The sequence below is a fragment of the Pontibacter sp. FD36 genome (assembly GCF_015686655.1).
Lineage (GTDB): Bacteria > Bacteroidota > Bacteroidia > Cytophagales > Hymenobacteraceae > Pontibacter.
Window position 1 is genome coordinate 57672 of sequence record NZ_JADPMP010000013.1, and the last position, 57671, is coordinate 115342.

A 57671-nucleotide genomic window follows, 5' to 3' on the forward strand; every position below is an offset into this window, starting at 1 on the left:
CAATGGCATGCAATACAATCACGGCCAGGCCTGCCGCCGGACCACTTACCCCCAGCTGCGAACCGCTGATAAGTGTTACGACTATACCTCCTACAAAGCCGGCAATGATACCGGAAAACAGTGGAGCGCCGGACGCCATGGCAATTCCAAGGCAAAGCGGTACTGCGACCAAAAAGACCACAATACCTGCCGGCAGATCATTCTTTAACTCTTTAAAGGTAACCATAGCGCTTCTTCTTCAATGGATAGGTTTAAAACTTGTTACAATAGTATTACTTTAACGCCACAAAGTAAAGCACTGTTTAGTTCAGTTCCCAACTTTTTTTGAGTGACTTTTATCAGATTGGCAGTGATCTTCATCATTTTTTTTGATACAAGACGGGTGTAACTCGCAGCTTGAACAGCCAGGGTAGACAGATGTTCGCTTAGGGCGTGTCTTTTTAATGTCGTAAATTTGCCTTTGAAAAGTATCAGGAAGGCTCTATGGGTTTTGCCTTCTGTTTTAAAATCAATTTCGCTTACAAGTATGCAACAGTGGACTAAACTGAATAAAGAGACAATCCGGACCATCGTGTTCAACGCCTTAGAAGAGAACGTAAATTTCTATGACGAGAACATACTGGGTATACCGGGTTCCCACCTCGATAATAAGGTGTTTTACCAGGATGCGCCTTTTTTGAAAGATGCCCCCTTCCTGACGGCCCTTATTCATAATCCAAACCACATCGGCTGTCATACCCTGGGAGCTTCCGAGTCCTTTTTCAGAGGTACGCACCAGATCGAGCGTGAGTTGATTGGTCTCTGCGCCGAGCAAATCCTGAAAGCCGAGCCGGGTAGCTGCGACGGCTATGTGGCAGCCGGCGGCACCGAGGCCAACCTGCAGGCCATCTGGATCTACCGCAACTACTTCCGCAACATAGACGGTGTGCGCAACGACAGCATCTGCATCCTCTGCTCCCGCGACAGCCACTACTCCATGAGTAAGGCCGCCAATGTATTTGACCTCGACATCGCCACAGTACAGGTCGATGACAACACCCGCGCTATTGATGAGAGGCACCTGCAGGAGGTGATCGCCGCTCAGAAAGCCAAGGGGAAAAGCCACTTTATTGTGGTGGCCAACATGATGACAACTATGTTTGGATCAGTGGATAACGCCGATATATATGCAGCTGCACTTGAAGCCAACAACTGCCAGTTTATGATTCATGTGGATGCAGCTTTTGGTGGCTTCATCTACCCTTTCACTAACCCAAACAATACGCTCAACTTCCAGAATAAATACATCACCTCTGTCACGCTGGATGCCCACAAGATGGTGCAGGCACCTTACGGTACCGGTATCTTCCTGATCCGGAAAGGCTTGATGCAGCACGCCAATACCAAGGAGGCGAGTTATGTGGAGGGCGAGGACTTTACGCTGATAGGCAGTCGCTCCGGCGCCAACGCCATTGCTGTCTGGATGATCCTGATGACCTACGGGCGCTACGGCTGGGAGGAGAAAACCACTACCCTGCTCAATCGTGCCGCCTGGCTTGCTGCTGAGCTCGACAAGGCAGGTATAACCTACTACCGCAACCCTTACTCCAACATCATCACGATCCGCAGTGAGCACCTGAACAAAGGCATTGCCGGCAAGTATGGCCTCGTTCCGGACAACCACCAGGATGCCAACTGGTATAAAGTAGTGGTGATGGACCACGTGACCATCGACCGCCTGATCCCGCTGCTGGAAGACCTGAAGACTTATCAGCATGAAGCTTGCCTGGCGGAGTAGCTCTATACCTGACAATTATCTTATAAAGCAACAAAGGCTCCTTTAACGGGAGCCTTTGTTGCTTTATAACACTTTGCTATACCTACAGCGCCTCCATAAGCTGCCTCCGGGTAGCTGCGCCTGTGCCTTTATAGTTTTGCAGGAACAAGGCCAGTTTGTCCATGGTCTGGCTCAGTTCCTGCAGCTCCGGTAGGTATACGATGCGGAAATGGTCTGGCTGCTGCCAGTTAAAGCCAGTTCCCTGCACCAGCAGTACATGCTGCTCCTGCAGAAAGTCCAGCACAAAAGCCTGGTCATCGGCTATGGCGTACTTCTTCACATCGATCTTCGGAAAGAGATAGAAAGCCCCTTTTGGCTTTACGCAGGTGATGCCAGGTATAGCGGTCAGTTTTTCGTAACAGATGTCCCGCTGCTGGCGCAGCCTGCCAGTTGGCAATACCAGGTCCTGCATGTGCTGATAGCCTTCCAGAGCTGCCTGTATAGCAAACTGCGCCGGCACGTTGCTGCATACCCGCAGGCTGGCCATGGTGTTTAGCCCGTCGATGTAGCTTCTGGCTTTGGCTTTGTTGCCGCTCACCAGCATCCAGCCAGCCCGAAAACCAGCTGCCAGGTAGTTTTTGGAAAGTCCGCTGAAAGTCACTGTCAGCACCTCGTCCGAAAAAGTGGCCGTGGAACGGTACTCCACCTCATCGTACAGGATCTTATCATAGATCTCGTCTGAGAACAGCACCAGGTTGTGCGCTGCTGCCAGCTCTACCAGCTCCTGCAGCAGCTCCGGGGCGTATACCGCACCGGTCGGGTTGTTGGGGTTGATGATCACTATGCCTTTGGTGCGGCTGTTGATCTTACTCCTGATATCGTTCAGATCAGGGTTCCAGTCCGAGGCTTCGTCGCAGAGGTAGTGCACGGCCTTGCCGCCCGAAAAACGCACCGCCGCCGTCCAGAGCGGGTAATCCGGTGAAGGCACCAGCACTTCGTCTCCCTCATTAAGCAAACCCTGCACCGCATGCAGGATCAGTTCGCTCACCCCATTGCCAATGGAAATATCGTCGGTGTGGATGCCGGCTATACCTTTGGCTGCATAGTAGTTTCTGATAGCTTCGCGGGCCTGCAGGATACCCTTATGGTCGGAGTAGCCCTGCGCATGGCGCAGATTGTCCAGTATGCTTCGGGTTACCTCCTCGGGTGCGTCAAAGCCGAAGGGAGCCGGATTGCCGATATTCAGCTTCGTGATACGATGCCCCTCCAACTCCAGTTCCTTCGCCTTCTCGTATACAGGGCCACACAGTTCATAGTGAACCGCATCGAGCCGCGTGCTGCGTTGTATCATATGGTATTGCGTTTCCTCAAAAATAGGAGTTTGCCTTACATCATGTGCTAGTACAGGTATAAAATGTTTCGCCCTGTTCTATAAAGCATATCTGCACCCGGCACTGCTATTGCACACCAACTAACGCTCAGAAAAACCTGTTGAAAACAGGCACGCCTGATTTAAACTTATTATTGATGCACCGACTTACTATAACCTGAATAACAAATCATTAAAAAACCTCCTGCAGATTAGGCAGGAGGTTTTACAAATTAACATTAGCAAGCGCTACAGTGCATCTGTCATATCATCCAGTTCACGTGCATGTTCTAGGTGCATACGCAGCGTAGGCAGTATCTTCTGAGCGAAGGCCCGCAATTCGGCATCCTCCAGATCCTCGACAGCCTGCTCGAAGAGTTCTACCGCGTCTTCATGCGCCTCCTCCTGCACATCCGAAAAGTCTTTGTCGAAGTCTACTCCTGTCTTACCGTTAAGCCGGGTTATAATAGCCTGCTTTTCCTGCGGCAGCGCGGTGGGCACCTGCAGGTTTTTCTGCTGCGCCAGCGCCATTAGCTCCTGGCTGGAAGCAGTATGGTCAGCCACTATTTCTGTGGCAAAGTCCCGCACCTCCTGCATAGTTGACTTCTGAAGCGCCATATTGCCGGTTTCTATTTCAAACATATCGCTGACGGCAGCACGTTGCACAAACTCCTGTGCTGTCAGACGGTCCAGGTTCGGATCACTATTATCATCGTCATCATCACAACTCACTAAAAACGCAAGTGGAACAAATAGCAGCAACAACCTCCATCTCAGATCTTTCATTTGTTTCATAGTTAAATACTTAAGTTAACGGATTTATAAACACGCTGGAAAAGTATAATTCATTCCCACATATTTTTAACGCAGCTATTGCTTCTCCAGCTATTGAATTTGTACTGAATCGAATCCGTATAAATACATAATACACACATTGCCATACTTTTGTATTCCAATTATAATATTGAACCACTGCTATATAAATCTGCACGATAGGTATAACTAAGCTGGTTTCTCAGTTTTCAAGCCCCCTCAGCATTTTAAATTTCTCAGCTAGCCATAACACCAGGTATAGCCTGCCAGCGCCTTTGTTAAATACAAGCTTAGCCAGACTCCCAGGCGTATATAGCTTGGTATTCATTGAATTGCTTTCTTTCTGCTTTTGCTTTCAGACAATTTGCAAGGTTCTTCTTGAAGCAGAACCAAAAACTAAATTTTTTAGTATATATTGCCAAATATATTAGCAAAGTCTATATTTGAGGCATGTGTCGCGAAAGAGACCAAAAGAGAAAGTACTATGGAAAAAACACATACCCTAAACACCCTGCCGGAGAGCCTCGAGTTGCTCCCGCTCCGGGCCACAGAACTACTTGAGTTACCTATCAGCCAGAGCTACGTAGCGGCAGGCTTCCCCTCCCCGGCCGAAGATTACCTGGAAGACAAGATCAACCTGCAGCAGGTACTCATCCGCAACCCCACCGCCACCTACCTGGTGCGGGTGCGGGGCGAGTCCATGCGTGATGCCCGCCTGCACGACGGCGACATACTGGTAGTAGACCGCTCCCTGAAGCCCAGTCACGGGCACATCATCATCGGCGTAGTGGATGGTGAGTTCACCGTGAAGCGGCTCTTGCAGAAAGGACTTCGGCTATACCTGCAACCGGCCAACGAGCTGTACCCGCCTGTGGAGATCACCGAAGAGATGGATTTTAAACCCTGGGGCGTCGTGGTGTGGTCGCTTCACAAGGTAAACGGCGGCCATGACTAGCCTTTTTGCTCTCGTGGACTGCAATAACTTTTATGCCTCCTGCGAGCGGGTATTCGATCCGAAACTGGAGGGCAAGCCCATTGTGGTACTCTCCAACAACGATGGTTGCATCATCGCACGGTCCAACGAAGCCAAGGCGCTGGGTATACAAATGGGAGAACCAGCCTTTAAAGCAAAGGATACGATAGAACAGCATAACGTACACGTTTTCAGCAGCAACTACACCTTGTATGGCGATATGTCAGCTCGGGTAATGCAGACACTCGGGCAGTTCACTCCCAACCTGGAGGTATACTCTATCGACGAAGCTTTCCTGGACTTGGGCAACTTCTATGGCCGCGACCTGGACCAGTATGCCGGAGAGATGCGCCATACCGTAAAGACCTGGACAGGTATACCGGTGTCGGTGGGTGTAGCCCCGACCAAGACACTGGCCAAGCTGGCCAACCGGCTTTCCAAAAAGTCGAAGAAGGCGGATGGCGTGCTGGTGCTGACCGATGAACGGCATATACAGGAAGCTTTGCGACGCACTGAGGTGGGCGATGTGTGGGGTGTGGGCAGACGCTACGCCCGCAAGCTGGCAGCTTTTGGCATCCATACGGCCCTGGACCTGCGCAACACCTCCGATGCCTTTGCGAAGAAACACCTGACCGTGGTAGGCCTGCGCACCGTGCGGGAGCTACGCGGCGAACCCTGTCAGGATCTGGAGATGGTAGCGCCTAACAAGCAGCACATCTGCACCTCCCGCTCTTTTGGTGGTCCTGTGACCGAGCTTTCGCAACTGAAAGAAGCCACCGCTAACTATGCTTCGCGCTGTGCTGCCAAGCTGCGCCGCCAGCAGAGTTGTGCAGGCGCTATTACAGTATTCCTGGAGACAAACCGCTTCCGGGAGGGTGACGCCCAGTACTTTAACAGCAAGACCATTGCGCTGCCTACGGCCACCAACAGCACCCTCGAACTGCTACACTACGCCAGCATAGCCCTGCAGGCGCTCTACCGCGAAGGCTACCGCTACAAAAAGAGCGGAGTGATCGTGTCGGAGCTGCGGCCCCAGAACCAGGTGCAGACTTCCCTGCTCGACACTGTGGACCGCGACAAGCACCAGCGCCTGATGCAGACCCTCGACAAATTGAACGGCGCCTTAGGCCGTGACACGGTCACCTGCGCCGCGCAGGGCACCACCCGACCCTGGCAGCTCAAATGCGAGAAGAAATCGCCGTGCTATACCACCCAGCTAAAAGGCCTGCTATGTATCGGTACAAGCTAAGATTTAGGTAAAGGCGCTTACAAGTTCAATCACCCTGCTTCTCCTCAAAAAAAGGTTGGCTTACTCAGAGGAAGAAGTCGAATCCCCTGTCACCCTGTAAAGAAACTTGCTTGAAGGGAGGACTGCTTCATCTGTCACCAGGATCCTAGCAGGATGACAAAATTGAAATCATAGAATCATTAACAAGAGAATCACCGCTACTATGAAAGCAGAAGAATTTTTGAAAGGACGCGGCGCACAGTACAATCCCACAAACCCATACCTGAAACAGGAATATGTAGCCGAGCACATCGAGGGACTGGATGAGGCGATGCTTTCTAACTCTAAAACGGAGTTCTTTGCGGAGCACCCCAAGAAAATTGTGAATAAAGTGGAGAGTCCGGACCTGGGGCTCTCCTATTCCATGAACCCCTACCAGGGCTGCGAGCATGGCTGTGTGTACTGCTATGCCCGCAACTCACACCAGTACTGGGGCTATGGCGCCGGACTGGATTTCGAGCGCAAGATTATCGTGAAAGAGAATGCCCCGGAAGTGCTGGCTCGTCAGCTGGAAAACCAGAAATGGCAGGTAATGCCCATTATGCTGGCTGGCAACACCGACTGCTACCAGCCCATTGAGGCGAAGAAGCAGTTGACCCGCCGTATGCTGGAGGTGCTGCTGCAGTATCGCCATCCGGTCAGCATCATCACCAAAAATGCCCTGATTCTCCGTGACCTCGACTTGCTGCAGGCACTTAATAAGCTAGATCTGGTGCATGTGAACATCAGCATTACGACGCTGGACGAGAAGCTGCGCCAGAAACTGGAGCCCCGTACTGCCACCGGAGCCAGACGTCTGCAGGTGGTGAAACAGTTGGCAGACGTAGGTATACCTGTCAATGTGATGGTGGCTCCTATTATACCTGGGCTCAATGACTCCGAGATTCCGGCTATCATTAAAAGTGCAGCCGAGGCGGGTGCCAGCAGTGCGGCCTATACCATCGTGCGGCTCAACGGCAGCATCGGCCCCATCTTCGAAGATTGGATCCGGGAGGCCTTCCCCGACCGCGCCGATAAGGTGTTGAACCAGATAGCCGACTGCCACGGTGGTCAGCTAAACGACAGTCGCTTTGGTACACGCATGCGGGGCGAAGGCAAATTCGCCGAAGCTATTAACAAGCTTTTCCATATGAGTCGCAACCGCTACATGGCTGGCCGAAGCATGAAACCTTACAACTATAAGCACTTCTGTACCAGAGCAGGTATACAGATGAACCTCTTTTAAAAGTTGAAGCGGGTACAGGTATAAAACCTGCACCCGCTCCTTCTTCTATGGGGACCTTGATGGCTTAAAGCGTTCCTTTTATCTTATTGATGATTCCTCCTTTCCCGTCTATCTGCTCTACCTGAGCATGACCTCTTGGATCTGGTGGGCCGAGCTGGGGTTCACCGCCCTGTGGCTCTGCCGGGGTCATTTTAAACTCACCTTTTCCATCCATGGAAGTACCCTGCGACCAACGGCCTTCTGCTCGTGGCGCCCCGTTAATGGCCGTGCTCACAAAAGCGTAATTGAATTGCTGGTTTTCCTCGGCCTGCGGGAAACTGTTCGGAATTGGGTGAACACCTTCTAAGCCGCCCAGTTCTTCTAACACGGCCAGCCACTGGTTCTGGTGCATGGTATCGCGGGCGATCAGGAAGGCAAGCATGTCCTTCATACCTGGGTCGTCGGTTGCTTCCCATAGGCGAGTAGCCAGCACGCGGCCCGTGGACTCGGCCATTACATTGGCATACATATCAGCGGCCAGGTTACCGCTCCCCACTACCCAGGAACCGTTAAAGGGAACCCCGTTACTGTCGACTGCCATTGCAGCGAGACCTGAGGAAAGCACGTGTCGCGGATTCATCCCGCCCATCACAGCGCCAATTACCTTATCTTTAGCCATATCCTCTTTCAAAGAGAGAGGAGCGCCCTCCAAGTTCAGCGCCACGGCCGTAGCCAGCATTTCGATATGGGCCATTTCTTCTGTACCGGTTTCCAGCAGCATGTCACGGTACTTGGCAGGTCCCCTGGCACCCCAGGCCTGGAACAGGTACTGCAGACAAACCCTGATCTCCCCCTCAATGCCACCAATGGCCTGCTGTAGCATATTGGCAAAGGCCGGGTTTGGCTTTTCTACTCTTACTTTGTACTGTAGTTTGTTATCATGATAAAACATAGATGTATAGGACTTATGAGTAAAACATTTCAGAACTTACGGCATGCAGTATCAGATGTTATTAATCAAGTACAAATACGTAGCTATAAAATACAAAAGCATAGTTAAATGAAAGTATAGGTATAGAAGCATGCCGTTGAAAATTTATCAGCGTTGCTACCTCCATACTACAACATTTTTCAGCTAACAAGGTATAGGAAGCAACCCCGCCGCCTGCTATTATAAGACAGCAAACGATTACATGGAACCCGGAAAAGACATCATTGTAAACAGTTGGGCAGAAGTACAATCGGCCTTGTTCGACCACAGTTGGAACGAGAACATCAAGCGATTCCGCTCCTCCCATGTATACCGTGGCAGTTGGAGCAAAGAGTACGACCTGAGCACCAGCCTGACCCGCCTCGGCAGTCGCTACTACGAACTGGAGCCACACATTCTGCGAAACTTCCGAAAGTACGCCCACAGCAATTCAGCTCCCGGTGATTCCGTTTGGAACTGGCTGGCGGTGGCACAGCACCACGGTCTCCCTACCCGCCTGCTCGACTGGACCTACTCGCCCTATGTGGCCCTGCATTTTGCCACCCAAAACCTCTCCAGCTACCATGAAGACGGCGCCATCTGGTGCGTGGACTATGTGAAAGCCAACGACTTTTTGCCGCTCAAACTGCAAACGGCTATCAAAGAAGAAGGCTCCAACGTATTTACGCCCGAGATACTGCAACCCGTTTGCTCTTCCTTAAAGGAACTGGCTTTGCTGCAGAATAAAGAATATGTGGTGTTCCTGGAGCCGCCTTCACTAGACGCCCGCATCGTGCACCAATACGCTTTGTTCTCCCTGATGTCAACAGCGCAGGCAAACATGAGCCAATGGCTGGAGCAGCATCCGGAACTGTACTTTAGAGTGATCATTCCAGCCGGACTGAAGTGGGAAATACGCGACAAACTGGATCAGGCCAATATCACCGAGCGGGTGCTCTTTCCAGGTTTGCAGGGGCTGAGCCAATGGTTGAAGCGCCACTATACGCATGAGTAAGTTTTTTACTAAAAAAGGGAGTCTAGTCGCTGTTTCCTCACAAAATATCTATACTTTAATAGACTATTTACATCGAATACCCATACCCAGCCATGAATTCCTTTTTACCCACTACCCGTGAAGCGATCAAAAGCTTCATGTTGAACAACTTACCACCTTATCACTTAAAAAAACACCTAAAACCTGCTGCGGCAGTACTGGCAGCTACACTCCTGCTAGGCTCCGCATCCTGCACCCAGGACAAAGAGGTCCATTCTGCTACGTTGCCGGCCTCAACTGAAAAGTACGAACTGCCGGCTCAACCAACTGACAGCACTGCCACCGCTTCTAGCGACACCGTAGCGGCACAAACTCCAACTGTTACACCTGCGCCAGCTTCTGCTTCTGAAGCGCCTACCGTATACCCAGGACCTGAGCCGCTGCCAGGTGCTATCCTGCCGCACAAGCGCATTTTGGCCTACTATGGCAACCCACTGTCAAAGCGCATGGGCATACTGGGCGAGTATCCGGTGGATGAAATGCTCCGCCGTCTGGATGAGGAGGTCGCCAACTGGACAAAGGCAGACTCCCTGACACCGGTGCAGCCTGCCCTACATGCCATTGTGGTGACGGCACAGGGGCACCCCGGCCGTGGCGACAAGTACCGCCTGCGCATGACTGATAAGATGATCGAGGATGTGCTGGAGATGGCCAGACAACGCGATGCTATTGTGTTTCTGGACGTACAGGTTGGCCGCAGCACCCTCCCTGAGGAACTCCCCCGCCTAACTCAGTTCCTGAAGCTGCCGAACGTACATTTAGGTATAGACGCTGAGTTTGCGATGAAGGACGGCGAAGTACCGGGAAAGAAAATCGGAAGCTTTGACGCCGAGGACATCAACTATGCCACCGAAATGCTCGCTGACATCGCGAAAGAATACAACCTGCCGCCTAAGTTGCTCATCGTGCACCGCTTCACACAGCGCATGATCCAGAACTCGCAGGATATCAAACTAAGACCGGAGGTGCAAGTGGTCATGCACATGGACGGCTGGGGACCACCGGCGCTGAAAAGAGACACGTACCGCCGTTTTATCGCCAAAGAGCCAGTACAGTTTACAGGCTTCAAGGTGTTCTACAAGAACGACACCCGCAATAACTCCCGCCTGATGACGCCTGAAGAGATTCTCAAGCTTAATCCAAAGCCATTGTATATTCAGTACCAATAGAAATAAAAAGAGCGTAGCCGACGGCTACGCTCTTTTTATTTTGTCTTTCATCCAGGTGTCCACTAACTCCACTAACTTCTGGTTGAACCTGGGCCGGAAAGTACTCTCTTCGGCACTTCCACGCCTCTTTACGTGCTCCTGCATGGTCCCTACCTCCATAAAACCATGGTCGGTACGGGGCAGCAATTCAAAAGTAGCTTTGCCAGGATGGTAGCTGTTGACCAGGTTCACAACTAACTGAGCACCTGATGGGTCCAGAGCGGCCACATCGGCCTCTCCATAGATTGCCAAGGTATAGGCATTGGCATCGCGCCATGCCTGGCTCATGGGGAGGTCCTGCAGATCCTGCAGGAAGGTGTAATGCCGGCCATACAGGTGCCCTTGCCCATCATAGTCCATGATGTTTTCCAACGCAGTGCGGTAAGCAGGATTCTTTGCCAGTTCCTCCGGAGTTTTTTTCAGGATCATAAACTCATAGAGCAACGGCACCACAGTTCGCATGTCCTGGTCAACCTGCACGTAATCAGCCCCCAGGAGGGTGCGTTGGTCACGGTATACCTCCAGCAGGTATTCAAACCAGGGCTTTCCGGTGATGCCGTACACCATCAGGCCTTTGACTTTCTCCTGGGCGGCCATCAGCGGCGCCGTGTTGCCGCCAAGGGAATGACCGAACAGGAACACATTCTCCGGATCAACGGCAGGGTCCTGCTTCAGCAGCTTCAGACCGGCAGTGAAAGCCTCAAGTTCTTCCTGATAGCCGATCTCGGTACAGGGCTTGCTTCCCTGGCTGTCACCGGAACCGGGCTTGTCCATTCTGAAAACGGCGTAGCCCCGGGCTACCAGGCCATCGATCAGCTGTCGCTGCGGGTCTTCGGCCGGCAGGTTATCCAGGCTGCTGCAACCATAGCCCTGCACAAAAAATATGGTCGGGAAGCGGCCTTTACCTTTTAGCTTTTTCAGGATGGAGCGGGCATAGCGATTGTCAGGAAGGGGCACCTCCCCATACCTTACCTCCGCATTCGGGTCGGTTTCGAAAGGCATAGGTTGTACTTTTCCTTTTACAGTGGTCTGCTTACCCTTGCGATTGAGATCGAGTGTCACAAACTCTCCTGTGCGAAACTGACGGGCCATCGCGGGCACGTCCATGTAGTTGTTGATAGGTGTACCGTTGACACGCACAATCACGTCGCCGACCTGTAGCTTGAGGGCAGCGGCTGTGCTATTGGGGATCACGCGCCTCACAAAGGCTCCCTGGGTACCGGAAAGGCGATTAGCAGCGGCCAGCGAGTCGGTGACCGGCGATACCTGTACACCCAGGAAAGGACGGCGTTGCAGCTGCTGTCCCCACGCCGCAGTACAGGCAAAGAGGCAGAAGGCAAAGAGCAAGTAAATTGTTTTTTTCATAGTGCAGAATACCATGCTGATGCGATGATGTACTCAATTTACGTGGTAAAATGAAGCTTTGCGAGAGGAGACCTCTCAAAACAGGCACTTTTAACTAAATTTTAACCTTTTTGCCTGAAAAGGCTTTCTGATTATGGAAAATATTGCCGAAATTATCAGCATACCGCCACGCAGGTAAATAATTTAAAATTTTCAGGAATAGAAGTGAGTAAAAAGGCCCGGATTTTGCGTTACAGGTATAAGATAATTCAAGCCAATGCACTTATAAAGCCAGAAGGGCTATAGGCGCCAGAAACCACAAAAGCAGGGAATCATGACGCAATTGTTTAAGCTCTCCAATCTGACTACGTTTTTAGTTCGGTTCATTCAGATCATCATCGTATTCCCGATGGCGGTTCTGATCAGCTTTTACTTACCCCCTATCAGCTTCATCGACTATGAGCTGAATTTCCTGCTGTGCGTTATTCTGGCGGCCATTGTCTCGGTGATTGTGACCACCATCAGCAAAAAGCTGATCCTCCTCCTCTTTGTAGGCATCATGGGAGCCATGTTCTTCAACAGCACCTTCGACGATTATACAGTAGAGAACCTTTACGCCGATTACAATGCCATGCTGGTGAACATGACCAGCAACTCCAGCAAAGTATCTTATTTCAAACCGGTGCGGGGTACTTACTTTCAAGAGCGCCGCGTGAAAAGTGCCATGCAGCCGACCCACCCTGTGGTGCGCTCCTTTGCTGTCGAGAACTCCACCCGCTTTTTTCATGACGAGTACTACCGCAAGTATGGCAAGATGGTGCGCTACTTCTCGCTCTTTAAGCATGTACGCAACAGCTGGCGCTATGTAAATGACCCGCTGGGCCTCGACTATTACTCGCCTCCTACCGAGAGCATCAAGCTGCTGGCCGGCGACTGCGACGATTATGCCATCCTGATGGCTTCTTCTATTATGGCCATTGGCGGTGAGGCCCGCATCGTGATCTCACCTAACCATATGTATACAGAAGTAAAAATGGGAACCGTGGAAGACCTGGACAAGGTAAGCTATGCGGTGCGTTCACTTTTCCCGGATGAAGTGACCGGCGGTAAAATTCACTTCCACGAAACCAACGGAGAGCTTTGGATCAACTTCGATTATACGGCAGGTTATCCGGGCGGTCCTTTCCTGGAGCCGGAACTGTACAGCGTGATCAACTTCACGAATTCTTAATACCGGTTTATACCTGACGGGTAGCTAAATTTTTAGATTTATCGTACAAATGCTGCAGCCGCTTGATTAGCGGCTGTTTATTTTCTATACTTACCGTTTACAGCATAAAACGAACGAAAAAAATATGCCCAAAATCCTGATTATAGATGACGAACGGGCCATTCGCAGCACCCTGAAAGAGATCCTGGAGTTTGAAAACTATACCGTAGACGAAGCCGAGGACGGCCAGAAAGGCCTGCACCAGATTGGCAAGTCGAAGTATGATGTCGTGCTCTGCGACATCAAAATGCCAGGTATGGATGGTATAGAAGTGCTGGAAAAAGCCATGGAAATGGCACCTGACACTCCTTTTATCATGATATCAGCGCATGGCACCATCGACACGGCCGTGGAGGCTACCAAAAAGGGTGCCTACGATTTCCTGCAGAAACCACCGGATCTGAACCGTCTGCTGGTGTCCGTGCGCAATGCGCTGGACAAGTCGAACCTGGTGACCGAAACCAAGATCCTCAAAAAGAAAATATCGAAGACCTACGAAATGGTGGGTACTTCAGAAGCGCTGGGCCGCGTCAAGCAGGCGATCGAAAAGGTAGCCCCTACTGATGCCCGTGTGCTGATCACTGGCCCGAACGGATCGGGTAAGGAGTTGGTGGCACGTGCCATACATGAGCATAGCAACCGCGCCAATGGTCCGCTGATAGAGGTAAACTGCGCCGCTATACCGAGTGAACTAATCGAAAGTGAGCTGTTTGGCCACGAAAAGGGCTCTTTTACCTCCGCTGTGAAGCAGCGCATTGGCAAGTTTGAGCAGGCCAATGGCGGTACGCTCTTCCTGGACGAGGTGGGCGATATGAGTCTGTCAGCACAGGCCAAAGTGCTGCGTGCTTTGCAGGAGCATAAAATCACCCGTGTAGGTGGCGACAAAGACATCCAGGTGGATGTGCGTGTGCTGGCTGCTACAAACAAGAACCTGCTGGAAGAGATTGAAGCCAAGACCTTCCGCGAAGACTTGTACCATCGTTTGGGGGTGATCCTGATCCATGTGCCGCCGCTGAACGAGCGCCGCGAGGATATACCTGATCTGGTGCAGAAGTTTCTGCAGGACATCGCCAATGACTACGGCAACAAGCCAAAGGCCATCACAAACGATGCGCTGGAATACTTAAAGACGCTGGACTGGCGCGGCAACGTGCGTGAATTACGCAACGTGGTAGAACGCCTAGTGATCATGAGCGGTCAGGAAGTGTCGCTGGAAGACGCCAAGGCTTATGCCCGTCCTGCCGGCTCTTAACCATATCTTATACTCATCTATGCAAAGCGCCCCGACCAATTGGCCGGGGCGCTTTTATTTTATACCTGTCGTACTGTTTGAGGTTAGCTATTGCCGCAGTGTATGAGCTACTTAGAAACCAGTCTTTACACTTTTAAGCAATCCAATTACGCTGCCGCTTTGCCCTTCTTCAGCATACAGCATTGCTTGTACTTCTTCCCGCTGCCACACGGGCATGGTTCGTTCCGCCCCAGGCGCTTACCATAAGGGTTGAGCAATTCCCGAAAGTTGATACGAAACCGCCTCTTAGGATTCTGCTGAAAGACTTTGGTCAGCATTTCGTACAAGCGCGGGTGCTTTTCAGCCAACTGGTCCGGCTTCTCAAAGAAATACTCCGTGACCACCGCAAAGAATTCTGCTTCGCTGGTCGCCCCATAATTGTTGATGTCCGACTTCCCCTTTTCGATCTGGCTGATCTTGCGGTACATCAGCTCTTCCCAGGGCTGCAGCAACTCATCCGGTAAGTAAGCTTTAGGTACACCGTCTATCTCGCCGTCGGCCTGATCGAGCATGTGCGCAAACTCGTGTATACCTACATTCTTACGGTCGGCCATGTCATTGAAGCCCTGTTCCAGCGCCGGTTTGGACAAGGTGACGTAATGATCATTCTGAAATGGGTTCACGCGTCCCAGTACCTCCGAAACAGCTTCGTTATCCTGATTCTTGTATCGGTGTATACTGCCAGGGAACACCAGCACCTCTCCCAGGTTATGGTACTCCCAGTCCTTGAAACCGAAAATCGGAATGATAGCGCTGGAACCAACCAGCACCTTCGTTGTGTCGTCTACCTCTGTGTCTATACCTGTGATGCGCTTCTCAGACACAAAAAGAAGAAGTTTTCGTTCAAAGCGCTGTTTCTCCTCTTCGGTTTTTAAAGTATGGTAAAAGCCTACACGGTCTTGCAGGATCTTGCGCCACTCCACCGGAAAGCCTTTCTTCAGAATCTGCTTGCGGTGACGCTCCTTGCGGGTGGCCCACCTGTAAAACAGCAGCAGCATACCTGCTACCAGTGCAATAAAAAATACATAACCCATGGGCAGCTTAAACGGAAGATAGATGTTTTGGATGTTAGGCAACCGGATGTTAGGCGATCAATAGATTACAGCCCCGTATGTCAGAGTTATCAAATCGACCCAATACTTCAAAGGTCCCGTCCGGCTTCAAGCGCCCGATATCCTTCGTCTCAATAAAAGCACAAGAGTCTACATTGGCCAGGTCGATGACGTTGATGCCGCCTGAGCGCATATCCGGACGGATGTCGAAAGGATCGTTGAGATCGCGTAGGAGTACCCGCAAGGTATAGCCCGGATGGAAAAGACCATCACCCAGCGAATAAGCCTGCGACAGCAGCTCCGTCATGCCGTATTCTGAATGAATGGCGTCCACCCCGAAACCCTTCTTCAGGTAGGCGTGCAGTTCTTCCCGTATCATTTCCCGACGGCGCCCCTTCATACCACCGGTTTCCATGATGGTCACATGGCTGAAATCCTCCTGCCCTTTCAGTTCATCAGCCCAGTCAAGCAGGGCGTAGGATACCCCAATCAGCAGTACTTTTTTTCTTTTCTGCTGTGCCCTTTTTACAGTTTGTAACAGGTCATTATGGTTACGCAGGTAGAAGCCTTCCTCCTCCTGCCCCGACTGCTTGACAAAATAATCGACCATGGCCACGAGTGATGAACCACCCTGCTCCAGGTATGAAGGCAGCAGCGCCAGCACTACATAGTCAGTCAAAGGATCGTAGAATGACTCGAAAATTCGTTTTGTGGTGCGCAGGTACCATTCTAAGCTGGCTACCTGGTGCTGACTGCGCGTCATTTGGGTGGTGCCGCTACTATAGAAGGTCACCTCAGGTTCGAAAGTACCGGTTTTGACCTCGTGCGTCTTGAAAAACTCAATCGGCAGAAAAGGAATATCCTCGAGCTGAGTGACCTGCTTTGGATCGCGGCCTAAATGCTGCAGATATTCATGGTATACCTGATTATGCTCAGCCTGGTACCTGAAAAGGGCCAGGGCAGTTTCTTTAAAATCGAAAGACTGTTCTGCTAGTAATAACTGCAAATGTTGGGCTTTGAAGTCCATCCAAATTATTTATAACAATTCCTGTATCTGTTCGTTTGATTTAGTAAATTTAGCTTCATTTTCTGAGATCCCACATGAGATACTTGCTAAAGTATGGTGCGCCTAGCCTGCTATTGCTGCTGGCCCTTAGCTCCTGCCGTAAAGAGCCTGTCTATGACGTAGTACCCGAAATTGAATTCAGGCGTGTGGAGCAGTACCATTTTGTGGATACGCCATTCCCTCAAAGGCCGGATATCACCTCTTTACGAGATTCACTTGTGCTGGTCATCGGCTTTAAAGACGGAGACGGCAACCTGGGCCTTTCCAGTAACCGGGATTCCGAAGACTTTCAGCCTCCTTTTAATGAAGGCTCCCAGTACGAGCAGAATTTTCATACCGTGATGTACATCAAAGTACAGGATCCGAACAATCCAAGTAATTCCCGCTTTGAGCCCTACCCTTTCCCAGTGCCAGGCTTTCAGTTCTCGGGTCGCTTCCAGCGTCTGTCAGCTGATGATCGCCCGGAACCGCTGGAAGGCGAGATCAAATACAGCATCAACGAGATCAACGCATCCGAATTCCCCTTGCTGCGCCCCGGTGCTGTCATTAAATTTGACATCTACATCTACGACCGCACCACTCCTGTACCAAACCGCAGCAATGTCGTGACAACAGACGAAATAACCTTATTTCAGCCAGCAGTAGGTGGCTGACCGCTTCATTAAAGTATAAAAAGAGAGAGGCCCTGTATCATTTGGTACAGGGCCTCTCTCTTTTTATAGCACTACCTAATTAGTAGATCGTAGGATAAGCCTTTGGATCAGCTTCGTGCATGATCTCGTATACCGCCTCAAACACATCCTCCGGATTCGGCTTAGAGAAGTAGTCGCCGTCAGATGAGTACGGCGGACGGTGCGCATGCGCTGACAGGCACTGTGGCTTGGAATCCAGGTAACGCCAAGCGCCCTGCTCGTCCACCACCTGCTGCATCATATAGGCTGTTGCCCCTCCTGGCACGTCCTCGTCAGCAAACAGAACGCGGTTTGTCTTGCGGATGGAGTCTGTGATCATGTGCTCCAGGTCAAACGGCAGCAAAGATTGCACGTCTACCACCTCAGCCGATATACCAAACTCTTCCAACTGACGAGCGGCATCCATCACAATGCGGCACATAGAGCCGTAAGTCACGATGGTGATATCAGTGCCCTCCTTCAATACTTCCGGCTTACCAAGCGGCACAGTAAACTCACCAACGTTGCTAGGAATTCGCTCTTTCAAACGATAGCCGTTGAGACATTCTATTACCAGCGCCGGCTCATCAGACTTAAGCAGTGTGTTGTAGAAACCCGCCGCCTGCGTCATATCACGCGGTACTAACACATGCATACCTCTGATGCTATGCAGGATCATACCGATCGGAGAACCGGAATGCCAGATGCCTTCCAGGCGGTGGCCACGGGTACGCACGATCAACGGTGCTTTCTGGCCTCCTTTGGTGCGGTACTGCAAACAGGCCACGTCGTCAGACAGGATCTGAATAGCATATAATAAGTAGTCGAGGTATTGGATCTCGGTGATTGGGCGCAGGCCACGCAGGGCGGCTCCTATACCTTGTCCGATGATCGTACACTCGCGTATACCTGTGTCGGTTACGCGCAGCTCTCCGTGCTTCTCCTGCAGTCCGGCGAAAGCTTGGTTTACGTCACCGATGCGACCAACGTCCTCGCCGATAGCGAACACACGTGGATCACGGGCCAGCATGGCATCAAAGCAGGCCTGCAGCACCTCACGGCCGTCTACCACAGGGGCATCCTCGGCAAACTCAGGCTTGATTTCCTCTACTAACAGAGCAGCCTCTTCAGACTGGCTATATAAATAGGAGTTGAAACGATCCGCATTTTCCCCCATGGTCTGCTCCAGCCAACCCACCAGTTCACGCTTGGCCTGGTTGTTTTCGTCACGCACGTAGCGCAATACTTTGCGTACTGCTCTCACCGCATCGCTGCGGATAGGAGTTGACGTTTTGCGAAGCTCTTCAGTAATAGTGGCGATCTCTGTGATATGCTCACTGGCAGCTGCCAGGTTATCCATTAGCTTCAGAGCCTCCTCGTGATCGGCCTTGATGCTATCTGCAAAAGCGGTCCAGGCGGCAGTACGAGCCTGGCGCACGGCTTCTTTGGCTTCATTTTCAATCTGATCAAGCTGGTCAGTAGTTGCTATCTCATTAGACAGCATCCATTCGCGCATCTTCACGAGGCAGTCATACTCTGCTTCCCAAGCCAGACGGTCTTTAGACTTATAGCGCTCGTGCGAACCAGAAGTAGAGTGCCCCTGCGGCTGTGTTACCTCTTCCACATGCACCAATACAGGCACATGTTCTTCGCGGCATACCTTTACGGCTGCTTCGTAGGCTTCGCAGAGGGCGGCATAGTCCCAGCCTTTCACTTTAAATATCTCGTAGCCCTGCTCCTCGCGACTGTTGCGCTGGAAACCGGCCAGAATTTCAGAAATACTGCCTTTGGTCGTCTGGTACTCAGCCGGCACAGAAATACCGTAGCCATCGTCCCATACTGATACCAGCATCGGCACCTGTAATACGCCAGCTGCGTTGATGGCCTCGAAGAACATGCCTTCTGAGGTGGAAGCGTTACCGATCGTACCGAAAGCCACCTCGTTGCCGTTCACTGAAAACTGCTGCATCCCCTGCAAATCAGGGTTTTGGCGATACAGCTTAGAAGCATAAGCCAGACCTACCAGGCGTGGCATTTGCGAAGCGGTAGGCGAAATATCAGAGCTGGAGTTTTTTTGCTCCATCAGGTTTTTCCAATTGCCCTCCTCGTCGAGCAGGCGGGTACCGAAGTGTCCGTTCATCGCACGACCGGCTGTGGAAGGCTCGGCCTCCACATCGGTATGCGCATATAATTGAGCAAAGTACTGCTGGAGCGTCAGTTCGCCAATGGCGAACATAAAAGTCTGGTCACGGTAATAGCCAGAGCGAAAATCGCCATTCTGGAAGAACTTGGCCATGGCCAGCTGGGCAACTTCTTTGCCATCGCCGAAAATACCGAACTTGGCTTTACCCATAAAAACCTCCTTGCGGCCGGCAAGGCTCGCATGGCGGCTCTCCCACGCAATACGATAGTCGTTGAGTATTTCCTGAGTGCTTAGTCTTTGAGTTATAGATGCTTCAGCAGTTTGCATGTCTTGTCTGTAAAAGCTAATGATGGATTTTCTCTTCAAAAGTACAGAAGATTAGCCTAAAATCAAATTAGGGCCCTTCTGCCGCCTAATCAGGCATAGGAATTGTTACTGTTTTTTTGTCAAAAGATTTTATATCTTTGTTTGTTTGCAGAACCTCTTTTTACTTTCGCAAAATTTCTTTACTTCGCATTATGAACAGAAAATTTTACTTCCTTACATTCCTTAGCCTTCTGTTGGCTGGTTTTTCAGCCCAGGCGCAGGGCGAGCTCAAGTTTGAGAAAGAGACCCACGATTTTGGCACATTTGCCGAAGGTATGATCGCTTCTTACGAGTTTGTAGTGAAGAACGTAGGCGACAAGCCTGTGGTTATAGCGCAGGTACAGCCATCTTGCGGTTGCACCACACCGGAGTGGACTAAAGACCCCATCATGCCAGGCAAAACAGGCGTGATCAAGGCGATGTACAACAGCAACGGCCGTCCCGGGCCCTTTCACAAGTCTATTTCTGTGATCTCAAATGCTGCTACACCTCAGGCTGTTATCTTCATTAAAGGAGAGGTTGGACCAAAAGATTTAAAAACTAGTTACACGCCGGAACAAAAAGCAAACTCACCGCGTTTGGCTGTTGGAACTACTTCACACAGCTTCGGAAAACTTGAAAAAGGACAAAAAGCGGTGGCAAAGTTCACAATCAAAAACACAGGTCGGCAGGACCTTGTAGTGCAGGGCGTGAAGTCAAACTGCAACTGTGTAACCTATAAAGTTTCGGAACCAGCATTAAAACCGGGACAGCAGGCAACTTTGGAACTAACCTACATTCCTACAATGTTAAAGGAGCAAAATGAGGTAGTAACCATCGTTTCAAATGATATTGTAATGCCAGACCTTAAGCTCACGCTGAAGGCAAATGTAGTAGAGAGTCTGGCTCAAAAGAATATGTTAAGGGAAGGCAATCAGCCAGTACCTTTCAGATAGTTTTTTTCATAGTTTTATTTTGTACTAATGGCAGTGATTTTATCACTGCCTTTTTTCATTTTATACCTTTTGGTTCTGGCATTTTGGAATAAGTAGGATACAATTTGAAAGTATCCCCATCATTCACTCCCCGATCGCTTGTTCAAGTCCGTCTGTCGTACAGGATCATACCCCCTCCCATCCTATTCCAAATCCCTTTAAATCAACCGCGTGCAAATGTTTATACAATCTTAAAGCAGGTTTCTTGTTTAGCCTTTTATTTCAAGATAGATATGGTATATTTGCGCAGCTTTTCCAATATCTAATACTATAAATAGAACGACATGATTATTGGTGTTCCAAAGGAAATCAAGAATAACGAAAACCGCGTAGGCGTAACTCCAGCCGGCGTGGTGGAACTGGTGCGCAATGGCCACACCGTGTACGTACAAGCTACTGCCGGCGAAGGCAGCGGCTTCCCGGATGATATGTATACCCAGGCTGGTGCTTCTATCCTGCCTAGCATTGAAGAGGTATACGGTATCGCTGAGATGATCATCAAGGTGAAAGAGCCGATTGAGTCGGAGTACAGCCTGATCAAAGAAGACCAGTTGCTGTTTACCTATTTCCACTTTGCTTCATACGAGCCGCTTACGCACGCTATGATCAAGCAAAAAGCGGTTTGCCTTTCTTACGAAACGGTAGAGCGCGCTGACAGAAGCCTTCCATTGCTGGTGCCTATGTCAGAAGTTGCCGGCCGCATGTCAATACAGGAAGGTGCCAAGTACCTGGAGAAACCACTGAAAGGCCGTGGTATTCTGCTGGGTGGCGTACCAGGTGTGCGTCCTGCCAAGGTGATGATCCTGGGCGGTGGTGTGGTAGGTACCAACGCAGCCAAAATGGCCGCAGGTATGGGTGCCGACGTAACCATCCTTGACACGAACCTGGCCCGTCTGCGTTACCTGGACGATATCATGCCAGCCAACGTGAACACTTTCATGTCTAATGAATACAACATCCGCGAACTTCTCCCTACGCATGACCTGATCATTGGCGCTGTGTTGATCCCAGGCGCTAAGGCTCCTCACCTGATCACACGCGACATGCTGAAGGAAATGCGTCCGGGTACAGTGGTAGTAGACGTGGCAGTTGACCAGGGTGGTTGCATCGAAACCTGCAAGCCGACTACGCACGAGAACCCAACTTACATCATCGATGATGTAGTGCACTACTGCGTAGCCAACATGCCTGGTGCCGTTCCTTACACTTCAACACTGGCTCTTACCAACGCTACCCTGCCTTACGCTATCCAACTGGCGAACAAAGGCTGGAAGCAGGCTTGCGCAGACAGCAATGAGCTGAAGCTGGGCTTGAACGTGGTACAGGGCAAAGTAGTGTACAAAGGTGTGGCAGAAGCCTTCAACCTGGAGTACACAGACGTTAACTCTGTTCTTTAATTAAGGTATAGCCTTTCTATAAATGGAGCGCCTTCCTGATCTGTTCGGGAAGGCGCTCCTGTTTTGTGCAGACTATCGTAAAGCGCACCATTTTCGGTATCTTTGTGTTCCAATGCCGGCATGTCTCCCTACAGAGACAGCCATGATGCTAAGATTCTCTTATTAAACAGATGTTTGACAGTTCATTTCAAGTGCTGCTGCGGCGCCTAGGGCTTGTTTTTCTGCTCTATACCTTGCTGCGTGCCGTTTTCTTCGTCTTTAACTTCGATCACTTTGCCGAAGCCTCCGCCGGGCAGGTGGCATTGGCCTTTGTGCACGGATTCCGCTTTGATGTAGCGGCACTGGTGATCATAAACTCCCTGTTCATACTGCTGTCGCTGCTGCCCCACGGTAACCTGCAGCACCCCTCCTACCAACGTGTACTTCAGTGGCTGTTTGTGCTCACCAACGCACCATTTATCGCCCTGGCGCTCGTCGATGTAGAGTTCTTTAAGTTCATAGGCAGGCGATCGGGCAATGAGGTGTTTACCATTACAGGCGATGTACTGGGGCAATTAGGGCAACTGGCCAGCTATTACTGGTACATGGGCCTTGTCTTTGCAGGCCTGGTCTTCGCGATCATCAAGCTATACCCAAAGCCCGCTGCTATACCTGATCAAAAACCTGTGCTTTGGCTGCGCTACCTGCGTCTGCTGTTGGTAGCGGGTTTTGTAGTGTTGGGTATACGAGGCGGTATACAGCTAAAGCCATTGCGCCCGGCACACGCTTTTGTGCACGAGCATGCTTCCTTGGGGCACCTTTCGCTTAATACACCTTTTACATTTATCAAGAGCATAGGCAAAACCACTTTAGAAGAAAAACACTTTTTTGCGTCAGACGAAGAAATGCTGGCCAGTTTGCCAGTTAAGCCGGGCAGGTATGCTATACCTGCCGGGGAGCCGATTCAGGAAAACGTGGTGCTGGTCATTCTGGAAAGCTTTGCCTCCGAGTATGTAGGAGCTCTGAACAACGGCGAGGGCTATACCCCTTTTCTGGACTCGCTGGCCAGTGAGGGGCTTCTTTTCCGCAACAGCTTTGCTAATGGCCGCAAATCCATTGAGGCGCTGCCTTCCATCCTGTCGGGGCTGCCTTCGCTCCTGCCTGATCCTTACATCACTTCCCCTTACCAGTCCAACACAGTATACAGCGCCGGGCATCTGCTGCGAAACGCTGGCTATACAACTGCCTTTTTCCACGGCGCGATTAACGGCACCATGGGTTTCAATCAGTATACCCAAATGGCAGGTATACAGCACTACTATGGGTTGGATGAGTATCCTTCAGAGTTCCGGGCAAAGCATTTTGACGGCAACTGGGGTATCTTTGATGAGCCTTACCTGCAGTACACGGTGCAGGAAATGAGCACATTCCCTCAGCCCTTCTTCAGCACTGTCTTTACGCTCAGCTCACACCAGCCTTATACCGTGCCCGCCCAGTACAAAGGCAGGTTCCCGAAAGGCGAACTGGAAATACACGAGTCTGTGGGTTATGCTGATTATGCCCTGCGGGAATTTTTCAAAACAGCTTCCCAGCAGCCCTGGTACGAGAATACCCTGTTTATACTGGTAGCCGACCATACCCAGAAAAGCATACGACCGGAGTACCAGCAGGAACTGGGTTATCACCGGGTACCGCTCCTATTGTTTCATCCGGCAAAAAAACTGAAGGCTGATGTGCAGAAGGTGACGCAGCATGCCGATATCCTGCCGACGATTGTAGATTACTTAAGATTACCGAGCGATAAACTGCTGCTATTCGGACAGTCGGTGCTTGACAGTGCCGCAACGGGTCATGCAATCATTTACAATGGGATGTCGTATTACCTGGTGCAGCAGGAAGGTGTGACAGAGTTAACGGCATCGGACGAACTACGCTTCCATACTTTCCCGGAACTGGCACCTGTCGAACAGGCAAATACTGCACATGAACAGCAACTGAAAGCCTATGTGCAGTACTTCAAAAACAAAATGGTGGCTAATGACCTGTATTTCTGGCTGCAGAAAAAGTAAGCTGGAAACCCTAAAAAAGCAATTTTTGTAAACCCTAAGCCCTATACCTCCACTCCGGAAGCCGGTGGTATACCTTGCAACGGTGTAAACTGCCGCGTCTCAAAATCCACTTCCCAGCAGTAGTGCTCCATGCCATTGGTGATGACTACATAGCGGGCTTGCAGTACCTGATTGTACACTGATACCTGTTTCACGACATCCTGCGTAATGGGTACATGCGCAGCCTTGCACTCGACAAGCAGATAAGGTTTGCCTTCCTGATCGTACACACACATATCGGTGCGTTTCTGCAACTTGTTGTAGGTAGTGCCCCGTTCAATACTGATAAGGCTTTTAGGATAGCGGTAGGTCCCGATCAGGAAATGCACGAAGTGCTGACGAACCCACTCTTCTGGCGTAAGCAGCACATATTTGCGGCGAAGCGCATCAAATATCATGACATTAGCGCCAGAATGCTTAATTTTGTAATCAAATGTCGGTAAGTTCAGCATTTCCATACCGCAATTTACCAAATTTACAGCCTCCGCCCCAGCAAACTCTCCCTTGCCAAGGCGGCTTTTTTATACCTAATTACTTATATTTAAAACATGAAGAGCAAAGAAGAAATTGTAGGCGACTGGTTACCAAGGTATACCGGTGTGCCTTTAGATGAATTTGGCGAGTATATCCTGCTCACGAACTTTATCAATTATGTGCGTATGTTCGCCGACCGTTTCGGCGTGGAGATAAAAGGCCTCGACAAACCGATGCAAACGGCGACGGCCAATAACATCACCATCATCAACTTCGGTATGGGCAGCGCCATGGCGGCCACCGTGATGGATCTGCTCTCCGCCATCAAGCCGAAAGCAGCCCTTTTTCTGGGTAAGTGTGGTGGTTTGAAAAGAAAAACAGCTATCGGTGACCTGATCCTCCCAATCGCGGCTATCCGCGGCGAGGGTACGTCCGATGACTACCTGCCACCAGAAATCCCGGCTCTGCCGTCTTTCCGTCTGCAGCGTGCCGTATCGTCTATGATCAAGAAGCACGAGATGGACTATTGGACCGGTACGGTGTACACTACCAATCGTCGCGTGTGGGAGCATGATGAGGACTTTAAAGAGTACCTGCGCCAGATCCGTGCCATGGGCATCGACATGGAGACCGCCACGATTTTTACGGTAGGCTTCATCAACGAAATCCCGCACGGTGCCCTGCTGCTCGTATCGGACAACCCGATGATTCCGGAAGGTGTGAAAACCTCTGAGAGCGACAAGCTGGTGACCACTAATTATGTAGAAAAACACCTCAGTATAGGTATAGACTCCCTGATCGAGCTGATCAATTCGGGTGAGTCAGTGAAACACATGCGTTTCGAATAAGCAGATACATGAAAAAAACACTACGTTCCTTTGCAGCCACTGCCCTGCTGGGCCTCACCCTCCTGAGTAGCTGCAACACCACCAACACCGGCAGTGAGTCGGTTGACCTGATCGTGTACAATGGCAACGTGTACACCGTGAACGAGAACTTTGACCAGGCCGAGGCCTTTGCCGTGAAAGACGGCAAGATCGTGGCAGTGGGTACGACAGCTGACATCCGGGCCAAGTATAGCGCCACTGAAGAACTAGATGCTGAAGGCAAAACCATCTACCCCGGCCTGATCGATGGACACGCCCACTTTTTCCGTTATGGCCTGGCCCTGCAATCGGCTGACCTGGTAGGCACCACCTCGTTCAAAGAAGTGGTGCAGAAGGTTGTGGACCAGCAAAAAGCCTATCCGGAAGCAGACTGGATTACAGGACGCGGCTGGGACCAGAACGACTGGGCGGTGAAGGAATTCCCGACAAAGGACACGCTGGACCAACTCTTCCCGGACACGCCCATCATCCTTACCCGCATTGACGGCCATGCCGCACTTGTAAACCAGAAAGCACTGGATTTGGCAGGTATAACACCACAAACAAAAATGGTGGGTGGCCTGGTGGAAGTGGAAGGTGGCAAAATGACCGGTATCCTGATCGACAATGCCATTGATAAAGTAACAGCTGTTATACCTGAAGCGGACGAACAGGAGCAGCGACAGGCCTTGCAGAATGCTGAGAAGAACTGCTTTGAAGTGGGCCTTACCTCTGTTGCGGATGCCGGTCTGGACAAATCAACCGTTGACCTGATGGATGCCATGCACAAGAACGGTGAACTGCAAATGCGCGTGTACGCCATGATGAATCCGGGCAAGGTAAACCAGGATCACTATTTCGCAAACGGACCTTACAAGACTGACCGCCTGAACGTGCGCTCCTTCAAGGTATACTCTGATGGTGCATTGGGCTCCCGTGGTGCCAACCTGCTCAAACCCTACAGCGACCGCCATAATCATTACGGCTTTTTGCTGGCTTCTGAACAGGAGTTCCGCGACATAGCCAAGCTGCTCAACCAGCATGGTTTCCAGATGAACACCCACGCCATTGGCGACTCTGCCAACCGCTTGCTGCTCGACATCTACGGTGAAGTACTGGGTGGTAAAAACGACAAGCGCTGGCGTATAGAGCACTCTCAGATCATCAACCCAGCCGATATGGACAAGTTTGGCAGGTATAGCGTACTGCCATCAGTGCAGCCTACGCATGCTACATCGGATATGTACTGGGCTGGTGACCGCCTCGGTAAAGAACGCATTGCACATGCCTACCCATTCAAGCAACTGCTCGATCAGAACGGTTATATGCCACTCGGAAGTGACTTCCCGGTTGAGGATATTAACCCTGTTTATGGTTTCCATGCAGCAGTAGCCCGTCAGGATGGCGAAAACTGGCCAGAAGGCGGCTTCCAGATGGAGAATGCCCTGAGCCGCGAAGAAGCTTTGCGCGGTATGACAATCTGGGCTGCGAAAGCTGCTTTCGAAGAAAAAGAAAAAGGCAGCATTGAGCCTGGCAAGTTCGCTGACTTCATCATCGTAGATCGTGACCTGATGAAAGTTCCAAACGACCAGATGCGTGACCTGCAAGTACTCCGCACCTACGTGAATGGAGTACAGGTATACAAAAAGTAGGATTGAGTTTGAGAGTTTAGCAGGCAGAGACTTTATAATGTAAGGTCGTGCTAGAAGGGCAAACGGTTTCAGAGACAGGTATAAAATGGTAACTTCTTTTAGGGAGGTTGTAATCTGTCCGAATCGTGCTCCAAATAATCAGCAAACTACAAGAAACAAGTGAGCATTCAACTCCCAATCTAAACCAAAAGCGGCAGCCTGATCAGGCTGCCGCTTTTGGTTTAGGCACGTCAGCTATACCTAGCTAGCTACTGCCTCTGTTTCGCCTTGCGGCTCCAGGGACTTTTTACCTTTGATGAGCGAAAGGAAGATAAGGCCTAACACGAAGAAGATAATCAGTGCCAGGATGCTGTAGCGCATCGAACCAGTTACCTGCGCAACCGCTCCGTAAGCCAGGGTACCGAGCATGATCGAAACTTTCTCGGTCACATCATAAAAGCTAAAATAAGAAGCATGATCCTGTGTGGTGGCCGGAATCAGTTTGGAATAGGTCGATCGGGAGAGCGACTGAATGCCTCCCATCACGGAGCCAACTACAGCCGCCAGGGCATAAAATTCATATGCGGTGGTGATAAAATAGGCTGCTATGCATATCCCAATCCATATAATGACAGCGATGATCAGAGCTCTGATGTTGCCATATCTGGCTGAGAGTGCTGCAAAACCGTAGGCACCGGCAATGGCCACCAGTTGAATGATCAAAATGGTAATGATAAGGTTATCGCTTGGCAGTTGCAACTCTTCTATACCAAACAGCGTGGCCACATACATCACCGTCTGCACCCCCATATTAAAGAAGAAATAGGCCAGCAAGTAGCGTTTAAGTAAGTGCAACTCCTTTACCTGATTCAGGACTTTCTGCAGCTCCTTCACACCATTCAGGATCCAGCTCCCCTGCGGATTGCGTCTGTATACGTTGGCTGGCAAATGATAAAAGGTGTACTGAGCAAAGCCAAACCACCAGATGCCTGTCGTCAGAAATGCTATGCGCGGCGGCAAACTTGTGTTTTCAGCAGCAATCCCAAACCACCCCGGTTGCAGGATCATGGCGAGATTGAAAAGCAGCAGGAGTACACTGCCTATATAGCCCATGGCAAAACCACGGGCACTCAAGCGGTCATACTGATCTTCGGTGGCGATCTCAGGCAGGTATGAGTTGTAGAACACGATACTCCCGGTGAAGCCTATGGACGCCAGCATGAAAAGCACAACCGATACTGAGAAAGTCTCTCTTGTAAAAAAGAAGAGCCCGGCGCATGAAATGGATCCCATGTAACAGAACAGCTGCATAAACAGCTTCTTACGGCCACTGTAGTCCGCAATGGCTGTCAGGAAGGGGTTCATGAGCACGATCAGCAGGAAAGAGCCTGACACTGCATAGGAAAACAGCACCGAACTCTGAAGCTCCAGCCCAAAGAAGCTTACGATGGTAGAGGCCGTTTCGGGGTGTTCGGATACTGCGCTATAGTAGATCGGGAAGATCGTAGAAATGATGACGAGCGAATAGACCGAGTTAGCCCAGTCATAGACGCACCAGGCCCTCGTGATGGTAGGGTTGTTTTTTTGCATAGCTGAAATATAGCAAAATATTTATTCAGCGTGTGCGTACCTTCAAATTCACTTCAGCTTTTGCCAGAATCTGCAGGATCAGATCCCATAAATGCTCATACGGTACAATTTCAATTTCTGCATAAGCATCTCCAGGAGCCGGTGTTTCCATCAGTTTCTTGTAAAGCACCTCCCCTTTTGTACGGCAAGCCACCGCATCGTAATCTTCTGTCACGGTGAGTACCAGCAGCTTTAAGAAAAGCTTACTACGTAAGCTAAAGGCATCTTTCAGGTGCGTAGAAACATATTTCTTGATGCTCTCGATGCGGTAAAGCAGCGCTTCTGTCTCGCCTCGTTCCAACAAATAAATGAATTGCAACGTGAGGATCGCTACATTAAAGCCCAGCTTATCTTTGCTGTACTCAGGCAGCGAAAGCAGGTATGGATTATTTGCCTCACCTTCCGGAACAGCTGCCTGCGGATAAATCAGCCTGAAGTACGACCGGTACAGCATCCAGCGTTCTTTGGCAATGGTAGGAATGGTTTGTAAGGCACTGTTTTCGATTACTTGCTGCAGCAGTATATCCGCCAGATCATACCTTCGAGCGTGCACGGCCAACAGGAAATAGTTTTCCATATAGGCAAACCAGTTTCGGGTAGACGGCTGGTAAAGCCCCAGGTTTTCCTGCGCATACATCAACCCATCACTCAGCTGCTTTGCCCTTAGGTGAGCATAAACCATGATAAAGTTGTTATAAGTCAGATCAAAGCGATGCGCGTTGATCTTATTCTGCTCAACCAATCTGAGTGCGTCTACTGTGATTGTAATAATATCCTTGAAATTACCCTCCAGTTCGTGATACCAGATATAGGCCCTGTAATAAGCATAGTAAGTGCTAAAAGTGCCTGATTCGTGCCATAGTTTTTCAAGTTGAGCTATTAAAACTGGCAGCTGAGGCAAAAATTCCTTCCTGGTCTTAGTTGATTTACGAAGTTGCATGTTAATGTGCTGGAACATAGAAATCGCTTCACGTTCCTTAACGAATCGCTGCATCGTCATCTTGAGATCTTCTTGGGCTACAGCAAACTTTTTGATCAATCCCTGATCTGAGTATCCCAAACAAAGTAGCTCAAGTGCAGATAGTTTCAGGTCAATGAAATCAAACTCCTGGGCTACAGCGAGTGCTTTGTTAGCTAAGTTTATCACCAGGTCAAACTCATAGCGGGCACGTACTATGTTTGCTTGGTATATTAGACTGTTACACTGAATTTCCTTCTGTCTTACAAAGTTCGCGGTGACCTTTTCAGCATTTACATAATTCAATTCATTAAAGAGCTTCTTTTTAACCCGGTGCTTCAGCATCTTATACCTTACATCATTTGGGTTAGCATTGTAAAGATCTTTTGCAGCCTCCTCATCTGATGAATAATGCCCGAGTTCTATTCCCTGAATGAATTTCTTTTCCTTAACACTTTGCTTAGGAAGTTCAAGCAAAGCTGTTTCAGCCTGACTACAGGAAAGAACGATATCAATCAGTTTTTTAATTTCCTTCATGCAAACTATCAAGTAAAAATTCTATATATTAGAAATCTGTTAGCTTTTTAAAAGTCAAAAAGCACGCTTTACTACTAACTTCAATAAATTTTAGCTTAAATGTAACTGACTAATGTTACTTTTAAAACTTAATTAGATATTAAAATGCAGATACAATAACATCTGTCTATACATTTATAGATTTTATAAATAAAGTATAAAATAATGTTTTTATATTGATAGTTACCTTTATCTAAAAACTTTCTTTTCTTTTCATCTGATCAGTTTGAATCTTTGTTACATAATAAACCGATTTAACCCCTAGAAATCATGGCAACTATCATCATCACTATCATTCTGAACCTGTTGTTGGGCACTCCTACTGACACTACTAAGGAAACAACAACTACTACAAGCACAACTACAACAACTAATACAAATAAAACTGACGACGCCATGAAGACAATGGGCGGCTCAGGTACTTGGACAACTATTGAGAAATAGGAAAGCAGTCGATTCTTGGGAATTGCTGTATTTTCCCTATCTTGCCTCTACCCGATTTTAGCTAAAGGGAGTCAAGATAAAATGAGGAAAACTCAAGCATTCCTACTAAGCTTATTATTACTATTAAATTTTTGCGGTCAGCCAGCACGGCAGCCTGATGAAGTACGTCTGCGCTTGGCTATAGACCCAGGAAACATAAGCCCTATTAACTACAACTCACAAGAGGCCTTGCAGATAATCAATCTGCTCTACCAAAGCCTACTGACTGTAGATCTTGAAGACAACACACTGAAGCCGAGTCTTGCCTCCGCTTTTCCGGAAGTGGAGCGCAAAGACTCGCTTACTTTTTTCCATTACCAACTACGCCCCGAGGCCGAATGGTCTGACGGAAGCCCCGTTACAGCGCAGGATGTGGCCTTCACCTTGAAGGTGCTGAAAGCTCCTTTTATCCGGAATGAGAGTATTCGCTCACAAGTTGAGTTTATACAAGACATCCAGTTAGACGCTTCTGATCCCAAAAAATTCACACTGGTTTGCCAGGGTTTTACACCTGAAATGCAACTCCTGACCGGTGACTTCTTTATTTTGCCAGCTTATCTACTTGATCCTCAGGGAAGTTTTTCAGCTATACCTTTCACTGCATTGTCACAGGCTGACAGCACCCAGTATAACACAGCTCATACACAAGCTGTGGCGGCGCGCTGCAACAAGCTGGGCGCACCAGATAGCAAAGACATATTGCAAGGAAGTGCCGGCTATAGACTAGCTGAGTGGGCCACAGGGCAGCACGTTGTGCTGAAACGCAAAGACAACTGGTGGGGGAAGAACACAGGCAATGCCGTCAGTTACCTCAACGCCAATCCTGAGCAGATTAATTTTCAGATTATACCTGACAATACCACGGCCCTACTGGCGCTCAAAAATGCGCAACTCGATGTGCTGGACAATATCCCTGTAAATGAATTTGAGCGACTACAGCAGGATGACAACTTCCTGAAAGACTATGAGCTGCATACCCCGCAAGGCTATGACCTGATCTACGCTGCGATTAACACGCGCAAGGCCAGGTTCCGCGACAAACGAACCCGGCAGGCTATTGCATACCTGATGGATGTGGACGGCATGATCCGGGTTAGCCAGCAGTCCTACGCTACGCCGACAGTAGGGCCTATACCTCCTGACCGGAAAGACTTTTACCACCCACAGCTACAGCCCCGCCCGTACAACCCTGAGCAGGCAGTTACGCTACTAAAAGCTGCTGGATGGATACAAGAGCAAAACGGCTGGTACAGAAACCTGAATGGCCAGCGGGAAGATTTACGTATTGAGCTGCTCTACAGAGCCGGCAACACCATGTACGAGCAAATGGCGCTTGTCTTTCAACAACACGCGGCCAAAGCAGGTATACCTGTGAGTTTGCAGCCGCTGGAGGGAAATGTTTACAACCAGAAGATAGAGCAACTGGATTATGACATGCATTTCAGAGGAATTTCAGGCAATCCTTTCGTCTTCAATTTCAAGCCCCTTTTTCACACAAGCTTTGCCGGCCCAGGCGGGTTCAACACAACTGGCTTTGGCACGCCTGAGAGCGATCAACTACTGAACCAGATCAATGAAACTGAAAGCGAAACTGAAAAAGCCCGGCAATTGCACAGATTACAGGAGATCATACAGGAAGAAGCTGCTTTTGTGCCGCTTTATTTCCGAAAAGAAAAAATAGCTATACACAGCAGGTTTACCAATACGAGGGTGTCGGGTGTACGCCCCTATTACGACCTAAGTTCATTTATGCTTAAGCCTTGATGATGCTATGGCCACTTTTATATTCAGGCGGCTTCTTCTGGCTATACCTACGCTCTGGTTTATAGCATCTGTCATTTTTTTGCTGAGTAAACTGATGCCAGGGGCTTTTGGGAGCACCAGCCTGGGGCAGCAGGAAGCGGGCTATTACAGCCGAAGCGATGCTACATCGCGCGAGCATAACTACCGCCAGTTTTTAGAGGCCACCGGACAGGACCTGCCGCTGTTTTATTTTAGTATCACCTCCGCCGCCTTACCCGATACCCTGCACCGTGTTTTCCCGGAGCGTGATCGTACCTTCCTGAAAAAGCTTTCCTGGCAGTATGGCAACCCAATGGCAGCCACCCACTTTTTCAGAAGCCTGAAAGAGTTTGAAAAAGTCCTGTCTGATACAGAGCGTCTGCAGATACAACAGCATCTTTTCTCAATCTATAGTCATCAGGAGCACGCCGAACTCCGGCAAGCCCTGTCAGATATAGCTCAGCAATTACCTGCCAGATCAGCTATCACTTCTGAGTTGATAGTTAAGGGTGACACCTTACGGACTGATTCCTCCAGCTATACCTATTTACTCCCATCTCTACAGTGGCACGGTTCCCAGAATCAGTACCACCGCTGGATAGCCGGTATGTTAAAAGGAAGCCTGGGAACTTCACTGCGAGACGGCAGGCCAGTGACCATCGTGCTTGGCGAAGCGGTCGGGAACACCTGGTGGCTGTTACTGGCCAGCATTGTTGTTGCGGCATTGCTTGCCCTGGAAATGGCCATCCTGATGATACGCCGCTCCGGGCGCATCTGGCGTAGCACGCTGCTTCCCTCTCTTTTCCTGCTGGATAGCGTGCCCCTCTTTGTCCTGGCCATGCTCTTGCTGGTGCTGCTGGCGAGTCCTGCATTTTTACAGCTTTTCCCGGTATATGGTATGGGCTACTACAGTACTTACGACCAGAACTGGCTACAGCAAACAGGTCAATGGCTGCAGTTCATGGCACTCCCGATGCTTTGCCTGGTGCTGGCCAACCTGCCTTACCTCACCAATCAGTTTTACCAAGCGATGGCAGGGGTCGCGGGGCAGGACTATATCCGCACGGCACGAGCAAAAGGTCTTTCTGAGCATCGCGTCATTCGTAGGCACATGCTGCGCAATGCCCTACTGCCCGTCATCACGCTTTTGTCTGATTACCTGCCTACCCTGGTGGCAGGGGCCGTCATTGTCGAGACCATTTTTGCTATACCTGGCGTTGGCCGATTGCTCATTGACACTGTACTGGCTCGTGACTATCCGGTTATAGTGGGCATCATTGTCATCGCAGCTGTATTCAGGTTGATATCGCACCTGCTGTCTGACCTGCTATATGCGCTGGCTGACCCGCGTATACGTGCCCAAGTATCATGAAAAAGCTATGGCACATAGCGCGTGAGGCATGGCAGCTGGCACCGGCCTTCAGGCTATCCTTGCTATACCTGATTTTGCTGGCTCTTGTCGCGCTGGCTCTTCCCTGGTTGCCACTTGCTTACGGGCCAAACGAACTGGACCTGGAGCAGATCTTCCAGGCGCCACTGGGTTGGGGAAACGAAACGAACAAACCCAGGCACTGGCTCGGAACGGATGGCCTCGGCCGTGATGTATTAGCTAATGTGTTGTATGGGATCCGCACGGCATTTGCCATCAGTCTGCCTGTTATGGTGATGGCCAGCCTGATCGGCTTAGCACTTGGAGCAATAGCGGGCCTTTTCGGAAACCACCGTCTGCGCCTAAGCCGGTCCTTGCTGGCAGCTTTGCTCTTCGCCCTGTTACCTTTTACCTATTATGGCATCTATCTCCCTACAATGTTGTACAGCCAGGGAGCCCCTTACTCTGATTTCTTACTCACAGGCACTGTTGCCATCAGCTTGAGTTTAGTGTTTGTACTTGTTTCTGCACCGCTTTTCAGACGAATGTCTTTTTTCAACAGGACGATTCATTTTCCAACTGATGAGCTCTTGCTAAGGATAATTGAGGTACAGACGAGCATCCCCCGATTAATTCTGATATTGGTACTAGCGGCTATAGTACCACCTACCCTGCCAGCTCTATCAGTGTTGCTTGTACTTACTTTCTGGACAGGAACGGCCCGGTTGGCAAGAGCAGAGATGCTCCGCATCAGAGAACTGCCCTTTTTTGAGGCCGCTACGAGTCTGGGATTCACACAAAGACGTCTTCTGGTGCGACATGCACTTCCACTCCTATTGGGGCCGGTGCTGGTCGCATTTTCATTTGGCTTAGCCGGTTTGCTCATGCTGGAGTCTACGCTGTCATTTCTGAACATCGGCGTGAGCACCGACCTAGTGAGCTGGGGCAGGATGATAGCCGGTATTCGCACTAACACGTCTGCCTGGTGGCTTGTTGCTATACCTGGTGCCATGCTATCGCTCACAGTCCTCGCCCTGCAGACTTTCAGCTATTACATTCTGCGTTTCTTACAGCATAAAAAGTAAACACTCCTTTGTTACTTTTTACCATATACCCTCTCACATACAGCTTGCAAATACCCAATTAAGAAGCTACCAAAGCACATTCTGTTAGTTAATTTATAATTATATTTAAAATAATTCAAGTTACCTTATGAAAATATGTTTCCTGTGTTAGGAGAATGCGTTACTGTATTATTGTATCATACAAAACCAAACTACCCAATCACATGAAGATCTATGAAAGCACAGTCGGTATGTCAAAGCAGAGCATTGGCTGCCGCAACAACTTAAAAACTACAAAAAGCAATTCCCAGGTTGAGGATTCGCAGGAATACTCTACCATTGATGGGGAGGTCATTAATTCGTCATTAGGCTCAGACGCGGTTAAGAAAGGAACTGGTCTGTTTATAGGCGATTATTTCGTAGGTATACTGGACTCGCTCTCCGGGGTGAACAACATGCCTTACCTACGCTACTAATACAAGGCCGCTACACCTTGAGAATAGAATAGAATAGAATAGAATAGAATAGAAATAGATTGAATAGATAATAATTGAATAGATAATATTAGTGTTGGTTGTTTGTGTTTAGATTAGGCATTTGCCCTGCAGTCCCCTGCAGGGCATTTGTTTTGTAGCCTATCTCAAAGGGCTTATACCCACCCTTTGCGCTCACTGAAGTGATTACAGCCGAACTGTGCCCCTGTAATCATCTCAAATTTTCTGGGCTTCTTGTCTTCCGGGCCTTCATGTACCAGCGGCAACACATAAGCCGGCTCCAGGGCATGCTGCCCGGTTAATTCATCGCACAAGCCAAATTCATTGCTTTGAAGTTGTACTTTATTTGGGTCCTGCTCCCAATGATTGCAGTTATTGCATGTTGCTTCCATATCTAAAATTTTTAAGTCCTACATTATTCTTCTAATCCATATTTACCTGTTATTACCCACAACAGGTTGCATACACCCCTTGTTATACAGTAATTTAGAATAAAGCTAAACAATCAAATCTGCTAAAACTTCACCACCCCTATCAGGTAGCTATCATTAATGGCAAAAGGTGCATGTCATATCCTTTACGGTACGCAGCGAGTATAAACTTTCAAGGAATAAAACTCGAAACAATCGCTACATATAGCTTACGTGCATGAAGCAAGAAATCTCATTTACCCGCAAAGTTGTCATTACCACCTCGGTTGTATTGTTATTAAGTGCTGCGCTGGCTTTGGTTTTATACGCTGTGCATTTTTTCTTCCTGGTGTTCGCCAGCATCCTGTTTGCGGTGCTGCTACGTGCCATGACCAATTGGCTGCATGATAAAACAGGTTTGGGCAAAGGGCTGGCTTTAGCACTTTCTTCGCTGTTGTTTTTCGGGCTGATTTTTCTTGCAGGTTGGCTTATCGCCCCTACCGTACAAGCGCAGATAGAAGATTTGCGTGAAACCCTGCCCTCTTCCATCGAACGACTAAAGGATCAGTTGGGCCGAACAAGTTGGGGCGCAAAAGCGCTCGACGAGCTCGAGAGCAGTCAGGAGAGCATGATGCCTGAAACACAGGAAATCGTTAACAAGGCCCAGACCTTTTTTACCTCCACTATCAGCATCATCACCGATCTGTTTATCGTGATTGTGATCGGTATTTTCTTCGCATCGAGCCCGGCACAGTACCAAAAGGGCATTGTAAGCCTGGTTCCGGTACGGCACCGCACACGGTTGTGGGAAGTGCTGGACAAAAGCTATGAAACACTCAAGTGGTGGCTATTCGGGAAGCTCGTCACCATGGTGTTCGTGGGCATTCTGACGGCCGTCGGATTGATGCTGCTCGGTATACCCATGGCACTGGCGTTGGCCGTTATCGCATTCTTCCTGGATTTCATTCCTACTGTCGGTCCCATTATTGCTTCTGTCCCAGCCATCCTGATCGCCTTTCTGGACGGCCCCATGGCGGCGCTGTATGTAGCCATCCTTTACTTCATCATTCAGTCTATTGAAAGCTATCTGCTAGCGCCCCTCATCTTTGAAAAAACCGTGCACATATCACCCGTGATCACCCTTCTCTCGCTGGTGCTTTTCGGTATACTGGTCGGTCCGCTTGGTGTGATACTGGCTGCCCCGCTGGTGGCTGTGCTGCAGGTGTTTGTGCGGGAGCTTTACATAAAAGACTACCTCGAGCGTGACCTGCCCAAAAATCAGTAAAGCTGCTTACCAAGTACTGATCTATACTTCCCTGATTCCGGCCAAATTTGCGAAACACGGCTTTTTGAGCGAAATTGGCAGAAAAAGTGCTACATGAAAATCAAGCTCATCGCGATCGGTAAAACTGACGAGGCATTTCTGGAAGAGGGTATACAGAAGTATATGAAGCGGCTGAAGCATTACCATCCGTTCGAGTTCATCATTATACCTGACATCAAACAGGGAGGAAAGTTCACAGCGGAAAACCTGAAAGAGGCCGAAGGCAAACTGCTACTTCAAAAGCTACAGGACGGCGACCATGTGGTGTTGCTCGACGAGAAAGGCAAAACCTTTACCTCTACCGAATACGCACATTTTCTGCAAAAGAAGCTCAACTCCGTCACCACTAACCTGGTTTTCATCATCGGGGGCGCCTACGGCTTCTCTCCTGCTATTTATGAGCGGGCCAACGACAAAATCTCTCTTTCTAAAATGACTTTCTCGCACCAAATGGTCCGCTTGTTTTTTGTGGAGCAGCTATACCGGGGTTTCACGATTCTGAGGGGGGAGAAGTATCATCATGACTAAGGTTTAGGCGTTCTCCTTATTGAAGGATCTAACTCAATAGAATCAAATTGGGGAAAGACACTTACTAAGAACCTTAAAATACGAAATAAAAGCGCCTGTAAGTTATTCACTTACAGGCGCTTTCGGGTTATGCAGCAGAGAGCAAGGGATTCGAACCCTTGATACCCTTTTGGGGTATACACACTTTCCAGGCGTGCTCCTTCGACCACTCGGACAGCTCTCTATTGTGGGTGCAAATATACGCCAATAACTTACACTATCGCAAATTTTTGACCTGCTATACCTTAAATATATTGCACTGGACTAGATGCTGATCTCACCGCGCAGGTTACTGGCAAGCAGCTCACGGGTTTGCGTTGCCGGTAGGTCGAGCCCCAGCACAAACATCAGCTTCGTAATCGCCGCTTCTGTCGTGATGTCATCGCCGCCGATCACCCCCATGTTGAGCAGAAACTTACTGGTTTCGTAACGGCCCTGGTCTACCCTGCCCTCGTCGCACTGCGATACGTTCAGGATGTAAATTCCCCTTGATATAGCATCTTCCAGCATCTCGAGCAGCCAGCCTGCTGTAGGCGCATTGCCTGCCCCGAACGTCTCCAGTACTACCCCACGCAATCCCGGCGCTTCCAGCACACTGCGCATTACCTGGGGTGTTATACCCGGAAAAAGCTTCAGGATCGCCACATTGTCATCCAGTTGCTGGTGCACGTGCAATGGTCTCTCCGGATGCGGCAAAATAGCGCTTTCATAAAAATCGATGCTAATACCGGCTTTGGCCAGCAGTGGGTAGTTCTCCGACTTAAAGGCATTGAAATGTCGGCTCTCTACCTTCTTAGCCCGGTTTCCTCTGATAAGCAGGTTATGGAAATAGATGCAAACTTCGGGAACAATGCTTTTCCCGTTAACTTTAGTGGCCGCAATCTGCAGGGCCGATATCAGGTTTGCGCGCGCATCGGTACGAGTACGCCCGATCGGCACCTGCGCACCTGTAAAGATGACAGGCTTCTCCAGGTTCTCGAGCAGATAGCTAAGCGCGGAGGCGCTGTAAGCCATAGTATCGGTGCCGTGCAGAACCACAAAGCCATCATAATCGGAGTAGTTATCGCGGATCAGGTTGGCCAGCATCAGCCAGTCACTTGGCGCCACGTTTGACGAATCGATGGCCGGCTCTATACTCAGCACCGTCAGCATATACTTGAAGTTGCTCAGCTCGGGTACTTTCTGCAGTATCTGACTGAAGTTGAAAGGCACCAGGTGGTGTTTTTCGTCATACACCATACCTACCGTTCCTCCCGTGTAGATGATCAGAATGGAGGCCTCCGCATGTGCGGGTGCGGCGGTGTCAATATGGGTTTTTACTACATCCATCGCTTAGAGTTTAAAGAGGTTGAGGGCGTTGCGGGTTGTGGTTTGTGCCACTTCCTCTACGGGCTTCTGCATCAGTTCGGCCACGCGGCGGGCTACCAGTGGCAAGTATACGGGCTCGTTGCGCTTGCCACGATGCGGCACGGGTGCCAGGTAAGGACAGTCAGTTTCGAGCACCAGGTTGTCCAGGCTCACATGCGGCAGTACCTTGTCCAGGCCGCCGTTCTTAAAGGTAGCCACACCGCCTATACCCATCAGGAAGCCCAATCCCTTCACCTTCTCTGCCTGCTCCACGGTACCCGAAAAGCAATGAAATATACCTTTCAGACTGCCGTCTTGCGCAGTGGCGATGATCTCATATGTTTCGTCAAAAGAGTCTCGGGTGTGAAGCACGATCGGAAGCTGGTGCTTTTTGGCCAGCTCCACCTGCACTCTGAGGGCCTCCTGCTGCTGTGGCAGAAAAGTCTTGTCCCAGTACAGGTCAATGCCGCACTCACCAACAGCTGCAAACTTGCGCTTGCCCAGCCATTCCTCCACCAGGTATAGTTCTTTTTCAAATTCCTTGTTCACTGAAGTCGGGTGCAGGCCCATCATGGCAATGCACTGGTTTGGGTGCTTCTCCTCCGTCTCCAGCATGATATCAATAGAGGTATGGTCGATGTTGGGCATGTAGATCTTCTCTACCCCCTCGGCCAGCGCCCTTACAAGCGCCTCCTCACGGTCCTGCTTAAATTGCTCTGAATAGATATGTGCGTGCGAATCAACTAAAGTCATCTGTGTCATTTTGGATCAAAAATCTCGTCACAAAGGTCCGAACTAATGGCTAAGGCTGCAAGGAGAAGTATAAACTCCTAATACTTCCTCCCCTTCCACCTGACTTTGGTAGGCAAAAAGAAGTAAATGATCAGGATGAAAGTAGTCACCAGCAGGTATAGCTCAAAGACAATGTAGTGCCACCAAGGGGCGCTTCGGCGCAGGCGCTTGAGGCAGATGTGCATGAAAAGGCTTTGAAATACAAGTTTGACGATCGCGATGCTGAGCGCTATACCTAGCGAGGCCTTGAAGAAAAACGGAATCAGAACAGGGTAGTAGGCCGAGTGCAGCACAAAAAGCGCAAACATGTACTTGGGCATATACATAGAGCCTCGCATCCAGCGTTTGCGTTGCTCCAGCAGTGCACCGTAATTTGGGGCGGGTGCAGACAAGGCCAATACGTTGTTGTTGTACAGATTCCGGAAGCCGAAGCCACGCTTCAGTATCTGATTAAATATAGCGATGTCTTCTGTGATTGAAAACGGAATGTTCTCAAAACCGCCCACCGATTCATAGGCCTTGCGGGTGAGCAGCATATTATTGCCCATGGTGGTAACCGGCATGTTCAAGTCACTGAATACCTGCATTAGCCCAATTGAAAACAGCCAGTCCATGCGCTGCATCTTGTCGAATAGGCGACTCCCTGTCACCGTGGTAAGTCCTGTCACAACACCGACTTTTTTGTCCAGACCAGCCAACATGGCCTTGATCCAGGTTGGTGGCACCTCGATGTCGGCATCGGTGAAGAGGAAGATGTCGGAACTTGCTTTCCGGGCCAGCTGCGCCAGCACATTGGCCTTGCCCCTTGCCTGCCCTACTGTGCAGGTAATCGGTAGACAGGTATAGCCAGGTTTGTCCTTTATATAGGCTTCTACCAGGGTCCGCGTCTGATCCGTGGAGCCATCATCACCTATCAGTACTTCGATCTTATCAGCTGGATAATCAAGTGCGGCAATGGCCCGCAAACAAGCCATAATATTGTGCTCCTCGTTACGGGCAGCGATCAGGATGCTGACCTGCGGAAAGTCCACAACCGTTGAGGTATAGCGCCTTCGGTTGAAGAGCAGCAACAGAAGAAGCGCTGTAAAGACAATAAAGTAAAGTATAAAATAGGTGACGGATACCATCATAGGGTCTGGAAGGTATAGCCCTGTGCGGTAAAATGGTCTAAAAAACGGGGCAGGGCGTATTGCATGTTTCGCTGGGCCTTCAGGCTGTCGTGGAATACGATGATGCTGCCGCTTTGGGTACAGCGAATGGCTTCACGCAGGCATTTTTCGGGACTGAGCGAACGGTCATAGTCGTTGGTGAGCACGTCCCACATCACCAGTTCATACGTTGGTCGCAGGGCTGCTGCCTGTTTCGGCGTAATGCGCCCGTAAGGAGGTCGGAAGAGCTTTGGCTGCGCTGCGTTGGGGTTTAGACGTTCCAGCTCCTGCTGACACTGCTGCACATTGTCGAGGTAGTGCTCCAGTGAAGTTTCCCAGCCACGCAAGTGATTGTGTGTATGATTAGCGAGCCTGTGCCGCTGCGCTAGTATCTGCTCCGCTATACCTTGGTACTTCACTAAATTATCACCTACAGCAAAAAAAGTAGCCTGGGCTTTGTAATGCGCCAATTGCTCCAGCACCCAAGGGGTCACCTCCGGTATAGGTCCGTCATCGAAAGTCAGGTATAGCACTTTCCCCTGCTCTTCCCGCAGCCAGGTATAGCCAGGCAAAAGCCGGCGAAGCAAAGCGGGTGTCTTGTAGAGGCGGAGCAAATTAATTGTTGATGGTTAATTGTTGATTGTTAAATCGCTTATTTTTAATCGCTTGCCTTATACAGTCAACTTGCGAGAGCTATCCTGCGGCAAATCACATAATTTTTCACAGGGTTTCGCTGCATGAGCAGGGGTACCACTAATCCTTACGAAGCTCAACAATCAACTCTAGGCAATCAACAATCAAAGCTATTTAAACCTACACGATAGCAGGGTAATATCGTCGTTGAAAGAAGCTTCTTCATTGAAGAGGTTGATGGCGTTGAGCAGTTGCAGGTGCAGCATTTTAGAGCTCAGGAAGCGGTTTTTCTGTAGGAAGTCGATCGTACCTTCAATACCAAATTCCGATTCATCTTCATCAAACACCTCTGTCAGGCCGTCGGTGTAGCAAAGTAGCACGGCATTGTGCGGCACATGAATCTTGCCTACGTTCATGAAAGGCAGCACATCGAACACACCCAGCATGGTGCAGCCGTCGTTTAGCAGATCGTGGGTGTTGTTTTCGTAGAGCAGAACCGGTGCGTTGTGGCCGGCGTTCACATAGCTCAGTTCGCGGGTACTGCGGTTAAAAATGGCGACAAAGGTAGTAATAAACTTCTCAGCGATCGCATTGCGGTAGATCAGGTGGTTGAGCTCGGAAACGACCGTGTTCAGATCCGATGTCTGACGTATGATTGTACGCAGCCCAGCCTGGAAATTCGACATCAGCAGCGAAGCTGGTACACCCTTGCCCGATACGTCGGCAACGCAGAACAGAAACTGGTCCTGGTCGATCTCGATGAAATCATAGTAGTCGCCACCAATGGAAGAGTGCGGAATATAACTGGCGTGTATAGCCACGTCTTTGTCGTTGGGCAGCTTTTTGGGGAAGAGCATGGACTGCACTTCACGGGCAATCTCGATCTCCTTCCGGATCGATTCCTGTGCCAGTCGCTGACGGGCCATGCGGTGATTTTCGATGGCCACGAGCATGATATTACTCACCGTCTGCACAAAGTTCAGCGCCTCAATATTGGTATAGTAGGGCTGAATCTTGCCGATCATCACAAAGGCGAGCACTTTGCCATTGTGCAGAATCGGGATCACGATCTCGAAGTTACGCCACTTCTTGTCCACGCTCAGCTTGGATATGCGGGTGATTTCCTTGAGTTCGAGAATGGTTTCGGGGAGGTGTTGCTTGGCGGCTTCCAGGTCGGTGCCAAAACTTACTTTGCAGTCCCACTTCTCGTCGTGCACAAACAAGGCCAGTCGGTTGATCTGCAACTGTGCGAGTAGCGTAAAGCGGTAGATTTTGTAGAGCGCCTCTTCGGGCAGGTTGTCGTTAATCGCCTGCGTGATTTCCAACAAGGCCGATAATTCCAGCTTTTTGAGGTTTAACTCTTGCTGTATGTTCGGAGCTACTATATCAGGCATTCGGTTTCATAGTTTAGGGTTGGCGAGAAACCCGCACTCGGGGGCTCTGCCGCCAGTTACACCTGTCACGCAGGCATATACCGGGTAAATTTACAAAAAATCAATCGCATTCTTTACCATACCCTACAATTCCTTTGAAATAATACGTATTCGCCACATGCGCACACTTGCAACCACGTAGTCCAGGTATTTGTTCGGCCTTGCGGTGAAAAATATCACCATCAGATAGAGTTATGCACTACCAACCCCGCTTTGGTGGCCAGGTAAAAGTACTCCTGACAATGCTTTCCAAATTTAGACTCATCGTATGCATGCTCCGTATCCGGGTCCGGGTACAGGATTCTGATATAGTCTTTGGAGATCAGGTCGCGCAGGGCCGCGCAGAGTTCTTCATCAGTTAGTGCGCTGGTGCTTTTGAGGTCAGCGTAGGACGTCACAAAATAAAGTTCGTCCATGATAGCAAATTCATTCTCAGTCATGATTTCGGATGGTTCGGCCTTTCCATGTATAGCGACCTGTGAGGCCGCTGATGGCGGTATATAGTACGTAAGGAATGTAAACAAGCTGCAGGGGGAGCATAAAAATCAGATAATTTTGCCGCCCCATGAAAGTCAGTATTTGGTTTAAAAACAGGAAATCTATCAGGAACTTAGCAGCATAGGCCGCCAGAAAAGTCCAAAACGAAAGCCAGCCCAGCAGTACGCCCGGTATGGCCAAGAACAGCAGTAAATTGACAACAAACACAGTAAGGGCCACCAACTTCACTGCCAGGCTCTGATAGCTCCGCCATTTGCTGGCCCAACGCACCCGCTGTGATATAAAACTACGCACCGTCTTACGTGCCTCAGTATGCACCATGGCTCTGGGATGCTTCAAAAAAGCAATTCGCTCCGGGTATAGCTGGTTTACTTTATGCAGCAAAAATTCATCATCACCGCTTGCTATACCTTCGTTTCCGGCAAAGCCTCCCACCTCTTGGAAAACTGCCCGGGTGTAAGCCAGGTTGGCACCATTGCACATATTAGGTTGTCGCAGTCCAATAGAGGCTCCTCCCACTCCGATCAACGATGCAAACTCGACCAGTTGCATGCGCTCCAGCAAGGTATGGGTATTATGGAAGCTCACAGGTCCTGACATGAAAAATGCCTGCTGCGTTTCGTAGGTATGGGCGAAGTATAAAAGCCAGTCCGGCTGCACACGGCAGTCACCATCTGTAAAGACCAAGAGCTCACTACTGGCCTGGGCTATACCTTGTTTGATAGCGGCTTTTTTGCCTGTAGCCTCCGTGTGCCCAGCCAGCCGGATCAAACGCAACTGCAGCTTAGTAACAGCTATAAATTCTTGAATCTGTTGAGCAGTGCCGTCATCGGAGTGATCGTCCACCACCAGTACCTCAAAGAGTTCCACCGGGTAATTCTGCATTTCCAGGTCCTGTAGCAGAACAGGTATTTGTTGCGCCTCGTTGCGAACAGGGATGATCACCGAAATTTTAGTGGCAGGTATAAACCCGGCAGGTATAGCCGGCACCAACAGGCGCTTCCAGGCAAAGAATGCGCGTATAATAAGCCAGCCGTATGCTAGCAACGAGAGCAACAATAGCAACATGAACATCAGGCGGCACCTCCTCTCCTGCCCAGCCTCAGGCGCAACACAAAAAACAACCCCACAGCACTCGGCACCACAATGTTGAGCAACCACAGGCTCAGGCTGGCACTCAGCACCTGCAGGCGCTCCTGCCCCAACAGTCCGAACACATACATGGCCGATAGCTCCCGCACGCCCAAATCCGACAGCAACGACACTGACGGCACCACTGACTTCAGGAAAAAAGCAGTCGACACGCCACTTATGTACTCCACCGGACTCAACCGCACCTCAAACAGCACCAGCAACAGCACAAACTGCAGTAGAAATACAAAGTAGCGCAGCAGCGACAGCAGCAGTACCCGGTTCATCTCCCCGAAGGTATAGCGCCCCATGATAGCCAGGTACTTGGCCAGTTTGCGCAGCGGACCAACCGCAGCAACCAGAGCCACCATAGCACGGGCATTGAAGAGCAGCAGCAGCATGGCCGTGTTGAGTACGAGCAATAGAAAAAACACACTCAGGCAGATAGCCGGGTAATCTCTCCAGTAAAGCAGCAAAGCAAAGTAGAACAGTCCAAGAGAACCCACCAGTACCGTCGCCACCAACTGACAAAACCTGCCGATGAAGACGGCGCCTATACCTTCCAACCGCTCTTTGCTTTTAAGCTCCAGCACCCGACCGGCGTAGTCGCCGAGTCGGTTGGGGGTGATGAAGCCGAGCGTGAGCCCGACCATGACTGCACGGAAAGCTCGCAGGTAAGAAATGCGCTCCAGTTTCTGCCCCAGCAGCTGCCACTTCCAGGCCTCAAGTCCCCAATTAGCAGGTATAAGCAAGGCACTCAGAATCAGTAGAAAGGTATAATTGTTTTGACGGGCAGCTTGCAGTATACCTTGCCATGATAACAGCGTGTCTGGTGTCGTGAATATGGCCAGGTATAGGAAGTATAGTGTGAGCAGCACCACGACAATTTTGCCGGCGACTAAAAGGAACCTTCTGTTGCGGGTAATGTTCAAGATATTGTCTTAAATTGCGCCTCCTATGGTTTACTCTTCTGCACTTCCACCCAATAAATTAATACTTGGCATTGACCCTGGCACACAAGTGATGGGCTACGGCTTGATTGAAGTGACAGGCTCCAAGGTAAAAGTAGTGCAGTATGGCGTTATTCACCTCAAAAGCTACAGCAACCACGCCATCAAGTTAAAGAAAATTTTTGACCGCATGATACAGCTCATCGACGAATACCTGCCTGACGAGCTGGCCATCGAGTCGCCTTTCTTTGGTGTGAATGTGCAGAGTATGCTCAAACTTGGTCGCGCACAGGGAGTTGCCATTGCAGCAGCCCTCTCCCGTGACATCCCTTATGTGGAGTACGCTCCCAAAAAAGTAAAACAGTCTGTGACCGGAAACGGCAACGCTTCCAAAGAGCAGGTGGCGAGCATGCTCGTACAGATCCTCAAGATCCAGCCCGACCCGAAGATGTTCGACGCCACCGACGCACTCTCCGTGGCCCTCTGCCACCATTACCAGAAAGGAAACAACGCTAAGAAAGGCGCCAACTCCTGGAAAGCCTTCCTGACCGATAATCCTGAAAGAAAGCTTTAATTTTACTGTATTGTTTGCCCTATCCTATCATTTCGACCTTCGGGAGAAATCTGGATGCAATACTGCTTTACGCCAGATTTCTCATTGCATTTGAAACGACAGGTAATCTGTTTCTCATACTTTCTGACTTACCCACTCTCAAACTCCCCAACTCCCCTACCCTTAAACTCCCCCAAGTATAAGCTTTTGAAAATATTTCGCAGATTTGTAAAAAATCGCCTCTATCTTTCGTAAGGCTTATAAGCCTGCTTGATCAGCATTGTGCGAGGGCGAAAATTCAGCCTGCACTTTATGCAAAATATCACGCCAAAACAAAGTTTAAACATGTTTTTGCGAACACAGTTAAACATAGCATCAGGCTTATTCTTAATTTTGAGTTAATTTGCCGCTGCCTATACTTGGGCCAGCGTACAGACGAATCCTAAAAAGCTTAAATGGATTTAGACAAAGATAAACCGGGAAGTGCTCCAGCCCGGCGCAGGTATGTAACGACACGCAGACTCGACAGAATATTTGTCGAGTTGGCCAATATATACCGTTTTAATGCGCGGTTTTTCAAGGAAATGTGGTTCCCGCCATACGAATTCAAAGAAATTATCAAGCAGTGTTACGAAATAGGCGTGCGCTCCCTGCCGCTCATCTCGCTCACTGGCTTTATCATTGGTATCGTATTCACCAACCAGTCGCGTCCCTCCCTTGCTGACTTTGGTGCTACCTCTCTCCTGCCTGCCCTTATTTCTGTGGCGATCATCCGGGCCATCGGTCCGCTGGTAACGGCGCTTATTGCAGCCGGCCGGGTAGGTTCCGCCATTGGTGCTGAGTTGGGCTCTATGCGGGTAACCGAGCAGATTGATGCCATGGAGGTGTCAGCCACCAATCCCTTTAAGTTCCTGGTGGTGAGCCGGGTGCTGGCCTCTACTTTAATGATTCCGGCGCTCACGATGTATACCACACTCGTGTCCCTACTGGGCGGCTACCTGAATGTGCACCAGAACGAGTTGACAACGCTTACCACTTTCTTTTACCAGGTATTCGATGCCATCACTTTTCTGGACATCGTTGCTTCTTCTGTAAAGTCGGTGATCTTTGGCTTTACCATCGGTATGGTAGGTTGTTACAAGGGCTACAATTCTTCTAAGGGCACTGAGGGCGTGGGCAAAGCGGCCAACTCGTCGGTGGTAACGGCCATGTTCCTTATTTTTATTGAAGAGCTGCTTATCATGCAGGTCATTAACGCAATCAGAGCTTTTTAATGGAGGCAAAAGAAATAAATCCCAATATCGATAGAAACGAGAAAGTGATTTCTATCCGGGGCCTCAAAAAAGCATTCGACGATTTTGAGGTTCTCAAAGGCGTGGACCTGGACCTGTTCAAAGGGGAAAACCTGGTCGTGCTGGGTCGTTCAGGGACAGGTAAGTCTGTTCTGATCAAGATCATCTCGGGCCTGCTGTATGGTGACGAAGGCTCTGTCAATGTGCTGGGCAAAGAAGTCGGCACACTGAAGCCGCGGGAGCTGGATGCGCTTCGGCTCAAGATCGGTTTCTCGTTTCAGAACAGTGCCCTTTACGACAGTATGACCGTACGGGAGAACCTGGAGTTTCCGCTGGTGCGGCACGCCAAACACATGTCGGAAGGTGAGCGGGAAGAGCTTATCCATTACGTGCTGGAGGCCGTAGGACTTGCCCAGGCAATCAACCAGATGCCTTCTGAGCTATCCGGTGGTCAGCGCAAGCGCATCGGTATCGCCCGTACGCTGATCCTGAAACCCGAGATCATGCTGTATGACGAACCTACCGCCGGTCTGGACCCGATCACCTGTATTGAAATCAATAACCTGATCAACGAGGTGCAGCGCAGGTTCAATACCTCTTCTATCATCATCACGCACGACCTTACCTGCGCCCGCGCCGTAGGAGACAGAGTAGTGATGCTGCTTGACGGACAGTTCCAGCGCGAAGGTACGTTTGAGGAAGTGTTCGACAGTCATGACGAACGCGTACAATCATTTTATAACTACAACTTTATAGACTAGATGAGTTCTGCAGATAATAAACGCACAGTTATAGTTGGCATTTTCACTTTCCTGGCGATCGTGATCCTGGTGGCAGGTATCTTTACCTTGGCCGGTCAGCAGAAGCGACTGATCAGCACAATCACGATTACGGCCATATTTGACGATGTGGCCGGTCTGCGCACAGGCAATAATGTCTGGTTCTCGGGTGTAAAGATCGGCACGATCAAATCCATCAACCTTTATGGTGACTCGCAGGTAGAGGTGGTCATGAACATTGAGGAGAAGGTGCAGCAGTACATCCGCAAAAACGCCTCAGCCCGCATCAGCTCTGAAAGCTTTATCGGTAACAAGAACATCGTGATTGACGGTGGCACCCAGTCAGCCTCACCTATTCAGGACGGGGACCGTATAACGGCTGTGAGTCCGCTCAATACAGATGACCTGATGGAGAAGCTGCAGCAGAACAACGAGAACCTGGTAGCGATCACCGGCGATTTTAAGCAGCTTACCTCCCGATTGGTAAACGGCGAAGGTACAGTAGGAGCCCTGCTAACGGACACCACCATGGCTCAGAACTTCCGTGATGTGGTGGGCAACCTGCAGCGTACGTCACAGAGTACCGTGAATGCCTCCCGCTCCCTTTCTGCTTTCACCAACAAACTCAACTCACCAGGCGGACTGGCCAACCAGCTTGCGACTGACAAGGAAGTATTCCAACAGCTGAAGAATTCGATGACGCAGCTTGAAGAGGCTACCGCTTCAACTTCTGAAATATCCGAAAATCTGCGCACGGCCAGCAGCCGTCTGAACAATAACAACAGTGCCGTGGGCGTGCTTCTGAACGATCAGCAGTTTGCCCGTCAGCTGCAAAGCACGATGCAGAACCTGGAGACCGGAACTGAAAAGCTGGACCAGAACATGGAGGCGCTGCAAAGCAACTTCCTGTTCAGAGGCTTCTTCAGACGTCAGGCACGCGAGCAGGCCAAGCAACAGGAACAGCAGAAACAACAGCCTGCACCGCAACAGGTGCAACCCAAAGACACCACCAGGCAAGAGTTTAAACCTTCCATCCTGATAGAAAACTAAGCACAAAGCAAAGGGGCGAATCTTTCGGATTCGCCCCTTTGCTTTGTTACAGCCTTGCTATACCTTAAGCCGTGTATTCCTTCCGGATCTTTTCGGCTACTTCTTCAAACTCTTCTTTACTGAACTTCTGTTTGTTGGCAAAGTTCATGTCTGCCATCTTATTCAGCGGTATCAGGTGCACGTGCGCATGGGGTACTTCTAGCCCTACCACCGCTACACCAATGCGCTTGCATGGCACCGCCTTTTCTACTGCAGCAGCCACTTTTTTGGCAAAGGCCATCAGGCCCAGGTATAGCTCGTCGTCCAGGTCGAACAGGTAGTCGATCTGTTGCTTAGGGATAACGAGGGTATGGCCTTTGGTCGTGGGAAACACATCCAGAAAGGCCAGGTAGCGATCATCCTCGGCTATTTTGTAAGCGGGGATCTCGCCTTTTACAATTTTAGTGAAGATAGATGGCTCCATAAGCTTAGCGACTAATTTCCAGTATTTCGAACTCGATCTTACCAGCTGGTACGGTTATCTCGGCTTTTTCGCCGACTGACTTGCCCAATAATCCTTTACCGATCGGAGACTTTACCGAAATTTTGCCCGAAGCCAGGTCTGCTTCTTCTTCCGCTACCAGAGTATAGTCCATCACCATGTTGTTCTTCAGGTTCTTGATCTTCACCTTGGAGAGAATCAGTGCCTTGCTCGTGTCGAGGTTCGATTCGTCTATGAGACGCGCGTTACCAACCACTTCCTCCAGTTTGGCGATCTTCAGCTCCAGGTGCCCCTGTGCGTCTTTAGCAGCGTCATACTCGGCGTTCTCGCTTAAGTCGCCTTTGTCGCGTGCCTCTGCTAGCTGGCGGGCCACTTCTGAGCGGCCTTTTGTCTTAAGGTCGTGCAGCTCTTCCTTCAGCTTTTGTAAACCTTCAGCGGTGTAATAAGAAATGTTGCTCATAATATGTCTTCACGTTTTAAAACACAAAAACAAAAAGAACGGCTATGTGAAACATAACCGTTCTTTTTGCCTAATATGTTGATGATTAATTTTTTCTTCTTCAGCCTGGCTGCTTCAAAGCAAGCCGGGAATTCTGGGCAAGCCACATGCACACGGGCATCCCCCAGTGGCACTGTGTTGAGCAAATATACAAATTTATTTTAATACAAAATTTTTCTGCAATACTTATTTGCAAGCCTCTGAAGGCAATCTTTTAAGTGCCAACATCTCTTTTATACGTAAACCCGGCAGCATAGGACAGCCCCGGGGCAGGTATTCTCAAGAAAGCTTTCCAGCCTCCTGCAAGGCCCGTATTTTCTGTACCAGCACCTCGTTTATCTTCACATAAGACTCGTGGGTCCAGCCAGCGATATGGGGCGTGAGCACCACATGATCAGCCGATCTCAGGTAATCGAAGTTACGGCTTTGCTCCTCGGTCAGACTCTGAAGCTTTTCATTTTCAAGCACGTCTAGTGCTGCTCCTTTAAGCATGCCCGTTTGCAGATGCCTTACGAGCGCTGACTGGTCTACTACCTCCCCGCGGGAGGTGTTCATGAACCAGATCGGCTTGCTGAAGCCCTGGAAAAAAGCATCATCCGCGAAGGCCCGGTTTTCGGGAATATAGGGTATATGCAGACTCACGATATCAGCTTCTACCTGTAAAACTTCGAGCGACACAGGCTCAGCCGGAGCAGAGATCTTTTCAGGGGCGAAGCGGTCGTAAGCCAGGATACGGCACCCGAAGCCACTCAGCACACGGGCAAAGCTTTGCCCCATATTTCCGTAGCCGATGATGCCAACTGCTTTGCCGCTGATCTCCTCCCCCCTGTTTTCTTCGCGCAGCCATACCTTGTCGCGCACCTGCCGGTCGCCACGTGTGATGTTGCGCATCAGACTGAGCAGCATACCTAAGGCGTGCTCCCCAACCGCCTGCCGGTTGCCTTCATTGGCACCGATCAGCGCTATACCTCGCTCCTGCAGCGCTTCGGCATCGATGTTATCCAGCCCGGCACCTGCCCGTGCCACAAACCTGAGCTGATCAGCTAGCTTAATCGTTTCCGCTGTAATACGCAATTTGCTCCGCACGATCAGCCCCTCAAAACCCACTAAGGCATCGCATACCTCAATCGGCTTGATGTCCGGCCGATAATCATAGGCTATACCTATACCTTCCAGCATAGGAAACAGACTATCATGCACTTCGTCGATGATCAGGATGCTAGGTTTTGCCATGGTGTTATAAATCATATAGCATATGCGCTACACCAAAGTAAATCGCCAGCCCCAGCAGGTCATTTGCAGTTGTAATAAAAGGTCCGGCGGCAACAGCAGGATTCACGCCCATCTTATCAAGCAGCATCGGGGTCAGCGTTCCCATCAGGGAGGCCAGCATCACAACCGAGAACAGCGCGACCGATACTACCATCGACAGTTTCAGGTCCTGCCGGAAAAGGTAGGAGAAGCCGAAAACGAGCGCGGAAATAATCAGGGCATTCAGCAGGGCAACCAGAATGAGCTTCAGGAGACGCTGGGCGAAGTTCTCGAAGATCACGGCATTGGAAGAGAGCGTTTGAATGATGATGGAAGAGGACTGTATACCTACGTTACCACCCGTCGCAGTAATAAGCGGCACAAACAGCGCCAAAGCCGGTAGCATAGCAATGTCGGCTTCAAAGAAACCCATAAAATGTGCCGCCAGCAGACCACCTACCATGCCAATCACGAGCCAGGGTATACGGGATCGCGAGATGCGGAACACACTGTCATCTTCCTCTACATTTTCTGAGATACCCGTCATGAGCTGGCGGCTGAGTTCGGCCTGTTCCTGCATTACATCGATCACGTCGTCGATGGTGATGCGGCCCAGCAAACGGCCCTGTATGTTCACGACAGGTATAGCCTCCAGGTCATATTTCTGCATGACGGCCACTACCTCGTTTTCGTCCCGGAAAGACTCAATCGAAATCACGTCCTCATTATAAATCTCCTTTACCAGCTTATCATCTTTGGAGAGCAGCAGCGCTTTGATACTTAGTCGACCCAGCAGGATGTCGCGGTTATCCACTACGTATACCGTATAGATGCGCTCCACATCTTCCGCCTGCCGACGAATCTCTTCAATACACTGCCGTACGCGCCAGTTGATGTTTACTTTGATAAGCTCTTTCGCCATCAGACCACCGGCACAGTCTTCTTCGTAGTGCAAGAGGTCTAGAATGTCATCCGCTTTCTCCTCATTTTCGAGTAGGGCGATCACCTCTTCACGACGCTGCACATTCATCTCGTTCAGAATGTCCACGGCGTCATCCGAGTCCATCAGGTTGACGTAGCGGGCTATTTCCTGGCTTGTGAAATAGGCAAGAAAATCTGTGCGGATGTCATAGTCGAGGTCACTGAGAATCTGTGAACCGATATCGGGAGGGAGGAGGTCAAGCACGTACTTCGACTCGTTGGTATCAAGCTCGTATAGCACCGTGGTGATGTCAGCCGGATACATGTCGGACATGGATTCGAGTATGAACCCCTTGTCGTCGCGTGTGATCGCCTCTTCAACCTGTTCTATGTATTCACGTGTGATCTCTACCTGCATGGTATTATATGTTCTGCTCTACGAGCTGGGTCAATGCTATAAAATCCTCTACTGACAGCTGTTCCGCTCTTTTGTCAAAAACGGGCTGCGTAGTCACCTCCGGTGGGAGATTAAATGTCTTGAGGCAGTTACGTAGCGTTTTGCGCCTTGTTCCAAAACTGTTTTTCACCACCGAGAAAAAAAGCTTTTCATCACATGGCAAACTCTTTCGGTCATTGCGTACCACACTGATCACGCCTGACTTTACTTTGGGTGGTGGGTGAAACACGTTTTCGTGCACGGTGAACTTATAATCAATGGTATAGAAGGCTTGCAGGAGCACACTTAAGATGCCATAAGCTTTATTACCCGGAGGTGAAGCCAATCGTTCCGCCACTTCCTTCTGGATCATGCACACGACCTCTGGCACCACATCGCGGTGTTCGAGTACCTTGAAAAAAATCTGGCTGGAAATGTTGTAAGGGAAGTTACCGATGATGGCAAACTTACCCGGGAATAGTTTGCTCAGGTCCGTCTTCAGAAAGTCGGCCGAAATAATGCGGTCGCCCAAAGCCGGAAAGTGCTGCTGCAGGTAGGCAATGGACTCGCGGTCGATGTCCAGCACCGTGGTGCGGTACTCCTTATGCTCGAGCATGTACTGCGTAAGCACTCCCATGCCCGGGCCGATCTCCAGCACATCCTCTACTCCGCCGGGCAAAGTCAGTTGCTCCACAATCTTGCGGGCGATGTTCTGGTCGACCAAAAAGTGCTGGCCTAAGTGCTTCTTCGGACTTACTTTGCTCACATGCTATGCGTTATGGCACCGGCTTGTTGAGACAAATTCACCGGAAACCCGTTATACCTTATTTATATGCGTCACCCGATCGCCATACCTGTGCGCGGGCTTTTTCGCATTACACTATATACTTACTATATTGCGTGCTCAAAGATACGAATGACAAATGCCAACACAACTCAAATACAATACATCGGTAGGTAAAAATACAGACGTAGCCCTGATTGTGCGGGCTGATCAGACGGATTCACTCGCAGAGCTAAGCTCAGACGAAACCGCCTACCTGAAACGTCAGCTAGAAGCAGAAGCGAGGATCGTTTCCCTGAACCGCTATACCCAACGGGTATACGTGGTGGTATACGCCGAGGGTAAAACAGAGAACGCCACCAGAGAGAACCTGCGCCAGGCGGGCTATGCCCTGCTCAAGCAACTCAAAGCCGACAAGGTAGAAGAGCTTGCCATTAAGGACCTCACCAAATCAGAAGCTAGTCCTTACCTGGCTGAGGGCCTATACCTGAGCAACTACCAGTTTCAGAAGTATAAGACCAAAAACAACAAGCCAAATTCGCTGCAGACGATCGTGCTGACAGACGATAACCTGTCGGAATTTGACGTGATGGAGCTACAAAACGTGCTCGACGCTGTGACCGTAACCCGCGACCTGGTGAACGAGCCGAACAGCCACCAGAGCGCTTCGCAGTTCAGCGAGCAGCTCGTAGAGCTCGGTGAAAAAGCAGGTTTTACGACGCAGGTGTTTGACGAACTGCAGATACAGTCACTCAAAATGGGCGGACTGTTGGCCGTAAACCAGGGTAGTGAGGAACCGCCAACCTTTAATATACTGGAGTGGAAACCGGAAGGCGCTGCCAACAGCAAGCCTTATGTGCTGGTAGGCAAAGGTGTGGTATACGACACCGGCGGACTCAGCCTGAAGCCAACGCCGCAATCCATGGACTACATGAAGTCTGACATGGCTGGCGCTGCTGCCGTGGCGGGTGTGATGTACGCACTGGCCAAGAACAATATACAGCTGCACGTAATCGCGCTTATACCTGCCACCGACAACCGTCCGGGCGGCAAGGCCTATGCGCCAGGCGACGTACTCACCATGCACAACGGCATGACGGTGGAGGTGCTCAACACCGACGCCGAGGGCCGCCTGATCCTGGCTGACGCCCTGAGCTTTGCGCAGAAGTATAAGCCAGAGCTGGTGATCGATATGGCGACCCTGACAGGAGCCGCAGCCCGTGCCATCGGCAAAGAAGGTCTGGTGGCGATGAGCAATGCTGGCGACGAGGTGATGACTGCCCTGAAAAAAGCAGGCGAAGCCGAGCACGAGCGCATCGTGGAGTTTCCACTTTGGGATGAGTATAAGAAACACATCGAGTCGGACATTGCCGACATCAAAAACCTGGGCGGTGCCGAGGCAGGCGCTATCTCAGCGGGTGTGTTCCTGGAGTATTTCACGGATTACCCTTGGGTGCATTTCGACATTGCCGGCACGGCCTATCTATTAGGTGAGGACTCTTACCGAGGGAAACTAGCCACTGGCTCAGGCGTGCGCCTCGTTTACAACTACCTTAGCTCGCAGGCTAACTAAGCAAAAAATGGACAACAGACACAAAGCAAAAATAGGTATCAGCATCGGTGACACGAACGGCATCGGCCCGGAGATCATCGTCAAAACCCTTTCAGACCAGCGCATCCTCAACTTCTGCACCCCGGTGATCTACGGTTCTGCCGGTGTGATCAACAAGGTGCGCAAGGCCCTGAGTGCCGATCATTTCCATTATCAGCAAGTAGGCTCAGCACAGGAGCTTGTAGCTAAAAAAATCAACCTGATTAACTGTTGGGAAGAAGACATCGCCGTAGAACCAGGCACACCAAAGCCGGAGTCTGGCAAGGCATCGCTTGATTCGCTAATGGCCGCCTGTCAGGATTTGAAAGCTGGTCTGCTGGACGGTCTAGTGACAGCCCCTATCGACAAAGACAATATTCAGTCCGAGGAATTCAAATTCCCGGGCCATACCGAGTTCCTGACCTCCTACTTCGACGCTGCTGACAGCCTGATGCTGCTCGTAGCCGACGACTTGCGTGTCGCCACGGTAACGGGTCATATACCTGTAAAGGAGGTAGCGACCAAGCTCAACTTCGACCTGATCATCCGCAAGATCACCATCCTGCAGGAGTCGCTGCGCCGTGATTTTGGCATCCTGAAACCACGCATTGCGGTGTTGGGTCTCAATCCGCATGCCGGTGAGAAAGGACTACTGGGTACAGAGGAGACAGAGATCATTCGTCCGGCAGTGATGCAGCTGAAAGACAAAGGACATCTGGTATTTGGCCCCTACCCAGCCGACGGCTTCTTTGGCATGCGCATGTACAAGCAATTCGATGCGGTGCTAAGCATGTACCACGACCAGGGACTTATCCCTTTCAAGACACTAGCCATGGAAACAGGGGTAAACTACACGGCAGGACTGCCGATCGTGCGCACCTCACCGGACCACGGCACGGCTTATGACATAGCCGGCAAACACACAGCCGATGAAACCTCTTTCAGAGAAGCGTTGTTCCTTGCCTGCGACATCATAAAAAAGCGCCAGACAGAGCAAAAGCCTGTTTTATAAATAGGGCTGCTATTTTATTTGTCAAAATAATGTTCTAATTTTGCGTCTTGCAATAAAAACACGGTAGTGAAAAAGCTTAGAGACTACGAAATCGGCATTGCCAAACTCGCGAATAAGAAGCACTCTTATGAGTTTGAGATGGACGATTCATTCTTCTCTTTGTTTGAGCAGGAGATCATACTGGGGGGAAAGCTACTGGCAAAGGTAGAGCTCGATAAGACCGAGTCGCTGCTGACACTGCATTTTGACATCAAAGGACATGTACGCCTCACCTGCGACCGCAGTCTGGAGGAGTTTGACCAGCCAGTGGACATAGAAGAGACACTGCTGATCAAGTTTGGTCCTGAGAACGCCGAGCTGGACGAGGACTTGTGGCAGATTACGCCCGAGACACAGACACTCAATGTAGCACAGCACCTGTATGATTACATAGGACTGTCGCTGCCCATGAAAAAGCTTCATCCACGTTTTGTGGAAGAGCTTGATGAAGAAGATGAAAGGGATATCCTGATCTACTCTTCACGCAAGGGAGGCGATAGTGAAAGTGAGGACAACGACGGTGATGACGATGACGACATTGATCCGCGTTGGGACGCTTTAAAAAACCTGAACTAACAAGCAGTAGAATAATAAAGTATTAAATAACAGCAAGTAAATTTTTAACTAAAAATGGCACATCCTAAACGCAAGATTTCGAAGACCAGAAGAGATAAGAGAAGAACTCATCAGAAGCTCTCTGAGAAAGCGATTGCTATCTGCCCTACTACAGATACTCCTCACCTGTTCCACCATGCTTATGTGGTAGAAGGTGACCTGTACCACAAAGGCAAATTGGCGATCAAAAATTATACAACTAACGCTCAGTAAGCTTAGACTGTACTCTGTTTAGTTCTGTATAATTTAACCCCATCCAGTACATGAGGATCGCCCTGGACGCTATGGGCGGCGACTTTGCACCCGAAGCAACTGTAAAGGGTGCTTTGTTAGCCGCAGAGCAGCTTGACACTGATTATGAAATCCTGCTGATCGGCAAGGAAGAAGAAATCAATCCGCTGCTGAAAGAATATGGATACACAGGCACTGACATAAAAGTGATGAATGCCACCCAGGTCATTGAAATGGGAGAACATCCCACGAAAGCCCTGACCCAAAAGCCTGACTCCAGCA

General features: G+C 50.0%; 55 protein-coding genes and 1 tRNA gene (2 of these 56 cut by a window edge). 30 read left to right on the forward strand and 26 right to left on the reverse strand.

Features of this window, described 5'->3' with window-relative positions; translation table 11 throughout:
* Positions 1-226 carry the start of a SulP family inorganic anion transporter gene (locus I0P70_RS17990; RefSeq protein ID WP_196120548.1) on the reverse strand. Its footprint begins 1340 nt before the window's first position, so the window shows 226 of its 1566 coding nt (coding positions 1-226); it begins with the start codon at positions 224-226; its stop codon lies off the left edge, out of view.
* A 300-nt stretch (positions 227-526) separates the two neighbouring features.
* Between I0P70_RS17990 and I0P70_RS17995 the strand changes: the two genes are divergently transcribed.
* A complete protein-coding gene (locus I0P70_RS17995) occupies positions 527-1777 on the forward strand; it encodes a pyridoxal-dependent decarboxylase (protein ID WP_196120549.1) in 1251 nt (416 codons plus the stop codon).
* Between the two features lie 82 nt (positions 1778-1859).
* Here I0P70_RS17995 and I0P70_RS18000 read toward each other — a convergent pair whose 3' ends face one another.
* Together I0P70_RS18000 and I0P70_RS18005 are read right to left on the reverse strand one after the other, a co-directional pair.
* The gene (locus I0P70_RS18000) at positions 1860-3107 is read right to left on the reverse strand and encodes a pyridoxal phosphate-dependent aminotransferase (protein ID WP_196120550.1); all 1248 of its coding nucleotides are present in this window, start codon (positions 3105-3107) and stop codon (positions 1860-1862) included.
* Between the two features lie 267 nt (positions 3108-3374).
* Entirely contained in the window at positions 3375-3920 is a 546-nt protein-coding gene (locus tag I0P70_RS18005; protein WP_196120551.1) for a DUF4142 domain-containing protein, read from the reverse strand.
* Between the two features lie 502 nt (positions 3921-4422).
* On the opposite strand from I0P70_RS18005, the gene I0P70_RS18010 reads away from it, so the two are divergent.
* The 3 genes from I0P70_RS18010 (at position 4423) to I0P70_RS18020 (ending at position 7424) form a co-directional block, all read left to right on the forward strand.
* Positions 4423-4893 (forward strand): LexA family transcriptional regulator, encoded by a 471-nt coding sequence (locus tag I0P70_RS18010; protein WP_007661021.1) that lies wholly within the window; start codon positions 4423-4425, stop codon positions 4891-4893.
* Positions 4886-6160 carry a Y-family DNA polymerase gene (locus I0P70_RS18015; protein WP_196120552.1) on the forward strand — a complete coding sequence of 425 codons (1275 nt, stop codon included), beginning with the start codon at positions 4886-4888 and terminating at the stop codon, positions 6158-6160. Before I0P70_RS18010 ends, I0P70_RS18015 begins: the two co-directional genes overlap by 8 nt.
* A 202-nt stretch (positions 6161-6362) precedes the next feature.
* Positions 6363-7424 carry a PA0069 family radical SAM protein gene (locus tag I0P70_RS18020; RefSeq protein ID WP_196120553.1) on the forward strand — a complete coding sequence of 354 codons (1062 nt, stop codon included), beginning with the start codon at positions 6363-6365 and terminating at the stop codon, positions 7422-7424.
* Positions 7425-7488: 64 nt separating this feature from the next.
* Here the strand turns inward: I0P70_RS18020 and I0P70_RS18025 are convergent, their stop codons facing one another.
* Complete coding sequence (locus tag I0P70_RS18025; RefSeq protein WP_196120554.1) at positions 7489-8355, reverse strand: manganese catalase family protein; 867 nt, start codon at positions 8353-8355, stop codon at positions 7489-7491.
* 241 nt (positions 8356-8596) lie between these two features.
* Between I0P70_RS18025 and I0P70_RS18030 the strand changes: the two genes are divergently transcribed.
* Entirely contained in the window at positions 8597-9388 is a 792-nt protein-coding gene (locus I0P70_RS18030) for an FRG domain-containing protein (RefSeq protein ID WP_196120555.1), read from the forward strand.
* 92 nt (positions 9389-9480) lie between these two features.
* The gene (locus I0P70_RS18035; RefSeq protein ID WP_196120556.1) at positions 9481-10596 is read left to right on the forward strand and encodes a hypothetical protein; all 1116 of its coding nucleotides are present in this window, start codon (positions 9481-9483) and stop codon (positions 10594-10596) included.
* Between the two features lie 24 nt (positions 10597-10620).
* Here the strand turns inward: I0P70_RS18035 and I0P70_RS18040 are convergent, their stop codons facing one another.
* Positions 10621-12000 carry an alpha/beta fold hydrolase gene (locus I0P70_RS18040; RefSeq protein ID WP_196120557.1) on the reverse strand — a complete coding sequence of 460 codons (1380 nt, stop codon included), beginning with the start codon at positions 11998-12000 and terminating at the stop codon, positions 10621-10623.
* Between the two features lie 313 nt (positions 12001-12313).
* On the opposite strand from I0P70_RS18040, the gene I0P70_RS18045 reads away from it, so the two are divergent.
* Both I0P70_RS18045 and I0P70_RS18050 read left to right on the forward strand, forming a co-directional pair.
* Positions 12314-13210, forward strand: a complete 897-nt coding sequence (locus tag I0P70_RS18045) for a transglutaminase (protein WP_196120558.1) — start codon at positions 12314-12316, stop codon at positions 13208-13210.
* A gap of 124 nt (positions 13211-13334) precedes the next feature.
* A complete protein-coding gene (locus tag I0P70_RS18050) occupies positions 13335-14501 on the forward strand; it encodes a sigma-54 dependent transcriptional regulator (protein ID WP_196120559.1) in 1167 nt (388 codons plus the stop codon).
* 146 nt (positions 14502-14647) lie between these two features.
* Here the strand turns inward: I0P70_RS18050 and I0P70_RS18055 are convergent, their stop codons facing one another.
* Both I0P70_RS18055 and I0P70_RS18060 read right to left on the reverse strand, forming a co-directional pair.
* Entirely contained in the window at positions 14648-15574 is a 927-nt protein-coding gene (locus tag I0P70_RS18055) for a zinc-dependent peptidase (protein ID WP_196120560.1), read from the reverse strand.
* Between the two features lie 49 nt (positions 15575-15623).
* Complete coding sequence (locus tag I0P70_RS18060; protein WP_196120561.1) at positions 15624-16619, reverse strand: acyl transferase; 996 nt, start codon at positions 16617-16619, stop codon at positions 15624-15626.
* Between the two features lie 74 nt (positions 16620-16693).
* On the opposite strand from I0P70_RS18060, the gene I0P70_RS18065 reads away from it, so the two are divergent.
* Positions 16694-17311, forward strand: coding sequence for a hypothetical protein (locus I0P70_RS18065; RefSeq protein ID WP_196120562.1), 618 nt, complete (start codon positions 16694-16696; stop codon positions 17309-17311).
* A 79-nt stretch (positions 17312-17390) separates the two neighbouring features.
* Here the strand turns inward: I0P70_RS18065 and I0P70_RS18070 are convergent, their stop codons facing one another.
* Positions 17391-19799, reverse strand: coding sequence for a thiamine pyrophosphate-dependent enzyme (locus I0P70_RS18070; RefSeq protein ID WP_196120563.1), 2409 nt, complete (start codon positions 19797-19799; stop codon positions 17391-17393).
* 191 nt (positions 19800-19990) lie between these two features.
* On the opposite strand from I0P70_RS18070, the gene I0P70_RS18075 reads away from it, so the two are divergent.
* The 3 genes from I0P70_RS18075 (at position 19991) to I0P70_RS18085 (ending at position 24257) form a co-directional block, all read left to right on the forward strand.
* Positions 19991-20773 carry a DUF1573 domain-containing protein gene (locus I0P70_RS18075; protein ID WP_196120564.1) on the forward strand — a complete coding sequence of 261 codons (783 nt, stop codon included), beginning with the start codon at positions 19991-19993 and terminating at the stop codon, positions 20771-20773.
* A 323-nt stretch (positions 20774-21096) separates the two neighbouring features.
* Positions 21097-22209, forward strand: coding sequence for an alanine dehydrogenase (gene ald, locus I0P70_RS18080; RefSeq protein WP_007655908.1), 1113 nt, complete (start codon positions 21097-21099; stop codon positions 22207-22209).
* A gap of 170 nt (positions 22210-22379) precedes the next feature.
* Positions 22380-24257 (forward strand): LTA synthase family protein, encoded by a 1878-nt coding sequence (locus tag I0P70_RS18085; protein WP_196120565.1) that lies wholly within the window; start codon positions 22380-22382, stop codon positions 24255-24257.
* A gap of 41 nt (positions 24258-24298) precedes the next feature.
* Here the strand turns inward: I0P70_RS18085 and I0P70_RS18090 are convergent, their stop codons facing one another.
* Positions 24299-24754, reverse strand: a complete 456-nt coding sequence (locus tag I0P70_RS18090; protein ID WP_196120566.1) for a type I restriction enzyme HsdR N-terminal domain-containing protein — start codon at positions 24752-24754, stop codon at positions 24299-24301.
* Between the two features lie 90 nt (positions 24755-24844).
* On the opposite strand from I0P70_RS18090, the gene I0P70_RS18095 reads away from it, so the two are divergent.
* Both I0P70_RS18095 and I0P70_RS18100 read left to right on the forward strand, forming a co-directional pair.
* The gene (locus I0P70_RS18095; protein ID WP_007655911.1) at positions 24845-25618 is read left to right on the forward strand and encodes an AMP nucleosidase; all 774 of its coding nucleotides are present in this window, start codon (positions 24845-24847) and stop codon (positions 25616-25618) included.
* A gap of 8 nt (positions 25619-25626) precedes the next feature.
* Positions 25627-27288 carry an amidohydrolase gene (locus I0P70_RS18100; RefSeq protein WP_196120567.1) on the forward strand — a complete coding sequence of 554 codons (1662 nt, stop codon included), beginning with the start codon at positions 25627-25629 and terminating at the stop codon, positions 27286-27288.
* Between the two features lie 240 nt (positions 27289-27528).
* On the opposite strand, the gene I0P70_RS18105 is transcribed toward I0P70_RS18100, so the two are convergent.
* Positions 27529-28857, reverse strand: a complete 1329-nt coding sequence (locus I0P70_RS18105) for an MFS transporter (protein ID WP_196120568.1) — start codon at positions 28855-28857, stop codon at positions 27529-27531.
* 25 nt (positions 28858-28882) lie between these two features.
* Entirely contained in the window at positions 28883-30391 is a 1509-nt protein-coding gene (locus tag I0P70_RS18110) for a hypothetical protein (RefSeq protein ID WP_196120569.1), read from the reverse strand.
* Positions 30392-30700: 309 nt separating this feature from the next.
* On the opposite strand from I0P70_RS18110, the gene I0P70_RS18115 reads away from it, so the two are divergent.
* The 5 genes from I0P70_RS18115 to I0P70_RS18135 all read left to right on the forward strand — a co-directional run bounded on the left by I0P70_RS18115 (position 30701) and on the right by I0P70_RS18135 (position 35604).
* A complete protein-coding gene (locus tag I0P70_RS18115) occupies positions 30701-30874 on the forward strand; it encodes a hypothetical protein (RefSeq protein WP_196120570.1) in 174 nt (57 codons plus the stop codon).
* A gap of 228 nt (positions 30875-31102) precedes the next feature.
* On the forward strand, positions 31103-32677 hold the full coding sequence (locus I0P70_RS18120; RefSeq protein ID WP_230392284.1) for an ABC transporter substrate-binding protein: 1575 nt from the start codon (positions 31103-31105) through the stop codon (positions 32675-32677).
* A 7-nt stretch (positions 32678-32684) separates the two neighbouring features.
* Entirely contained in the window at positions 32685-34067 is a 1383-nt protein-coding gene (locus I0P70_RS18125; protein ID WP_196120572.1) for an ABC transporter permease, read from the forward strand.
* Positions 34064-35149: an ABC transporter permease gene (locus I0P70_RS18130; RefSeq protein ID WP_196120573.1), complete on the forward strand. Its 1086-nt coding sequence runs from the start codon at positions 34064-34066 to the stop codon at positions 35147-35149. Before I0P70_RS18125 ends, I0P70_RS18130 begins: the two co-directional genes overlap by 4 nt.
* A gap of 203 nt (positions 35150-35352) precedes the next feature.
* Positions 35353-35604, forward strand: a complete 252-nt coding sequence (locus tag I0P70_RS18135) for a hypothetical protein (protein ID WP_196120574.1) — start codon at positions 35353-35355, stop codon at positions 35602-35604.
* Between the two features lie 173 nt (positions 35605-35777).
* Here the strand turns inward: I0P70_RS18135 and I0P70_RS18140 are convergent, their stop codons facing one another.
* Entirely contained in the window at positions 35778-36014 is a 237-nt protein-coding gene (locus I0P70_RS18140; RefSeq protein ID WP_007658863.1) for a hypothetical protein, read from the reverse strand.
* 256 nt (positions 36015-36270) lie between these two features.
* On the opposite strand from I0P70_RS18140, the gene I0P70_RS18145 reads away from it, so the two are divergent.
* Both I0P70_RS18145 and rlmH read left to right on the forward strand, forming a co-directional pair.
* Positions 36271-37317 (forward strand): AI-2E family transporter, encoded by a 1047-nt coding sequence (locus I0P70_RS18145; RefSeq protein ID WP_196120575.1) that lies wholly within the window; start codon positions 36271-36273, stop codon positions 37315-37317.
* 93 nt (positions 37318-37410) lie between these two features.
* Positions 37411-37884: a 23S rRNA (pseudouridine(1915)-N(3))-methyltransferase RlmH gene (gene rlmH / locus I0P70_RS18150; protein ID WP_196120576.1), complete on the forward strand. Its 474-nt coding sequence runs from the start codon at positions 37411-37413 to the stop codon at positions 37882-37884.
* 135 nt (positions 37885-38019) lie between these two features.
* On the opposite strand, the gene I0P70_RS18155 is transcribed toward rlmH, so the two are convergent.
* The 9 genes from I0P70_RS18155 to I0P70_RS18195 all read right to left on the reverse strand — a co-directional run bounded on the left by I0P70_RS18155 (position 38020) and on the right by I0P70_RS18195 (position 45837).
* Positions 38020-38107, reverse strand: a tRNA-Ser gene (locus I0P70_RS18155).
* An 80-nt stretch (positions 38108-38187) separates the two neighbouring features.
* Positions 38188-39252, reverse strand: a complete 1065-nt coding sequence (locus I0P70_RS18160) for an asparaginase (RefSeq protein WP_196120577.1) — start codon at positions 39250-39252, stop codon at positions 38188-38190.
* A 3-nt stretch (positions 39253-39255) separates the two neighbouring features.
* Complete coding sequence (locus tag I0P70_RS18165; RefSeq protein WP_196120578.1) at positions 39256-40023, reverse strand: TatD family hydrolase; 768 nt, start codon at positions 40021-40023, stop codon at positions 39256-39258.
* A 77-nt stretch (positions 40024-40100) separates the two neighbouring features.
* On the reverse strand, positions 40101-41192 hold the full coding sequence (locus I0P70_RS18170) for a glycosyltransferase (protein WP_196120579.1): 1092 nt from the start codon (positions 41190-41192) through the stop codon (positions 40101-40103).
* On the reverse strand, positions 41189-41824 hold the full coding sequence (locus I0P70_RS18175) for a polysaccharide deacetylase family protein (RefSeq protein ID WP_196120580.1): 636 nt from the start codon (positions 41822-41824) through the stop codon (positions 41189-41191). The genes I0P70_RS18170 and I0P70_RS18175 overlap by 4 nt, the downstream gene beginning before the upstream one ends.
* A gap of 189 nt (positions 41825-42013) precedes the next feature.
* The gene (locus I0P70_RS18180) at positions 42014-43237 is read right to left on the reverse strand and encodes a GAF domain-containing SpoIIE family protein phosphatase (RefSeq protein ID WP_196120581.1); all 1224 of its coding nucleotides are present in this window, start codon (positions 43235-43237) and stop codon (positions 42014-42016) included.
* A gap of 221 nt (positions 43238-43458) precedes the next feature.
* Positions 43459-43716, reverse strand: coding sequence for a hypothetical protein (locus I0P70_RS18185; protein ID WP_196120582.1), 258 nt, complete (start codon positions 43714-43716; stop codon positions 43459-43461).
* Positions 43709-44842: a glycosyltransferase gene (locus I0P70_RS18190; RefSeq protein WP_196120583.1), complete on the reverse strand. Its 1134-nt coding sequence runs from the start codon at positions 44840-44842 to the stop codon at positions 43709-43711. The genes I0P70_RS18185 and I0P70_RS18190 overlap by 8 nt, the downstream gene beginning before the upstream one ends.
* Before the next feature lie 5 nt (positions 44843-44847).
* Complete coding sequence (locus tag I0P70_RS18195; RefSeq protein ID WP_196120584.1) at positions 44848-45837, reverse strand: lysylphosphatidylglycerol synthase domain-containing protein; 990 nt, start codon at positions 45835-45837, stop codon at positions 44848-44850.
* 25 nt (positions 45838-45862) lie between these two features.
* Here I0P70_RS18195 and ruvC point away from each other — a divergent pair, with 25 nt between their 5' ends.
* The 4 genes from ruvC to I0P70_RS18215 all read left to right on the forward strand — a co-directional run bounded on the left by ruvC (position 45863) and on the right by I0P70_RS18215 (position 49529).
* Complete coding sequence (gene ruvC, locus I0P70_RS18200) at positions 45863-46429, forward strand: crossover junction endodeoxyribonuclease RuvC (protein WP_040574461.1); 567 nt, start codon at positions 45863-45865, stop codon at positions 46427-46429.
* A 434-nt stretch (positions 46430-46863) separates the two neighbouring features.
* Positions 46864-47682, forward strand: a complete 819-nt coding sequence (locus tag I0P70_RS18205) for an ABC transporter permease (protein WP_196120585.1) — start codon at positions 46864-46866, stop codon at positions 47680-47682.
* Positions 47682-48461 (forward strand): ABC transporter ATP-binding protein, encoded by a 780-nt coding sequence (locus I0P70_RS18210; RefSeq protein ID WP_196120586.1) that lies wholly within the window; start codon positions 47682-47684, stop codon positions 48459-48461. Before I0P70_RS18205 ends, I0P70_RS18210 begins: the two co-directional genes overlap by 1 nt.
* Positions 48462-49529, forward strand: coding sequence for an MlaD family protein (locus I0P70_RS18215; protein WP_196120587.1), 1068 nt, complete (start codon positions 48462-48464; stop codon positions 49527-49529).
* A gap of 64 nt (positions 49530-49593) precedes the next feature.
* Here the strand turns inward: I0P70_RS18215 and I0P70_RS18220 are convergent, their stop codons facing one another.
* The 5 genes from I0P70_RS18220 to rsmA all read right to left on the reverse strand — a co-directional run bounded on the left by I0P70_RS18220 (position 49594) and on the right by rsmA (position 53883).
* Positions 49594-49992 (reverse strand): HIT family protein, encoded by a 399-nt coding sequence (locus tag I0P70_RS18220; RefSeq protein WP_196120588.1) that lies wholly within the window; start codon positions 49990-49992, stop codon positions 49594-49596.
* A gap of 4 nt (positions 49993-49996) precedes the next feature.
* Positions 49997-50470, reverse strand: coding sequence for a transcription elongation factor GreA (greA, locus tag I0P70_RS18225; RefSeq protein ID WP_007658900.1), 474 nt, complete (start codon positions 50468-50470; stop codon positions 49997-49999).
* A gap of 318 nt (positions 50471-50788) precedes the next feature.
* The gene (locus I0P70_RS18230; protein WP_196120589.1) at positions 50789-51742 is read right to left on the reverse strand and encodes an NAD(P)-dependent oxidoreductase; all 954 of its coding nucleotides are present in this window, start codon (positions 51740-51742) and stop codon (positions 50789-50791) included.
* Positions 51743-51746: 4 nt separating this feature from the next.
* Positions 51747-53099, reverse strand: a complete 1353-nt coding sequence (mgtE, locus tag I0P70_RS18235) for a magnesium transporter (protein WP_196120590.1) — start codon at positions 53097-53099, stop codon at positions 51747-51749.
* 4 nt (positions 53100-53103) lie between these two features.
* On the reverse strand, positions 53104-53883 hold the full coding sequence (rsmA, locus tag I0P70_RS18240) for a 16S rRNA (adenine(1518)-N(6)/adenine(1519)-N(6))-dimethyltransferase RsmA (RefSeq protein WP_196120591.1): 780 nt from the start codon (positions 53881-53883) through the stop codon (positions 53104-53106).
* Between the two features lie 157 nt (positions 53884-54040).
* On the opposite strand from rsmA, the gene I0P70_RS18245 reads away from it, so the two are divergent.
* The 5 genes from I0P70_RS18245 to plsX all read left to right on the forward strand — a co-directional run.
* Positions 54041-55474, forward strand: a complete 1434-nt coding sequence (locus I0P70_RS18245; RefSeq protein WP_196120592.1) for a M17 family metallopeptidase — start codon at positions 54041-54043, stop codon at positions 55472-55474.
* A 7-nt stretch (positions 55475-55481) separates the two neighbouring features.
* On the forward strand, positions 55482-56504 hold the full coding sequence (gene pdxA / locus I0P70_RS18250; protein ID WP_196120593.1) for a 4-hydroxythreonine-4-phosphate dehydrogenase PdxA: 1023 nt from the start codon (positions 55482-55484) through the stop codon (positions 56502-56504).
* Positions 56505-56570: 66 nt separating this feature from the next.
* Positions 56571-57119: a DUF177 domain-containing protein gene (locus tag I0P70_RS18255; protein WP_196120594.1), complete on the forward strand. Its 549-nt coding sequence runs from the start codon at positions 56571-56573 to the stop codon at positions 57117-57119.
* 54 nt (positions 57120-57173) lie between these two features.
* On the forward strand, positions 57174-57371 hold the full coding sequence (gene rpmF, locus I0P70_RS18260) for a 50S ribosomal protein L32 (protein WP_007658910.1): 198 nt from the start codon (positions 57174-57176) through the stop codon (positions 57369-57371).
* Between the two features lie 50 nt (positions 57372-57421).
* On the forward strand, positions 57422-57671 hold the 5' portion of the coding sequence (plsX, locus tag I0P70_RS18265; protein ID WP_196120595.1) for a phosphate acyltransferase PlsX. It continues 695 nt past the right edge of the window; only the first 250 of its 945 coding nucleotides appear in the window; its start codon is at positions 57422-57424; its stop codon lies off the right edge, out of view.

What these genes read in the sequence shown, in the direction of transcription:
- I0P70_RS18230 (WP_196120589.1), bottom strand. Translation starts at nt 51,742, where the DNA reads ATGGCAAAACCTAGCATCCTGATCATCGACGAAGTGCATGATAGTCTG.
- greA (WP_007658900.1), bottom strand. Translation starts at nt 50,470, where the DNA reads ATGAGCAACATTTCTTATTACACCGCTGAAGGTTTACAAAAGCTGAAG.
- I0P70_RS18025 (WP_196120554.1), bottom strand. Translation starts at nt 8,355, where the DNA reads ATGTTTTATCATGATAACAAACTACAGTACAAAGTAAGAGTAGAAAAG.
- I0P70_RS18185 (WP_196120582.1), bottom strand. Translation starts at nt 43,716, where the DNA reads ATGACTGAGAATGAATTTGCTATCATGGACGAACTTTATTTTGTGACG.
- I0P70_RS18170 (WP_196120579.1), bottom strand. Translation starts at nt 41,192, where the DNA reads ATGATGGTATCCGTCACCTATTTTATACTTTACTTTATTGTCTTTACA.
- I0P70_RS18100 (WP_196120567.1), top strand. Translation starts at nt 25,627, where the DNA reads ATGAAAAAAACACTACGTTCCTTTGCAGCCACTGCCCTGCTGGGCCTC.
- I0P70_RS18075 (WP_196120564.1), top strand. Translation starts at nt 19,991, where the DNA reads ATGAACAGAAAATTTTACTTCCTTACATTCCTTAGCCTTCTGTTGGCT.
- I0P70_RS18220 (WP_196120588.1), bottom strand. Translation starts at nt 49,992, where the DNA reads ATGGAGCCATCTATCTTCACTAAAATTGTAAAAGGCGAGATCCCCGCT.
- I0P70_RS18145 (WP_196120575.1), top strand. Translation starts at nt 36,271, where the DNA reads ATGAAGCAAGAAATCTCATTTACCCGCAAAGTTGTCATTACCACCTCG.
- I0P70_RS18115 (WP_196120570.1), top strand. Translation starts at nt 30,701, where the DNA reads ATGGCAACTATCATCATCACTATCATTCTGAACCTGTTGTTGGGCACT.
- I0P70_RS18000 (WP_196120550.1), bottom strand. Translation starts at nt 3,107, where the DNA reads ATGATACAACGCAGCACGCGGCTCGATGCGGTTCACTATGAACTGTGT.
- I0P70_RS18085 (WP_196120565.1), top strand. Translation starts at nt 22,380, where the DNA reads ATGTTTGACAGTTCATTTCAAGTGCTGCTGCGGCGCCTAGGGCTTGTT.
- I0P70_RS18165 (WP_196120578.1), bottom strand. Translation starts at nt 40,023, where the DNA reads ATGACTTTAGTTGATTCGCACGCACATATCTATTCAGAGCAATTTAAG.
- I0P70_RS18030 (WP_196120555.1), top strand. Translation starts at nt 8,597, where the DNA reads ATGGAACCCGGAAAAGACATCATTGTAAACAGTTGGGCAGAAGTACAA.
- I0P70_RS18160 (WP_196120577.1), bottom strand. Translation starts at nt 39,252, where the DNA reads ATGGATGTAGTAAAAACCCATATTGACACCGCCGCACCCGCACATGCG.
- I0P70_RS18040 (WP_196120557.1), bottom strand. Translation starts at nt 12,000, where the DNA reads ATGAAAAAAACAATTTACTTGCTCTTTGCCTTCTGCCTCTTTGCCTGT.
- I0P70_RS18055 (WP_196120560.1), bottom strand. Translation starts at nt 15,574, where the DNA reads ATGGGTTATGTATTTTTTATTGCACTGGTAGCAGGTATGCTGCTGCTG.
- I0P70_RS18215 (WP_196120587.1), top strand. Translation starts at nt 48,462, where the DNA reads ATGAGTTCTGCAGATAATAAACGCACAGTTATAGTTGGCATTTTCACT.
- I0P70_RS18105 (WP_196120568.1), bottom strand. Translation starts at nt 28,857, where the DNA reads ATGCAAAAAAACAACCCTACCATCACGAGGGCCTGGTGCGTCTATGAC.
- I0P70_RS18190 (WP_196120583.1), bottom strand. Translation starts at nt 44,842, where the DNA reads ATGTTGCTATTGTTGCTCTCGTTGCTAGCATACGGCTGGCTTATTATA.
- I0P70_RS18045 (WP_196120558.1), top strand. Translation starts at nt 12,314, where the DNA reads ATGACGCAATTGTTTAAGCTCTCCAATCTGACTACGTTTTTAGTTCGG.
- I0P70_RS18125 (WP_196120572.1), top strand. Translation starts at nt 32,685, where the DNA reads ATGGCCACTTTTATATTCAGGCGGCTTCTTCTGGCTATACCTACGCTC.
- rpmF (WP_007658910.1), top strand. Translation starts at nt 57,174, where the DNA reads ATGGCACATCCTAAACGCAAGATTTCGAAGACCAGAAGAGATAAGAGA.
- I0P70_RS18010 (WP_007661021.1), top strand. Translation starts at nt 4,423, where the DNA reads ATGGAAAAAACACATACCCTAAACACCCTGCCGGAGAGCCTCGAGTTG.
- I0P70_RS18060 (WP_196120561.1), bottom strand. Translation starts at nt 16,619, where the DNA reads ATGGACTTCAAAGCCCAACATTTGCAGTTATTACTAGCAGAACAGTCT.
- I0P70_RS18035 (WP_196120556.1), top strand. Translation starts at nt 9,481, where the DNA reads ATGAATTCCTTTTTACCCACTACCCGTGAAGCGATCAAAAGCTTCATG.
- I0P70_RS18205 (WP_196120585.1), top strand. Translation starts at nt 46,864, where the DNA reads ATGGATTTAGACAAAGATAAACCGGGAAGTGCTCCAGCCCGGCGCAGG.
- pdxA (WP_196120593.1), top strand. Translation starts at nt 55,482, where the DNA reads ATGGACAACAGACACAAAGCAAAAATAGGTATCAGCATCGGTGACACG.
- I0P70_RS18110 (WP_196120569.1), bottom strand. Translation starts at nt 30,391, where the DNA reads ATGAAGGAAATTAAAAAACTGATTGATATCGTTCTTTCCTGTAGTCAG.
- I0P70_RS18135 (WP_196120574.1), top strand. Translation starts at nt 35,353, where the DNA reads ATGAAGATCTATGAAAGCACAGTCGGTATGTCAAAGCAGAGCATTGGC.
- I0P70_RS18140 (WP_007658863.1), bottom strand. Translation starts at nt 36,014, where the DNA reads ATGGAAGCAACATGCAATAACTGCAATCATTGGGAGCAGGACCCAAAT.
- ruvC (WP_040574461.1), top strand. Translation starts at nt 45,863, where the DNA reads ATGGTTTACTCTTCTGCACTTCCACCCAATAAATTAATACTTGGCATT.
- I0P70_RS18130 (WP_196120573.1), top strand. Translation starts at nt 34,064, where the DNA reads ATGAAAAAGCTATGGCACATAGCGCGTGAGGCATGGCAGCTGGCACCG.
- I0P70_RS18210 (WP_196120586.1), top strand. Translation starts at nt 47,682, where the DNA reads ATGGAGGCAAAAGAAATAAATCCCAATATCGATAGAAACGAGAAAGTG.
- rlmH (WP_196120576.1), top strand. Translation starts at nt 37,411, where the DNA reads ATGAAAATCAAGCTCATCGCGATCGGTAAAACTGACGAGGCATTTCTG.
- I0P70_RS17995 (WP_196120549.1), top strand. Translation starts at nt 527, where the DNA reads ATGCAACAGTGGACTAAACTGAATAAAGAGACAATCCGGACCATCGTG.
- mgtE (WP_196120590.1), bottom strand. Translation starts at nt 53,099, where the DNA reads ATGCAGGTAGAGATCACACGTGAATACATAGAACAGGTTGAAGAGGCG.
- I0P70_RS18015 (WP_196120552.1), top strand. Translation starts at nt 4,886, where the DNA reads ATGACTAGCCTTTTTGCTCTCGTGGACTGCAATAACTTTTATGCCTCC.
- I0P70_RS18005 (WP_196120551.1), bottom strand. Translation starts at nt 3,920, where the DNA reads ATGAAACAAATGAAAGATCTGAGATGGAGGTTGTTGCTGCTATTTGTT.
- I0P70_RS18050 (WP_196120559.1), top strand. Translation starts at nt 13,335, where the DNA reads ATGCCCAAAATCCTGATTATAGATGACGAACGGGCCATTCGCAGCACC.
- I0P70_RS18090 (WP_196120566.1), bottom strand. Translation starts at nt 24,754, where the DNA reads ATGGAAATGCTGAACTTACCGACATTTGATTACAAAATTAAGCATTCT.
- I0P70_RS18020 (WP_196120553.1), top strand. Translation starts at nt 6,363, where the DNA reads ATGAAAGCAGAAGAATTTTTGAAAGGACGCGGCGCACAGTACAATCCC.
- ald (WP_007655908.1), top strand. Translation starts at nt 21,097, where the DNA reads ATGATTATTGGTGTTCCAAAGGAAATCAAGAATAACGAAAACCGCGTA.
- I0P70_RS18245 (WP_196120592.1), top strand. Translation starts at nt 54,041, where the DNA reads ATGCCAACACAACTCAAATACAATACATCGGTAGGTAAAAATACAGAC.
- I0P70_RS18180 (WP_196120581.1), bottom strand. Translation starts at nt 43,237, where the DNA reads ATGCCTGATATAGTAGCTCCGAACATACAGCAAGAGTTAAACCTCAAA.
- I0P70_RS18095 (WP_007655911.1), top strand. Translation starts at nt 24,845, where the DNA reads ATGAAGAGCAAAGAAGAAATTGTAGGCGACTGGTTACCAAGGTATACC.
- I0P70_RS18070 (WP_196120563.1), bottom strand. Translation starts at nt 19,799, where the DNA reads ATGCAAACTGCTGAAGCATCTATAACTCAAAGACTAAGCACTCAGGAA.
- I0P70_RS18065 (WP_196120562.1), top strand. Translation starts at nt 16,694, where the DNA reads ATGAGATACTTGCTAAAGTATGGTGCGCCTAGCCTGCTATTGCTGCTG.